This is a genomic window from Raineyella sp., from assembly GCF_034933565.1.
Lineage (GTDB): Bacteria > Actinomycetota > Actinomycetes > Propionibacteriales > Propionibacteriaceae > Raineyella.
Genome location: NZ_JAYFNG010000006.1, coordinates 57,672 through 115,342 on the forward strand (window position 1 = coordinate 57,672; position 57,671 = coordinate 115,342).

Genomic DNA, 57,671 nt, shown 5'->3' on the forward strand with positions numbered 1-57,671 from the left:
CCCGGCCCCGATCAGCAGGGCGGTGTCGGCGTGGGTGACGCCGGCTCGTGACAGTGCCGCGGTCATCCCGGTCACGTCGGTGTTCTCGACCCGGTGCGGGCCGCCGGTGTGGTCGAGGACCAGCGTGTTCCCGGCGCCGACGAGCCGGGCGAGGGCGCTGGGGGTGCCCAGGCCCAGGACGGCATGCTTGAGCGGCATCGTCAGGCTCAGGCCGACCCACTCCGGGCCGAGGCCGGCGACGAAACCGGCCAGGCCCGCCTCGTCCACCTCGTGCGCCTCGTAGGTCCAGTCGGTCAGGCCGAGCGCCGCGTACGCCGCCCGGTGGAGCTGCGGGGACAGCGAGTGCCCGATCGGGGAGCCCAGCACGGCGCAGCGGTGCGGCTCCATCAGCACAGGCCCTTCTCCTTGTTGGCCGAGCACCACGCCTGGAACTCGGCGACGTACCGGTTGTGCTCGGCCAGCGTGGCGGCGTACTTGGTCTCCCCCGTCTCCGGGTTGACCGTGACGAAGAAGAGCCACGGGCCACTGGCGGGATGGGCCGCCGCGTCCAGGGCGGCCTTGCCCGGCGCGTCGATCGGCGTCGGTGGCAGGCCGGTGTGCAGATAGGTGTTGTACGGGCTGTCCTGGGCCCGTTCCTTGTCGGTGGTGGTGATCTTGCCGTTCAGGCCGTTGACGTACTTGACGGTGGAGTCCAGCTGCAACGGCATGCCCTGGCGGAGCCGGTTGTAGATCACCTCGGCGACCTTCGGCCGGTTGTCCTCGGTCCGGGCCTCCATCTCGACGATGGAGGCCACCGTGACCAGGTCGGCGGGCGAGCGGTTCATCGCGGCGGCGGCCTGTTCCAGACCCACCTGGGCGGCGGCCTGCTTGTACTCGTCCACCATCGTCACGAGGATCTGCTTGGCGGTGGGGGTGTCGCCGAGGTGGTAGGTGTCGGGGAAGAGGTAGCCCTCCAGCGTTTTGGCGTACGCCGGGGCCCCCAGCGCGGCGGGATCGTTCGCCAGGTCGGCGAACTGCTGGCGCGGGATGCCGCTCTGCTCGGCGATCGTGTCCAGCTGCTGTGCGAGGGTGAGGCCCTCGCGCAGGCTGATCTGTTTGACGATCCGGTTCTTCGGGTCCAGCATGGCCGTGACGGCCCGGTCCGCGGGCAGGTGGGTGGCCAGCCGGTAGTCGCCGGGCTGGATCCCGCTCGCCTTGCTGTTGGCCTTCGCGGCCCGGACGAACGCCGCCTGCGACTTCACCACGCCCTTGTCGGCGAGGATCGCGCCGATGTCCTTGAGGCTGGCGCCGCTGGGGATCCGGACGCTGACGGCGGCACCCGGCGTGGTCGAGGCGGCGTAGTCAGGGGCCCGCAGGCCGAGCTTCCCGGCGGCGTACCATCCCCCGCCGGCGAACAGGGCGAGGACGAGGACCAGCACGACGGTGAGGATGATCCCGGCCCGTCGCGAGCCGCGTTTCCCGCGCGACGCCCGCTCGGCCCTGGCCCGCCGGCCGCGGCGGGGTGGGGGGGTGTCGTGCGCCCGGCGGGCGCGCCGGGGGGCCGGCTGCTCGGGCCGGTCGGGCCCATCGGCCCGGTCGGGCCCGTCCGGCTGGTCGAAGAAGTGGCTCATCGGGGGTCTCCCTGGTCGGGCGGCGGCACGGCCTCCCCGGCGGGTCCGCCAGTGGACCGCTCGACGGACAGTGCGTACTCGAGGATGGCCACCGCGGCGGCCTGGTCGATGACGGACCGCTGGGCGCGGGTGTTGCGGCCGGCGGCATGCAGGTCCCGGGTGGCCGCAGCAGTGGTCATCCGCTCGTCGACCAGCCGCAGCCCGGTGCCGGGGTCGAGCCGGCGCCGGAACACGGCGGCCCGTCGCCGCATCTTCTGCGCGGCGGGCCCCTCCTTGCCCTTGAGCGTACGCGGCAGCCCCATCACCACCTCGAGCAGCGGACCGTACTCCTCGACGAGCAGGAGGATCTCCCCGATCGCGGCGTCCTCGTTCCCCCTGACCTGGACGGTCCGCACCGGGTAGGCCAGCGTCGCAGCCGGGTCACAGGCCGCGACGCCGATCCGGGCATCGCCCCAGTCGAGGGCGAGTCGTACGCCGGGACGCAGCATCATCGAGCGGCGCCGACCTTCTCGACGGCCGCCCGGACCGCCGCCAGCGCCCTCGGGGCGCCGGCCGGGTCCGTGCCACCGCCCTGGGCGAGGTCGGGCCTGCCACCACCCTTGCCGCCGAGCTCGGTCACCGCGACCCGGATCAGGTCACCGGCCGACAGACCGAGGTCGCGCGCACCGGCCGTGGTGGCGACCACGGCGGCGGGCTTGTCGACGCCGCCCACCAGTGCCACGACGCCGGGGGTCTCCCCCAGCCGGCCGCGGATGTCGGTGGCCAGCGTGCGCAGATCACCGGCGGCGACCCCGTCGACGGACTCCGCCACCAGCATGGCGCCACCGATCCGGACGGCCCGGTCGACGAACGTGCCGGCGGCCGCCAGCAGCTCCTTCGCGCGGAACGCGGCGATCTCCTTCTCCGCCGCCTTGAGCTGCTCGGCCATCCGGGCGACCCGGTCGGCGAGCTGATCGGGCTGGGTCTTCAGCGCCTCCGCCAGGCCGAGCACCAACTGGCGCTCCGCGGCGAAGTGGCCGAAGGCCTGGGGCCCGACGAGGAACTCGACCCGACGGATGCCCGAGCCGATGGAGGACTCCCCGGTCATCGCCACCAGGCCGATCTGGGCGGTGTGGGAGACATGGGTGCCGCCGCACAGCTCGAGTGACCACGGGCTGCCCATCTCGACGACCCGCACCCGCTCGGGGTATTTCTCGCCGAACATGGCCATCGCCCCGGCGGCCTTGGCGTCGGAGAGGTTCATCATCTGGGTGGTCACCGCGAGGTCGTCGTTGATCGCCTCCATGGTGCGGCCCTCGATCGCCTGCTGCAGGTCCTTCGACAGCGCCTGGGTGGAGTTGAAGTCGAAGCGCAGGTAGCCGGGCTTGTTGTAGGAGCCCGCCTGGACCGCACTCGGCCCGACCAGCTCGCGCAGCGCGGCGTGCACCAGGTGGGTCGCCGAGTGCGCCTGGCGCGACCCGAGCCGGTGGGCGGGATCGACCCGCGCGTCGACCGACTGACCGACGTGCAGCTCCCCCTCGCCGACCCGGACGGTGTGCACGACCAGGCCCGGGACCGGACGCTGGACGTCGAGCACGTCGAGGTGCAGGCCGTCGCCGGTGATGATGCCGAGATCGGCGTCCTGGCCGCCGGACTCCGCGTAGAACGGCGTCTCGGCGAGGACGAGCTCGACGGTGTCACCGGCCTGCGCCTCCCCGATCGCCGTCCCGTCGCGCAGCAGGCCACGTACGGTGGAGGGGGTGACCAGCTCGGTGTAGCCGGTGAACGCGGTCTCCCCGCCGGCCCGCAGCTCGCGGTAGGTGTCGGTGCTGACCATCCCGCCCTTCTTGGCCCGGGCGTCGGCCTTGGCACGGTCGCGCTGCTCCTGCATCAGCCCCTGGAACGCCTTGCGGTCCACCGTGAGGCCCTGTTCCTCGGCCATTTCCAGGGTCAGGTCGATCGGGAAGCCGTACGTGTCGTGCAGCTGGAACGCCGCCGCGCCGGACAGCGTGTCCTGGCCGGCCTCCTTGGTCCGCTGCACCGCCATGTCGAAGATCTGCGTGCCGGAGGTGAGCGTGCGCCGGAAGGTCTCCTCCTCCGCGTACGCCACGTCGCTGATCCGCGCCCAGTTGGTGGCGACCTCGGGCCAGGAGACCTGCATCAGGTCACGGCTGATCGGCAGCAGCTCGGCCAGCACCGGGTCCTGCACGCCGAGCAGGCGCATCGCCCGGATCGCCCGGCGCAGCAGGCGACGCAACACGTAGCCACGCGCCTCGTTGCCCGGCGAGACCCCGTCGGCCATCAGCATCAGGCCGGAGCGGACGTGGTCCCCGACGACCCGCAGCCGGACATCGTCACCGTGGTCGGCGCCGTACGTCTTCCCGGCCAGCTCCGCGGCCCGGACGATCACCGGCCAGACCTCGTCGATCTCGTACATGTTCTGCTTGCCCTGCAGCAGGTACGCGATCCGCTCCAGCCCGGCGCCGGTGTCGATGTTCTTCCTGGGCAGGTCGCCAGTGACGTCGAAGTCGGTCTTCGAGCGCACCACGGACAGGTCCTGGGTCTGGAAGACCAGGTTCCAGATCTCCAGGAACCGGTCCTCGTCGGCCTCGGGGCCGCCGTCGGGCCCGTACTCGGGGCCGCGGTCGATGTAGATCTCCGAGCAGGGGCCGCCCGGGCCGGGGACACCCATGTGCCAGTAGTTGTCCTTGAGGCCACGACGCTGGATGTGCTCGGCCGGGATGCCGACGGCGCGCCACATCGCGAAGGCCTCGTCGTCGTCGGTGAGCACGGTGGTCCAGATCCGGTCGGCGTCGAAGCCGAAGCCGCCCTCGGACTGCGGGCCGGTGACCAGCTCCCAGGCGTACTCGATCGCACCCTGCTTGAAGTAGTCGCCGAACGAGAAGTTGCCGAGCATCTGGAAGAAGGTGCCGTGCCGGGTGGTCCTGCCGACCTCCTCGATGTCGAGGGTCCGGACGCACTTCTGGGAGCTGACGGCACGGTCGAAGGGGGCGACCTCGTCGCCGATGAAGTAGGGCTTGAACGGCACCATGCCGGCGTTGACGAACAGCAGCGTCGGGTCGTTGTACACCAGCGGGGCCGAGGGCACCACGGTGTGACCACGCTTCTCGAAGAAGTCGAGGTACGTCCGCCGGATGTCGGCTGTCTTCATTCGTCGCCCTCCTCAGGCAGGTTCAGCGCCTCGCGGATCTCCGCCTCGCGCTCGGCGGATGCCCGCCGTACGTCGTCGATGAATCCGTTCACCCGCTCCAGCGCCGGGGTCCCCTGGTTCGCCGCCACCACGCGGCGACCGACCAGCACGACCACCGTGGCGGCGGCCGCGCCGATGACGAACCACAGCGCGCCGCGTGCACCCGCGCGCATCAGCGCACCCCGCCCTTGCCGCGCCGGGACGCGGCGGAGCGCAGCCCGTAGCTGAACGCCGCGACCTTGACCAGCGGACCACCGACGGTGGCGCGGAACAGGGTGGTCAGTTCGGCGGCGTTGCGGGCGACCGTGGTGGCGTTGGCGGTGACCTGCGAGGCGTCCGAGGTGATCAGGCCGACCTTCTCGATCTCGGAGTTGGCCGCGGTCACCGTGCCGCGCAGCTCGGTCATGATCGGCACCAGCGAATGACCGAAGTCACGCACCACGAGCCGGACCTCCTCCAGCACCCGGGCGAGCTTGAACAGCGGGCGGGCGAGGAAGGCCACCAGGAGCAGGGCCGCCAGGGCGGCGAGCAGGCCGGCGATGCCACCGACGGTCATCAGGTACCTCCAGGTCGAGAGCGTGGGACGAGTCCACAACCGTACGAATTCAACAGGGTCGACCCTACAACCCGGCTCCCACCTTTCCCGCACGCAGCCACGGGGGCGAATGCCCCGGAAGCCGCCACCCCACGGGCGGATATGTCGAGCTGCTACCCCGACGCCGGCTGGCCCGACGCCGGCGGCGCGGTCCCGGTCAGCCCCGTGACCGACCAGGGCGGTGCTTGCCCAGCAGTTCCACCAGGACGTCGAGCCGATCGGCCATCGCCGCCTCGGCCCCGTTGCGGGTCGGCCGGTAGTACTCGGCATCGAGCAGGTCGTCGGGGAGGTACTGCTGGCGGGCCACGCTGTGCGGCGCGTCGTGGGCGTACCGGTAGCCCTTGCCGTGGCCCAGGGCCGCAGCCCCCTGGTAGTGGGCATCGCGCAGGTGCGCGGGCACCTCCCGTCCCCGCCCGGCCCGGACATCCTCCAGCGCCCTGGCGATCCCCAGGTAGGCCGCGTTCGACTTCGGGGCCATCGCGCAGGCCACGGTCGCGTGGGCCAGGGTGATCCGCGCCTCGGGCATCCCGATCAGTTGCACCGCCTGGGCGGCGGCGACGCAGGTCTGCAGCACCGACGACTGGGCCATCCCGATGTCCTCGCTGGCCGAGATGACCAGCCGGCGGGCGATGAACCGCGGGTCCTCCCCGGCCTCGAGCATCCGGGCGAGGTAGTGCAGTGCGGCCTGGACGTCGGAGCCGCGGATCGACTTGATGAACGCGCTGATCACGTCGTAGTGCTGGTCGCCACCCTTGTCGTACCGGACGGCGGCGCGGTCGACCGCCTGCTCGAGGGCCGCCAGGTCGATCGTGTCGTCACCGCGGGCGGTCGCTCCGGCGGCGGCCTCCTCCAGGTAGGTGAGTGCCCGCCGGGCGTCGCCCCCGGCCATCTGCAGCAGCGCGGCCCGTGCGTCGGCGGTCAGGGCGTACGTACCGCCGGCCGGGGTCGCCAGCCCGCGCTCGTCCACCAGGGCCCGGTCGAGCAACACCCCGATCCCCTCGTCGGTCAGGGGGCGCAGGGTGAGCAACAGGGAACGGGACAGCAGCGGCGAGATCACCGAGAAGCTCGGGTTCTCCGTGGTGGCGGCGATCAGGGTGACCAGCCGGTTCTCCACGGCGGGGAGCAGCACGTCCTGCTGTGCCTTGGAGAAGCGGTGCACCTCGTCGACGAAGAGCACCGTCGGATTGCCCCGGGCCAGCTCGCGCTTGGCGGTGTCCAGCTCGGCCCGGACGTCCTTCACCCCCGCGGTGACCGCGGAGATCTCCACGAAACGTCGGTGCGTGGAGTGCGAGACCACTGCGGCGATGGTGGTCTTGCCGACCCCCGGCGGCCCCCACAGGAAGACCGATCCCGGTTCCCCTGCCGCCAGCCGGCGCAGCGGGGAGCCCGGGGTGAGCAGGTGGTCCTGGCCGACGATCTCGTCGAGTGTCCGGGGCCGCAGCCGGACCGCCAGCGGCTGCTGGCCGTGCCCGGCCCAGCTCAGTGTCCCCCCGCGGTCGTCCGCGGAGGGACCGGAGGGTTCATCGGTGTCGGAGAACAGATCGGGTGCCATGGCACCTGCCAGCCTAGTCGCCCGGCATCGGAGGAGCCGGGGAGCAAGGCTCGGGCGCCCGGAACGTCCCGCGCCCCCGTACCGAACGCCCCTCGCCCCCGTACCAAGAGGTGTCGGGGGCGAGGGACGTCGCGGGTGTCACCATTGCGTCGCGGGTGTCACCGCGGCAGCGTGCCGGTGGGTCAGTGGGTCGCCTTCGTGGCAGGCGCCGCGTCGGCCGCCGCGCGGTCCTCGGGCCGGCCGTCGGCCTTCGCCGCGCCCTTCTCCTTCGGCTTGGCGTCGACGCCGGCCTCGCGGCGCTGCTTCACGGTGATCGGCGCCGGGGCCCCGGTGAGCGGGTCATAGCCGTTGCCGGACTTCGGGAAGGCGATCACGTCACGGATCGACTCGGCGCGCGACAGCAGCGCAACGATGCGGTCCCAGCCGAAGGCGATGCCGCCGTGCGGCGGCGCGCCGAACTTGAACGCGTCGAGCAGGAAGCCGAACTTCTCCTGGGCCTCCTCCTCGCCGATGCCCATCACGGCGAAGACGCGCTCCTGGATGTCGCGACGGTGGATACGGATCGAGCCACCGCCGATCTCGTTGCCGTTGCAGACGCAGTCGTACGCGTACGCCAGCGCCGATCCCGGATCGGTGTCGAAGGTGTCCATCGACTCGGGCCTGGGCGAGGTGAAGGCGTGGTGCACGGCGGTCCAGGCGCCCTCCCCGACAGCGACGTCACCGGCGGCGACGGCCTCGCTGGCCGGCTCGAACAGCGGGGCGTCGACGACCCACAGGAAGCTCCAGGCATCCTCGTCGATCATCCCGGTGCGGCGGCCGATCTCCAGCCGGGCCGCTCCCAGCAGCTCCTGGGAGGACTTGCGGCCACCGGCGGCGAAGAAGATCGCGTCGCCCGGCCGGGCGCCGGTCGCGGCGGCCAGCCCGTCGCGCTCGGCCTCGGTGATGTTCTTGGCCACCGGCCCGGCCAGTGTGCCGTCCGCGGCGACGGTGACGTACGCCAGGCCCTTGGCCCCACGCTGCTTGGCCCACTCCTGCCAGGCGTCGAACTGGCGGCGGGGCTGGGAGGCCCCGCCGGGCATCACGACGGCACCGACGTAGGCGGCCTGGAACACCCGGAACGTGGTGTCCTTGAAGTACTGGGTCATCTCGGTGATCTGCAGGTCGAAGCGCAGATCCGGCTTGTCCGAGCCGTACTTCTCCATCGCGTCCGCATACGTCATCCGCGGGAACGGCCGGGGCAGGTCGACGTCGATCAGCTTCCAGACCGCGGCCATCACCTCTTCGGCCAGGGCGATCACGTCGTCCTGGTCGACGAAGCTCATCTCGATGTCGAGCTGGGTGAACTCGGGCTGCCGGTCGGCGCGGAAGTCCTCGTCGCGGTAGCACCGGGCGATCTGGTAGTAGCGCTCCATCCCGGCGACCATCAGCAGCTGCTTGAACAGCTGCGGCGACTGCGGCAGGGCGTACCAGGACCCGGGCGCGAGACGGGCCGGGACGAGGAAGTCGCGGGCACCTTCCGGGGTGGAACGGGTCAGCGTCGGGGTCTCGATCTCGACGAAGTCGTGACTCCCGAGCACCCCACGGGCCGCCTGGGAGACCTTGGAACGCAGTCGCAGCGCCGCGGCCTGCTTCGGCCGGCGCAGATCGAGGTAGCGGTACCGGAGCCGGGCCTCCTCGCCGACGGTGACGTGCTCGTCGATCTGGAACGGCAGCGGGGCGGACGCGTTGAGCACCTCGAGCTCGCTGATCGCGACCTCGATCTCACCGGTCGGCAGGTCCGGGTTGGCGTTGCCCTCCGGCCGCTCCTCGACCACGCCGGTGACCTTGATGCAGTACTCATTGCGCAGGTCGTGGGCGCCCGACGACTGCAGGATCTCGTCCCGGACGACAACCTGGGCGACGCCCGAAGCGTCGCGGAGATCGATGAACGCCACCCCACCGTGGTCACGTCGACGAGCCACCCAACCCGCGAGGCTGACGGTCTGACCGGCGTGCGCGGCGCGCAGGGTACCGGCGTCATGGGTACGAATCACAGGTGGTCCTTCCAGGGGCGGTCGGGGCGTACGGCCCACCAGCCTACCGCCGATCTCCCCCGGGCCCGTTCCGGGCCGATCCGTCGGTCAGCGTACGGACCCGGCGCTCACCAGTCCGTGGCGGTAGGCCAGCACCAGGATCTGGGTCCGGGACCGGACGCCCAGCTTGTCGCCGAGGTGGCGCAGATGGGCCTTGACCGCGGCCTCCGAGATGCACATCATCGCGGCGATGTCCCTGTTCGAGAGGCCCTCGGCGAGGTGGTCGAGCACCTCCTGCTCGCGGGCGGTGGGGGAGGCGAACGGGGCCAGGGATGCCTTCGGCCGCGGGGGCTCGGGGGGCGCCTCGGCGATGCTGCGGGCGAGCGCCCGGGAGATCCGCGGCGACAGCGGCATCTCGTCGGCGAGCGCCTGACGGACGCCGTCGATCAGGTCCTCCGCCGCGGCGTCCTTGACCAGGTAGCCGGCCGCTCCGGCACGCAGGGCGGGGACGACGTAGTCGAGCGAGGCGAAGCTCGTCACCGCCACCATGCAGGCATCCGGGTGCTGCCGGCCGATCTCGGTCATCGCCTCGACCCCGGACATCCGGGGCATCTTCAGGTCCATCAGCACGACGTCCGGGCGGGCCTCCTCGTAGCGGGCGACCGCCTCGCGCCCGTCACTGGCCTCGGCGACCACCTCGTAGTCCTCGACGTCGCCGAAGAGGTGCCGGTAGGCGTCGCGCACCACCGCCTCGTCGTCCACCACGAGAATCCTGATCTTGCCCATGCTCCTAGAATCCGCCTTCCGGTCCCGGGGTGTCCAACTCACGGGGCGTCCGATTCACGACCGCTGCCGGATGACAGGAGAGCGCCCGACCACGTCCCGCCGGCGGGCCGAACGGACGGCGCCGCTGCCGAGTGGCCTTCCCGGGACCCTCCGTTCCCGGGACCCTAGACTGCGAGCAGGAAAACTAGCCGAAAGGCGATGGTGCATCGGCCATGGACTTGACCAAGATGGGTGGTGGCGCCGGGGGGTGCTGTCAGTTCAGGAAGGTGGGGTCCGATGAAGCCAATGTTCAAGCACATCCTGGTGATGGGTGTGGCACTCGTGGTGGTGTCGGCCCCCACCTCCCTGGCCGCCTCGTCCGGCCACGGCACTGTCCAGCCGGCCGGCTTCCGCGACGCGATCTGCTGGTGGCTGCCGATCGCCTGCGCCTGATCGTCCCGCTCCATCACTCCGGGCGCCTTCGGACGTCACGCCAGCACGTACGCCGACCCGGCTGGACCGATCGATGACCACCGGGCCGGACGCGCCCGGCAGACTGGCCCGATTGCTGTCAACACGCCCACTGCCGCCGTGGCTACGCTTGTCGCTCGCCGTCCTCGTCACCGTCAGTCTCGTCGATGATCTGGTCCGCGCGGCGGCGTCCGGCGCCGGGTACGTTCTCGGCCCCGGACGACTGCCGGTGGTGGCGGGCACTGTGCTGATGTACCTGGTGCTCTACCTGGCCCTGTGGCGCACCACCTGGGCGGTGCTCGCGAGCATCCCGCTGTTGATCAGCGTCCTGGCCTCCCGTGATGACGTGACCGGGATCCTTGCCGGCGCCCTGATGGTGCTGCTCGCTCCGATGACCACCCGCTGGCTGTTCACCGGCCTGACCTGGGCGCTCTATCTCGGCTGGCTGGTGGCTGCCAGCGCCGTGCACGGCGCTCGCTGGCCGGAGCTGTTCTGGCCGGTGCTGCTGATGTTCTTCGTCGCGGCCACCATCGGCACAGGCGTGCGCGGGTTCCAGATGGGCCGAGCGGCGGACCGCCGGCAGCTGATGGAACTGCGCGAGGAGAACCTCCGGATCCGTGAGGACGAGCGCGCCGCGCTGGCCCGCGAGCTGCACGACGTGGTGGCCCACGAGCTGTCGGTCATGTCACTGCAGATCACCAGCAGATCCCGGTCCGACGACCCGGACGAGCTCCATCGCGTGCTGGACAACGTCAAACGGTCGGCCCACTCGGCCCTCTACGAGTTGCGCCTGCTCGTCGGTCTGTTGCGCGAGGGCGGCGACGGAGGTGCCGACATCGGCCACCTCAACGAGGACACCTCGGTGGTCGGGGTGGTCGAGCAACTCCGCCGCCAGCTCGGCGAGCTCGGGTTCGTCGCGACCTGCCGGGTGCCCGGGGAGATCGACCGGCTGCCCGCCACCCTCACCCGGACGCTGATCCGGATCCTCCAGGAAGCCAGCACCAACATCGTCAAGTACGCCCCGCGGGCCAGCGCCTGGGAGGCCACCGTACGGCTCGGCCCCGATGAGGTGGTGCTCACCGTCATCAGCCAGCTCGGCCCCCGGACACCGTCGAGCGACCTGCGCCGCGGGCCGACCGGGTGGGGGTTGCGCGGCATCGCCGAGCGCGTCGACCTGCTCGGCGGTGACTTCTCCGCCGGTCCGTCGGGCGGCCAATGGGTGGTCCGGGCCACGATCCCACTGTCGGCCGACGAACTCACCTGACCCCGGACCGACCGCCGAGGCCGGCGGACGCAGGCGGGGCGGCTCGACCGCTCCGTCGAACGCCCCGGGCCCCCGTCGCTCAGCCGCTCAGCCGCTCAGCCGCTCAGCCGCTCAGCCGCGGACGGTACGCGGGAACAGGTCCTCGGCCAGGGGCAACCACGCCTCCGGGTCGGCGGCGATCTGCTCGCCGGAGCGGATGTCCTTCACCTCGTCGTGCTCGCCCGCGCCGAACCAGACGAAGGGGATGCCGCGCCGATCGGCGTAGCGGATCTGCTTGCCGAACTTGTCGGCCTTCGGCGCGACCTCGGTCGGGATCCCGCGCCGGCGCAGCCGGTCGGCGGTGCGCAGGGCCCGTTCCCGGGTCTCCTCGTTGTCCACCGCGACCAGCACGCAGGTCGGGACCGACCGGCTCGACGTCAGCTCGCCACGGCCCAGGATCGGGGCGAGCAAGCGGGTGACGCCGAAGGAGTAGCCGACGCCGGGGAAGGTGACCCGTCCGTCGGAGGCGAGCGCGTCGTAGCGGCCGCCCGAGGCGACCGACCCCATCCGCTCCGAGCCCTGCAGCAGGGTCTCGTAGACGGTGCCGGTGTAGTAGTCCAGGCCGCGGGCGATCTTCAGGTCGGCCAGCATCCGGCCGGGCACCTGGCGCTCGGCGACCCGGACCACAGCGGCCAGCGCCTCGAGGCCCTCGGTCAGCATCGGATGCTCGACGCCGAGGGCCCCGACCCGGTCGACGAACGACTCGTCGGTCGTGGCGATGCCCGCCAACGCGACACACTTCGCCGCCTGGTCGGCCGTCAGGCCGACCTCCTCCACCAGGGTCCCGGCGACGGCATCGGGGCCGATCTTGTCGTACTTGTCGACCCGCTGCAGCACCGCGGCGGTGTCCTCGATCCCGAGCCCGCGGTAGAAGCCCTCCGAGAGCTTGCGGTTGTTCACGTGCAGCACGACCGGCGGGATCCCCAGATCGACGTGCAGCTTCTCGAACGCATCGAGGGCGACCAGCGGGATCTCCACGTCGTGGTGGTCGGCCAGGGTGCCCTGCCCGACGATGTCGATGTCGGCCTGGAGGAACTCGCGGTACCGCCCCTCCTGGGGCCGCTCGCCGCGCCACACCTTCTGCACCTGGTAGCGGCGGAACGGGAAGATGAGGTGCCCGGCGTGCTCGAGCACGTACCGGGCGAAGGGCACGGTCAGATCGAAGTGCAGCCCGAGGTCGTCGCCGTCAGCGCCCTCGTCGAGGCCCTGGAGACGCCGGACGACGTAGATCTCCTTGTCGATCTCCCCCTTGCGGGCCAGCTGGTCCATCGGCTCGACGGCCCGGGTCTCGATCGGCGCGAACCCGTGCAGCTCGAAGGTCGAGGTGAGGATCTGCAGCGCATGGAGCTCGACCATCCGTTCGGCCGGGAGGAACTCGGGGAAACCGGACATCGGCTTGGGGCGGCTCATGCGGGCGGCGGCCTTTCTGGTCGGGGCGTACGCCATCGCGTGACGTACGGAGGGGCAACGTGGCGTACGACAGAGGCAGCGTGACGTGCGACGACGTACGACGGGTCAGAACGAGGTTAGTCCCTGCGGCGTGAGGTACGGATTGGTGGCCCGCTCCCGGGACATCGTGGTCTGGCCGCCGTGGCCGGGCAGCAGCACGGTCTCATCGGTCAGCCGGAGCACGACGTCGCGCAGCGTGCGACGCATCGCCTCCGGGTCGGGGCCGGGCCGGTCGACCCGGCCGACGCTGCCGGCGAACACCACGTCTCCGGTGAACACCAGCGGCCGGGCGTCCGCCTCCGTCTGCTGTACGTCCGCCCGGCGCGCCCCGGACTCTTCCGTCCCGGACTGTCGTGCCCCCGACTCCCCCGCCGCGGGAACGACCCGGCCCGGTCCGAGGGGCTCCAGCCGGTACAGCACCGATCCGGGGGTGTGGCCGGGGGCGTGCAGCGCCTCGAACACCAGGCCGGCCAGGGCGATCCGGTCGTGGTCGGCCACCTCGTGCACCACCGCCGGTTCCCGGCCGGTGAAGTCACGGGCCAGTCCGGTCGCCCGGGCGACGAGCTCGCGCGCCCCGGGGATCCGGTACGGGTCGGTGAGCCGCGCCCGGTCGGCCGGGTGGATCCAGCAGCCCACTCCGTACGTCTCGCAGACGTCGATCGCGGTGTAGAGGTGGTCGAGGTGACCGTGGGTCAGCAGCACCCCTTGCGGGACCAGGCCGGTCTGCGCGACCAGCTCGCCGACCACGTCGGACGCCCCGACACCGGGGTCGATGACCACGCAGGGCCCCGTCTCCGCCGGGGCCACGAGGTAGCAATTGGTCTGCCACGGGCCAGCAGGAAATGAGGCGATGAACACAACTGCCACCATATCCGGCAAGATGTACCCCATGAGCGAGATGACAGGGCCAGCTTCCTTTGGTCGCGTCGAGACCGACGGCACCGTATTCGTACGCACCCCTGAGGGAGAACGGGCCGTCGGCCAGGTCTCCGGTGCCGAACCGGCCGAGGCACTCGCGATCTACGTCCGTCGTTTCGAGAACCTCGCCGTCGAGGTCACCCTGCTCGAGGACCGCCTCAAGGGCGGCGCGCTGGCCCCCGACGACGCACGCAAGCGCATCGCCCAGGTGAAGGCCAGCGTGCACGATGCCTCGGCGGTCGGCGATCTCGCGGCGCTCGAGGCACGTCTCGACGCCCTGACCCCGCTGATCGAGGCCAAGAGCGAGGAGCGCAAGGCCGCCCGGGCGGCGCAGAACGAGGAGACCCGCCAGGCGAAGGAGGCGATGGTCGCCGAGGCCGAGAAGATCGCCGAGGGCAGCGACTGGCGCGGCGGGGTGAACCGGTTCCGGACCCTGCTGGACCAGTGGAAGGCCCTGCCGCGGATCGACAAGGCGACCGACGACGCGCTGTGGCACCGCTTCTCCACCGCCCGGACGACCTACACCCGCCGGCGCAAGCACCAGTTCGCCGAGCAGAGCGCCAAGCGCGACGGGGCGAGGGTCGCCAAGGAGGCGATCATCGCCGAGGCGACACCGCTGGCCGACTCGACCGACTGGGGACAGACCTCCCGCGACTTCCGGGACCTGATGCAGCGCTGGAAGGCCGTCGGCCCGGCGCCCCGTGAGATCGACGACAAGCTGTGGAAGCAGTTCCGCGCGCTGCAGGACCGGTTCTTCAACGCCCGCAACGAGGCGCAGAACGCCCAGGACGAGGAGTTCCGGGGCAATCAGGAGGCCAAGGAGGCGCTGCTCGACGAGTACGAGCCGCAGATCCACCCCGACCAGGACCTCGCCCGCGCCAAGCAGCTCTACCGCGAGATGCTCGACCGGTGGGCCGAGGTCGGCAAGGTGCCGCGGGACGCGATCCGCGGCCTGGACAACCGGCTGCACAAGCTCGACCAGGCGATCCGGGAGCGCGAGGACGCCGAGTGGAAGCGTACGGACCCGCAGGCCCGTGAGCTCGCCACCGACACCGCCCGCAAGATCCAGGCGCAGATCGACGACCTGACGGACAAGGCCACCAAGGCCGAAGCTCGCGGGGATGCGAAGAAGGCCAAGGAACTGCACGACTCGATCTCCACCTACCGCACCTGGCTGGAGCAGGCCGAGCGCGCCGCGCACGACTTCGGGGCCTGAGCCCCCGCGCCCTCCGGGACCCTCACCCCAGGACCCCTCGCACTCAGGGACCGTCGGCCGACCGGCCGGCGGTCCCGTGCTGTTGGTGGTGGACCGGGCCGGCGGTGCGGTGTCGTCGGCTTCCGTGGACCGGCAGGCGGTCCCGTACCGTCGACGGTCGCGTGCGTCCGTGGACGGTCGTCTGCGGGAGGGCCGCGATCCGCGGGGGTCGGCGGGTCAGGCGCGGACGCGGCCCACGTCGTAGACGCCGGGCACCCGGCGGATCGCGTTCAGCACGTGGTCCAGGTGGGTCGGGTCGGGCGTCTCGAAGGACATTGTGATCCGGGCCGTCCGGTCGCGGTGGGTGTTGACGCTGGCCGAGGTGATCGAGATGTGCTGCTCGGCGATCGACCGGGTGACGTCGGACAGCAGGCCGTTGCGGTCGAGGGCCATGATCTGGACGGTGACCAGGAAGGTGCTGGCGGCCGTCGGGGCCCAGGAGACCTCGACGATCCGTTCCGCCCCGTGCTCCAGCAGGTCCTGGGCGTTGCTGCAGTCGCGCCGGTGCACCGAGACGCCGGAGGCGCGGGTGATGAAGCCGATGATGTCGTCGCCCGGCACCGGGGTGCAGCAGCGGGCCAGCTTCACCCAGACGCCCTTGTCCCCGTGCACCATCACGCCGGTCTCGGTCGAGGACGGTGCGGTGCGGGGCCGGCGCAGGACGATGGAGTCCTCGCTGGTCTCCTCGGCGGCCTCCTCCGGCCCACCGGCGATCTCCACCAGCCGCTGGCAGACCGCCTGCGGGGACACCGAGCCCTCACCGACGGCCTTGTAGAGACCGTTCACATCGGCGACCCGGAAATAGGTCGCCACCTCGGTGAGGTGCTCGATGGTCAGCAGCCGCTGCATCGGCATGTCCATCCGGCGCATCTGCCGGGCCAGCGCTTCCTTGCCGCTCTCGATCGCCTCGTCGCGGCGCTCCCGGCTGAAGTACTGCCGGATCTTGGCCCGGGCCCGCGGACTGGCGACGAACTCCAGCCAGTCCCGCGACGGCCCCGCCCCCTCGGCCTTGGAGGTGAGGATCTCCACCCGATCGCCGGTCTGCAGCTTCGACTCCAGCGGCACCAGCCGCCCGTTGACCCGGGCCCCGATGCAGCGGTGGCCCACCTCGGTGTGCACCTGGTAGGCGAAGTCGACCGGCGTCGCGCCCTGCGGCAGGGTCAGCATGTCGCCCTTCGGGGTGTACACGATGACCTCGTCCACGCTGATCGAGAACAGCAGATCGTCGAGGAACTCCTCGGGGTCCTCGGTCTCGCGCTGCCACTGGTTCAGCGCCCGGACCCAGTTGAGCTCGTTCGGGTCGGAGCGGTCCCCCTTGCCCTCCTTGTACTTCCAGTGCGCCGCGACGCCGTAGTCGGCCCGCCGGTGCATGTCCCAGGTGCGGATCTGGAACTCCACCGGGGTGCCCTCGGGGCCACGTACGGTCGTGTGCAGCGACTGGTACATGTTGTACTTCGGCATCGCGATGTAGTCCTTGAACCGCCCCGGCAGGGGGTTCCACCGCGAGTGCAGGACGCCCAGCGCCCCGTAGCAGTCCTGGATGGAGTCGACGATGATCCGCAGCGCGACGAGGTCGTAGATGTCCTCGAACGAGCGGCCGCGGACGACCATCTTCTGGTAGATCGAGTAGTAGTGCTTCGGCCGGCCGGTGACCGTGGCGCGGATCCCCGCCCGGTGCAGGTCGCCGTTGATCAGCTCGGTGACCTGCTTGAGGAACCGCTCCCGCGACGGCGCCCGCTGGGCGACCAGGTGGACGATCTCGTCGTACAGCTTGGGCTGCATGGTGGAGAAGGCGAGGTCCTCCAGCTCCCACTTGATGGTGTTCATCCCGAGCCGGTGGGCCAGCGGCGCGTACACCTCGAGGGTCTCCGCCGCGATCCGGTTCTGCTTGTCGGGCCGCAGGAAGTGCAGCGTCCGCATGTTGTGCAGCCGGTCGGCGAGCTTGATCACCAGCACCCGGATGTCCTGGCTCATGTTGACGATCATCTTGCGCAGCGTCTCGGCCTTGGCCGAGGGGCCGTAGGTGACCTTGTCGAGCTTCGTCACCCCGTCGACGAGCAGCGCCACCGTCGGGCCGAAGTCGGCGGTGACCTGTTCCAGGGTGTAGTCGGTGTCCTCGACGGTGTCGTGCAGCAGCCCAGCGCAGATGGTCTCCTCCGCGGCGCCCAGTTCGGCGAGGATCGTCGCGACGGCCAGCGGATGGGTGATGTACGGGTCGCCGCTCTTGCGCTTCTGGCCGGCGTGGTGCTGGGCCGCGGTGAGGTAGGCGCGCTCGACCACAGCCAGGTTGGCCCGCGGGTGACAGGCACGGATCGCCTGGAACAGCGGATCCAGGACGTTCGGCTGCTGGGGCTTGGTGCCGAGGCGCGCCAAACGCTGCCGCATCGACAGACGCGGCGCGTCGTTCACGGCCACGGGCAACAGTTCGTCACTCACGGCGGCCTCCTCCCGGAGTCACCTTGTCGGAGCCTAGAGTCTAGCCCTGTCGGCAACCGCCACGCCCGTCGCGGACCAACTGCTCACGGACCGGGACACGGGCCCTGCCGACCGGGAGATCCCGCCCGGCCGCGGACCGGCTCACGCGTCGTCGATGGTGACCAGGGCGGTGATCTCGGTCTCCCCCAGCCCGGCCCCGGCGAGCATCGTACGCGGGTGCAGGAAGGCCAGCTCCATCAGCACCGCGACGTGCACCAGCTCGGCCCCGAGCCGGTGGATCAGGCCCGCGGTCGCGGCGAGGGTGCCGCCGGTGGCCAGCACGTCGTCGACCACCAGCACCCGGGAACCGGGCCGGATCGCGTCGGTGTGGATGGTCAGCGTCTCGGTGCCGTACTCCAGGTCGTAGCTGACCTCGTACGTCTCGGCGGGCAGCTTGCCGGGCTTGCGGACCGGCACGAAACCGGCCCCCAGGGCGATCGCCACCGGGGCGCCGACGATGAAGCCACGGGCCTCCATGCCGACCACCACGTCGATGTCGGCCGGGGCGGCCGCGACGAGCTCGTCGATGGTGGCCCGGAAGCCGGCCGCGTCGCCGAGCAGCGGGGTGATGTCCTTGAAGCCGACGCCCTGCTGCGGGAAGTCCGGGATGTCGCGGATCAGCGAGGCGATCAGTCGGCGCCGGTCCACGGAGGTGGTCGGCCCGGCCAGGGGGGTCGAGGTCATGTCCGTTCCCTTCAGTGCGTCCGGCGGCGCTGGTCGCGGGTCCGGTGCTGCGGCTGGTGGCGTTCGGTCGCCGTGAGGGGGGCCGACACCTCGGCGTCGGCCTCCTCGGGCCCCTCGGTGACGTCCACGGCGACGACCACCGGGATCTCCGGGGTGCCCGAGCCGGAGGTGTCCTCGCGGAGTCGCTCCCGCTCCTCGTGCCGGGCCAGCTTGCGGCGCCAGTCCTTCATCTCGGCGGTCCGCTCCTTCATGTCGACCAGCAGCGAGGCGGCGATGAAGATCGACGAGTAGGCGCCGGCGATCATCCCGACGAACATCGCCAGGGACAGGTCCTTGATCGGGCCGGTGCCGAGGACGAAGACCCCCGCGATCAGCAGGGCCAGTACCGGCAGGACGCCGATGATGGTGGTGTTGATCGACCGGAGCAGGACCTCGTTGAGGCTGCGGTTCGCCGCCGTCGTGTACGTCTCCCGGTGCGACGGCAGCTCGTGCACGTTCTCCCGCACCCGGTCGAAGACGACCATCGTGTCGTAGAGGGAGTAGCCGAGGATGGTCAGCAGCGCGGTGAGCGTCGCCGGGGTGACGGAGAAGCCGACCCAGGCGTACACCCCGATGGTGACCAGCAGGTCGTGCAGCACCGAGACGACCGCGGCCACCGCCATCCGCCAGTCGCGGAAGTAGATCGCGATGACCAGCCCCACCAGGACGAGGAACACCACCAGGGCGATGGTCGCCTTCTGGGTGATCTGTTTGCCCCAGGAGGCGCCGATCAGGCTGTAGGAGACCTGATCGGCGGGGACGCCGGCCCAGTGCGCCAGGGCGCCGCGGACCTCGGTCACCTCAGCGCTGGTGAGCGAGCGGGTCTGCACGTTGACCGTGTTGGTGCCGATCGTCGTCACGACGACGTCGGTCATCTCCGGCAGGCCGGTCCCGGTGACCACGCCCTGGGCGTCGGCGACGGTGGTGGCGGTCACCGCGTGCGGGACGCGGAAGTCGGACCCGCCGCGGAACTCGATGCTGAGGTTGAGCCCGCGCACCAGCAGGCCGGCGATGCAGATGGTCAGTACGACGGCGCTGATCACGTACCAGCGGCGCCGCCGGGACAGCAGGTCGAAGACGTTCTCGCCGTGGGAGAGCCGGACGAGGGCTCGGAACGGGGCAGCCATCAGGCCTCCTCAGGTGTGCCGTTGGCAGCGGAACGGTCGCGACGCCGTCGGATCGGCAACGAGTCCACGCCGATCAGGGCCGGCTCGACCCCTGATCCGCGACGGCCCTCGCCGTAGTAGCGGGTGCGCATCAGCATTGTCATGATCGGCTTGGTGAACAGGAAGGTGATGACGATGTCGATCACCGTGGTCAGCCCCAGGATGAAGGCGAAGCCGCGGACCGCCCCGATGGACAGGATGAAGAGCACCACGGCGCTCAGCAGTTGCACGCCGTCGGAGATCAGGATCGTGCCGCGGGCCTTCACCCAGCCGGACTCCACGGAGGACCGCAGCGTCCGTCCCGATCTCACCTCGTCCTTGATGCGTTCGAAGAAGATGATGAACGAGTCGGCGGTCACCCCGATGCCGACGATCGCCCCGGCTACGCCGGGCAGGTTCAGGGCGACGCCCAGCCCCTGGCCGAGCAGCACCATCAGGCCGTACGTCAGGGCGCTGGCCAGCACGATGGTGGCCAGCACCACCCACGACAGGTTGCGGTAGACGGCGACCGCGAAGGCGGCCACCAGCACCAGGCCGAGGGCGCCGGCGATCAGCGCGCCCTGCAGCTGTTCACCGCCGAGGACCGGGGAGACGGTGTCCACCGAGTCGATGCTCAGCGACAGCGGCAGCGCCCCGTACTTCAGCACCGAGGCGAGGTTCTGCGCCGCCTCCTGGGTGAAACCGGTCGAGCCGCCGTCGATCTGGGCCCGGCCGTTCGGGATCGCCTCGTTGACCTGGGGGGCGGAGACGACCTTGCCGTCCAGGACGATGGCGAACTGCTTCGACGGCACGCCCTGCGCCAGCTGGGCGGTGGCGTCGGCGAAGAGCCTGGCCCCGGCCTGGTCGAACTCGAGGGTGACGACCCACTGCAGCTGGTTCTGCGGGATGCCTGCGCTGGCGGTGGTCACCTGGTTGCCGCTGACCACGGTCGGCCCCAGCAGGTACTTGGTGGTGCCCTCGCGGTCACAGGTCATCAGCGGCTGGTCGGCCACGTCGTTGACCGGCTGCCCGCAGCTGTAGGCCTGGAAGTTCGCGAAGTCCTGCTCCGTCGGCTGCCAGGACAGGGCCTTGTCCTGCGCGGTCCCCTGGCCGGCGACGCTCGGGTACGCCGAGGGGCTCATCGTCGGCGTCGCCGCAGCGGTCGTCGCCGGTGCGGTCGGCAGGTTGTTGCCCCGCGGCTGGGTGCTGGGGCCGGACTCGGCCTGCGGGGTCGGCGAGGCGCTCGGGGCAGCGGACGGCACCGTCACCGTCTGGCCGTAGTAGACGACGCGGAAGTTCAGCAGTGCGGTCTGGCCGACCATGTCCCGCAGTCGGTCCTGGCTGACGTTGGGGACGCTGACGGTGATCTGGTCGTTGCCCGAGGTGGTGACCTGGGATTCACCGACACCGAGGCTGTCGACACGCTGCTGGATGATCGTCCGGGCCTGTTCCAGGCTGGACTTGTCGACCTGACCGGCGCCGGAGGTGTTGGCCGCGGTCAGGGTGATCGTCGTGCCACCGCGCAGATCGAGGCCCAGCTTGGGCAGCCAGGTGTTCATCCCGGCCATGGTGCCGAAGACGGCGACGATCACCAGGATGATGACCAGGAGCGGCCGCCAGGGGTGGACCGGTTGGGCGGAGCGTACGGACTTCGTCGCCATCGCGGAGCGGCTCAGGCGTTCCGGGTGTCGGGGCCGGGCCGGTCCTCGTCACCCTCGGCGCGGTGCTCCTCGGCGGTGCCGGTGCTGCCCTCGGTGCCCTCGGTGCCCTCGGTGTCGGTGGCGTCCTCGGCCTGCTCGGCAGCGGTCGGCGCCTCGGTCGGGGTGCCGGCCGACGCGTCCTCGGGGGTCCCCTCGGCGTCCTCGTCCTCGGGGTAGGTGTGGAACTCGTCGCGGCTGCGCGGGGTGATCCCGGAGATCAGTCGCTTGTCGACGGTGATGACGACGCCGGGGGCGATCTCGACGCGGGCCTGGACCTCGCCCATCTCGACCAGGGTGCCGTACACGCCGATCTGGGTCTGGACCCGGGCACCAGGGGCGAGCTCCTTCATCAGCTCGGCCTGCTTCTTCGCCTGCGTACGCCCGGGGCGCACCAGCATGAAGTAGCCGAGGGCGACGAAGAGCACGATCATCAGCAGGGTGCTCGTGGTAGAGCCGTTGAACATGTGTCTCAGTTCTCCTGGTCGGGGATCCGGGGTGGTCGGGGTCCGGGGTGGTCGGGGCGAGTCTAGTCCCAGAGCGCGGGCACACCGTTGTCCTCGCCCGGGCCCCCCAGACCCAGGTGGGCGAATGCGGCCGGCGTGGCGACCCGACCGCGCGGCGTACGCATCATGAAGCCGAGGCGGACGAGGAACGGCTCGGCCACCTCCTCGACGGTGTCGGGCTCCTCCCCCACCGCGATCGCCAGGGTGGACAGGCCCACCGGGCCACCCCCGAAACGCTCGCAGAGGGCCGACAGGACACCGCGGTCGAGGCGGTCGAGGCCCAGCTCGTCGACCTCGTAGAGGTCGAGCGCGGCCCGGGCGATCCGGCGGTCGACGATGCCGTCCCCGTGCACCTCGGCGTAGTCGCGCACCCGGCGCAGCAGCCGGTTGGCGATCCGGGGCGTGCCACGGGAGCGGCGGGCGATCTCGGTGCCGGCGTCGGCCTCCACCGGGACGTCGAGCACCCGGGCGGAGCGCTGGACGATGTGCTCCAGTGCTTCGGGGCCGTAGTACTCCAGCTGTGCGGTCATCCCGAACCGGTCGCGCAGCGGCCCGGGCAGCAGGCCCGCCCGGGTGGTGGCGCCGACCAGGGTGAAGTGCGGGATCTCGATCGGGATAGCGGTGGCCCCGGGCCCCTTGCCGACGACGACGTCGACCCGGTAGTCCTCCATCGCCAGGTAGAGCATCTCCTCGGCCGGCTTCGACATCCGGTGGATCTCGTCGAGGAAGAAGACCTCGCCCTCGACCAGTCCGGACAGGATCGCGGCCAGATCGCCGGCGTGCTGGATCGCCGGGCCGGAGGAGATCCGCAGCGGCACCCCCATCTCGGCGGCGATGATCAGGGCGAGGGTGGTCTTGCCCAGTCCGGGTGGCCCGGAGAGCAGGACGTGGTCGGGGGTGGTGCCGCGCTGGCGGGCGGCGGCCAGGACGAGGCCGAGCTGGGCACTCACCCGGGGCTGGCCCTCGAAGTCCTGCAGCCGGGCCGGGCGCAACGCCGCCTCGACGGCGCTCTCCTCGGGGGACGCGTACGGGTCGATCGGTCCGCGATCGGTCACGCCGTCACCATCTCCCCTTCGTCGCCCGCCCGCAGCGGGTGGGCCCTCACTTGGCCAGCGAGCGCAACGCGGCCCGCATCAACTGTGCCACGCCGACCGACGGGTCCTCGGCGACCAGGGGCTCGACCGTGTCGCAGGCCGCCTCGGCGTCCTTGGCGGGCCAGCCCAGCCCCTGCAGGCCACTGGAGACCTGTTCGCGCCACAACGGTCGCTCGGACCCGACCTCGACCGGGGCGCCGGGGGTCGCCTCCAGGCCGAGCCGGACGACCTTGTCCTTGAGCTCGACGAGGATCCGCTCGGCGGACTTCTTGCCCACCCCGGGGACCTTGGTCAGCATGTGCAGGTCCTCGGCCCGGATCGCCGCGACCAGTGCGGCCGGTTCGAGCAGCGACAGGATCGCCAGGGCGAGCTTCGGTCCGACGGAGTTGACCCCGAGCAGCATCTCGAAGGCCTCCCGCTCGACCGGGTCGACGAACCCGAACAGGGTGAACACCTCCTGGCGCACCTGGAGGGAGGTCTCGACGTGGCCGGACTCCCCCGGGCGCAGCCCGGCCAGGGCCCGCGCGGTGCACTGCACCTCGAGCCCCAGGCCGCCGATGTCGAGGACGGCCGACGTGGGCCGGACCGCGGTCACGGTCCCGGTCAGATGGGCGATCACCGCGGGGTTTCCTTCCAGGTCGAGGGGCGGCCGGACCGGTGGGCAGCGATGGCCTGCTGCCAGCGGTTGGCCGGCGCCGGCGCAGTGCCGACGGCCCCGAGGCGGTCCCCGGGAGCGTTCGCCTCAGGGTTGTTGGTGCCCAACCCGTTGGCCTCGACACCGTACGCCTCCAGACTGGTCCGCCAGACGTGGCAGACCGCCAGGGCGACGGCGTCGGCGGCATCGGCGGGACGCGGCATCTCGGCGAGACCGAGGATCCGGGTCACCATCGTGCCGACCTGCTTCTTGTCCGCCCGGCCCGACCCGGTGACGGCCGCCTTCACCTCCGAGGGGGTGTGCAGCCGCACCGGCAGCCCGTGCCGGGCGCCGACCAGCATGGCGATGCCGGCTGCCTGGGCGGTGCCGATCACCGTCGGGCTGTTGTGCTGGGCGAAGACCTGTTCGATCGCCACCACGTCGGGGCGGTGCTCCCGCAGCTTCGCTTCGAGGTCGGCCTCGAGCCGCACCAGCCGGCGCGCCGTGTCGAGGTCGGTGGGCGTACGGAAGACCCCGACGTCGACCAGGGTGCACCGGCGGGACCGGTCGCCGTCGACGACGCCGAAGCCGCACCGGGTCAGGCCCGGGTCGATGCCGAGGACTCGCACGCTGTGGCCGGGCCTCAGTCCTCGGAGAGGGAGGCGAGGGCCTCGGCGTCGGGCTCGTAGTTGCCGTAGACGTTCTGGACGTCGTCCAGGTCGTCGATGGCGTCGACGAGCTTCTCGACCTTCTCGAAGGTCTCCAGGTTGACCTGCTGGGTGAAGTCCGGCACGAACTCCACCTCGGCGGAGTCGTAGTCCAGCCCGGCGGCCTGGACGGCCTTGCGGACGTCGACCACGGCGTTCGGGTCGCTGATCACGCGGAACGCCTCACCGCCGTCCTGGACGTCCTCGGGATCGGCCTCGAGGGTGGCCTCGAGCAGGTCGTCCTCGGTGATCTCCTTGCCGTCCTGCTTCTTGGCGACCGAGACGACGCCCTTGCGCTGGAACATCCGCGAGGTCGAGCCGGGGTCGGCGACGGTGCCGCCGTTGCGGGTGATCGCCACCCGGACGTCGGAGGCGGCGCGGTTGCGGTTGTCGGTCAGGCACTCGATCAGCAGGGCGATGCCGGCCGGGCCGTACGCCTCGTACATGATCGTCTCGTAGTTGACCGCCTCGCTGCCCTCACCGGAGCCGCGCTTGACGGCGCGGTCGATGTTGTCGTTGGGCACCGACGACTTCTTCGCCTTCTGGATGGCGTCGTAGAGGGTCGGGTTGCCGGCCGGGTCACCGCCGCCGACGCGGGCTGCGACCTCGATGTTCTTGATCAGCTTGGCGAAGAGCTTGCCGCGCTTGGCATCGATGACGGCCTTCTTGTGCTTCGTGGTGGCCCACTTGGAATGCCCACTCATGGGTGACTCCTGTCGTTCGTACGTCCCGGGGCGTCAGCCCCAGATGCGGGGGTGTTCGGGGGTGGCGGACGCGGACTGCGCCCAGCGGCGGCGCCACGGTGCGGCGCCGCTCTCGACGGCCGGTGCCGTCCGGCCGGTGAACCTGTCGGTCCACCCGGCGGCGGCAGCGGGCTCCCCACCGGGGTCGGGCACCCGCCCTCCGGCGATGTCACGGACAGTTGCCTCGCTCACAGCTGTGTCACCCCCGTCCTTCCTCGACGCGTCCCTGCGGGACGCGGCCTTCCACGACATCCGTCACCATGGTCGCCCCGGCGTGCAGGTAGGCCACCTGCGGGTCCGGGCCGATCCGGTTCGCGACGATCTCCAGCGCGTCGGCGAGCGTCGTCGCCGCGCGCATCCCCATCCGGGCCGCGCTGTCCCGGTCCGCGCCGACCCAGACGATGTCGCCGCAGTGGGCCCGGGCACGGGAGATCGCGTACCACTGGTACACCGGCAGGATACCCGCGTACGCGTGCTGGTCGCGGTGGACGTGGCCGTACCACTCGTCCTCGGCGAACCTGCGCTCGTGTTCGGTGTTGATGACCGCCGGGTCGGTGGTCCGGGTGAGCACCTGGGCGAAGAAGTCGCCTGCGGCCTGCTGTTCGGTGCTGGAGAAGTCCTGGCGCAACGGGTGGCAGACGATCACCGCTCCGCCCTGGCGCACCGGAGCACCGGGCCGGTGCAGGCCACGCAGTGCTGACCACGCCGCGGTGATCGGGTCCACCGTCGTCCCGGCGTTGTACCGGGTGCGGCCGGCCACCCCGGTGATCAGCACGTCGACCGGCGCGGGCAGCTGGACGACCTGCTGGTCGGCCAGCACCCGCCGGGTCGCCCCGGCCACCCGGACCGGGTCACCGGCGGTGATCGCCGCGGTCCGACGGGCCTGGCCGGCCTCCCACATCGCCCGGTGCAGCCGTTCGTGGGCCACTCCCTGGGCCCGGCGGGCGAGACCGAGTGCCATCCGCTGGCGTACGCTCCACTCCCACTCCCGGCGGCCCAGGTAGTCGAAGGCAGGGGCGATGTCGGCCTGGTCGGTGACCACGTCGATGGCGAACAGCGGCAGCTTGTCCGCGAGCACGGCGGCGACCCGGTCCGAGGCGCCGTCGACGGCGCCGAAGCCGTGGCAGGCGTCCAGGGTGGCGAGGGCGACCACGCCGTCGGCGAGGAACCCGGCGCCAGCGTCGGCGGCCTCCCGGGCGACGTTCACCGTCACCACGACGTCGGACTCGGCGAGCCGCCGGTTGACCAGCACCGGCTCACCGGCGGTGGTCGGCCCGAGGTCGGCGGCGCCGGCCGGGTCCGCGAGGTCGTGCTGCAGCACCAGGCCGTCCGGTCCGAGGGCGTCGACGACGCGCTGGCCCAGCACGGCGACCAGTTCGGCGCCGGTCAGCCGGCGGCCGGCGCCGACGGCGACCAGGACCCGGACGTCGTTCACCTGCCGGGCGGCGGCCACCTCGAGCACCTGCTCGAGGAGCCGGCCACGGATGTCGTGCGCCATCGGGGCCACGGCCAGGCCGGTGACGACGACGGTCAGCCGGCGGTCGGGGCCGAGCAGGTCGGCCAGCGGGGCCGAGTCGCGCGGGCTGCGCAGCGCGTCGCCGATCGCCTGGTCGACGTCCAGGATGGCCGTGTCGTACTCGTTCGGGTACACCACCTGGGTGCCGAGCGGCAGCGGCGCCAGTCGGCCGGCGCCGCCGTCACCGATCAGCAGGGCGGGGGTCCGCTTCTCGACCTCGAGGATGAATCCCGGTCGTGACATGTTTGCGTTCTCCTCGTCTATCGGCCGCGCGGCCGGTTGCGGCTCCCGGCGCTGTGGGAGCTCCATTCCACGATGGACCAGTGGTCGGCCTGGGCGACCCGCATCAGCGGGACGTCCGGGTTGACCGCCACCGGGTTGCCGACCGCGCGCAGCATCGACTCGTCGGCGTGTGAGTCGGCGTACGCATAGCTGGCCGACAGGTCGATGTCGTGGGTCGCCGCGTAGTACCGCAGCCAGGCCGGGCGGGACTCCCCCACCAGCGGCGGGCCGGTCAGGTAGCCGGTGCAGCGGCCCTGTGCATCGGTGGCCAGGTCCGCCGCGACGATCTCGTCGAACAACGGCGTCAGCGGCCGGGTGAACGGCCGGATCGTGCCGGTGAGCAGGACCGTCACGTGCCCGGCCTCGCGGTGCTCGCGGACCCGGCGGATCGCCTCGGGGGCGAGCCGGTCCATGATCACCTCGGTGAGCTCGCGGTCGACGAAGTCCTCCAGCGCCGACAGGTCCGCACCGCGGTAGCGGCGGTAGAGCGCCCGCAGGAAGGCTCCCCGGTCGCGGTTCTCGGTCCACAGGTAGCCGGGCAGGTCGCGGATCAGCGCGGCGACCTCCCGGGCACGGCCCCACCGGTCCAGCTCGGGCAGCCGGGCCCACAGGTAGCTGCGGACGACATCGGAGTTGAGCACGGTGCCGTCCAGGTCGAAGGCAGCCAGGACGGTGCCGGGCTCCTTCGCCGGAGCGAGCTCGCGGTAGGTGGCCGGCCGAGCCTTGCGGCGCCGCTTGAGCTCCTCCATCCGACGCACCGGCTTGGTCACCGCCGGGCAGTGGATGCCCTCGATGTAGTCCTTCCAGTCGTACACCGAGGAATCGAAGGCGAACGCCTCGACGTCATCGGGGTCGAGCTGGTTGTGCAGGGCCAGGGTGTTGTCGTCGAGGTAGGTGACCTCGGAGCGCAGGTACTCCCCGTAGATGGTGAGGTAGCGGCGCAGGAAGGCGATCTGTTCGCCGCCCTTGTCGAGGTCGCGGGCCAGTCGGCGGAAGATCTCCACCCGCGGCGCGACCTTGAGGGCCATGTCGGCGAACTGGTAGGCCTTCGTCGAGGTGTTGAGCAGCTGGTCGACCCGCTGCGCGCCGGGGAAGCTCCAGGTCGGCAGGTGGGCTGCGCCGCGGCCGCCCGGGTTGAGCGGCTGCTCGAGGAAGTACGTACGGACGTGGTCGTACAGGTCGGCGAAGGTCAGCGGGTTCCGCGCGCCGGAGTTGACATGGTAGAAGACCGGCCGGCCGATCTGTGGCCGGGTGGCACACACCGCAAGGGTGGCGTTGACGACCATGTCGCACGGCACGATGTCGATCACCGAGTCCGGCGAGGCCGGCAGCTCGGGCATGTTGCCCTTGCCGTACGCCAGGATGATCGGGTCGGCCATCTTGAAGCCCTCGATCCACCCGGGGTACGGATACTTCAGCGAGGACTCCACGATCGCGGGCCGCACCACCGAGACCATGATCCGACCGCCCACGTCGGCGACGACGCGCTCCCCGAGGGCCTTGGTGAAGGTGTAGCAGTCCGTCCAGCCGAGCGAGCGGGCCCGTTCGGTGCCGGCCTCCACCAGCTTGTCGTGCACCCAGTCGCGGCGGCGCTGCTCGGTGTCGCGGGCGGTGGTGAGGTAACCGGCCTTGCGGTGCACCCGCTCGGCCTGGCGGCGCAGCCGGGTGAGCCGCTCGGGCGTACGCGACTCGAGCTCGATGGTCTCCTTGAGCTTGAGCCCCCACCGGGTCTCGGTGTCGTAGTCGATGTCGTGGACGTGCTGGGCCTCGGGGATCATCCCGCGGCGACGGCCCGCGGTGTACGCGGTGGACACGTGCACGTAGTGCGGCACCTTCGCCAGGGTGCCGTCCTCGGCGGTCACCGCGGCCAGCATCGCATCCATCAGCGCGCGGGTGCCGACGGTGTTGGTGGCGAACGCCTTGTCGATCGGCGGGTCGAAGGAGACGTCACCGGCGCAGTGCAGCACCACGTCCAGGTCGCGCGGCAGCGGGGGGACGTTCGGCAGGTCGCCCTCGATCACCTCGATCCGGGAGTCGACGAGCTCGGCCTTGCCGCCGGCCGCTGTGACCAGGGGCCGGAAGATCGGCTTGCCGACCAGGGTGATCACCCGGTCACGGGCCGAGGCGGAGCCCTTGCGGCGGACCAGGACGGCCGGGGTGGTGTCGGGCAGCTCGGTGAGGATCTTCCAGAGCAGCTGCTCCCCGATGAAGCCGGTCGCACCGGTCATCACGATCTTCTTGCCCGCCAGCAGGTCACGCAGGCGCCCGCCCAGCGGCGGCGGCCCGACGACCTCAGGGGTGTCGGTGGAAATCGTCAACGCGTCAGTCCTACTGCTCGAGGGCGGCCGAGATGCTGCGGGTGAGATCGAGGGCGTCCTCGACCGTGAAGTTGCCCAGGTAGAGCGCAGTGCCGACGATGACACCCTCGACGCCGATGGAGACCAGACCGGCCAGCTGGCGCAGGTCCTCCAGGCTCGAGACACCACCGGAGGCGACGACCGGGGACTCGGTGCGGGCGCAGATCGCCCCGAGCAGCTCCAGGTTCGGGCCGGACAGCATGCCGTCGGAGCGGACGTCGGTCACCACGTAGCGTCGGCAGCCCGCCTTGTCGAGCCGCTCCAGCACCTCGAAGACGTTGCCACCCTCACGGGTCCAGCCGCGCGCGGCGAGCCGATCACCCTTCACGTCCAGACCGATCGCCACCTTGTCGCCATAGGTGCGGATGACCTCGGCGCACCACTCCGGCTTCTCCAGGGCGGCGGTGCCGATGTTGACCCGGGTGCAGCCGGTGGACAGCGCCCGCTCCAACGAGGCGTCGTCGCGGATGCCGCCGGACATCTCCACCTTCATGTCGACCGAGCGGACGACCTCGGCCAGGACGTCGGCATTGTCCCCCTCGCCGAACGCGGCGTCGAGGTCCACCAGGTGCAGCCACTCCGACCCCGCGTCCTGCCACCGGGTGGCCGCGGCGACAGGATCGCCGAACCGCTTGTCGGTGCCGGCGATCCCCTGGACCAGCTGGACAGCCTGTCCGTGGCGGACGTCGACGGCGGGAAGAAGTTCCAAAGGCTTCACGGACCGTGAGCCTACCCGACCGCACAGCCAGTGACCGGCGGCAACCAGGCCCGGGCCCGAGGCCGGGATGCCCCGGTCAGAGGTGGATGAGGTGTTCGGCACGCCCGATGACCCGTGCATCGTGGGTGGCGATCACCGCGATGCCCCCACTGCGGCAGTGATCCGTCACGAAGTCGTTCAATCGCGTTGTGTTCTCGTCATCCAACGCGGACGTCGGCTCGTCCATGAGGAGTACGTGTGGCTGCCGCAGCGCCAGCCGGATGAGCGCGACCCGCTGTTGCTCGCCACCACTCAGGCGAGAGGCGGGTGTGGACAACAGTGCGATCGGCAGACCGAAACGATCGAAGACCTCCTCGAGATCGCTGTGGTCCCGCGAGAGTCGGACACCACCGACCTGGAGATTCTTGCGGACCGACCAGGACGCCACCAATCCGAAGTTCTGGAACAGAAACCCGACGGTCCTCCGAAGGAACCGCCGACGACTGCCGCCTCGCAATGTGGCCATGTCGGCACCGCAGACGACCAATTCGCCGCCGGTCATCTTCTCGAGGCTGCCGAGGCACTGCAGAAAGGTGGTCTTGCCTGCACCACTCTGGCCACACACGGCTGTCACCGTGCCCGGCTCGATCTCCACATCCAGGTCGCTCCACAGGACACGCCCCGGGTACGCGAACTCGAGATCGCGGCCCGTGATGCCCACGCCAGCCGTCCCGCTGTCGCCTTCTCGGCTACCCGATGCTCCACCCGGCGCGCGGGGAACCGTCGGCTGCGTCACATCCGCCTCGCGTTGCGTCATGAGATCACCAGGGCCTCTCGCCGCTCCTGCCTGCCGAGCAGCAGGAGAGCCGTCGTCACCGCCACCAGCGCGAGAGCGCCACCGACGCACACGATCCCTGCCGAGGTCGCCAACCCGAGGTCTGTCGTCAGGAGGTACGCCGCAGCCGGCACGACGACCAGACAGATTGTCAGGGTCAGATAGTGCCAGTGGATTCCCAGATAGCTGCGGCCTGTCGTCCACTGCAGGAAGATCGCCGTCCGATTCCGCAGCAGGTAGCTGGCGGACAGGATCAGCAGGGACATCGCGAGCACGACCACCACCACTACCACGCCGATGATGACGGCCCGATAATCGGCTTCCCTGTTGACCCGATAGAGCTCAGATGCGTCCGCAACACTCTCGATGTCGGCGGCTCCCGAGACCCCGTTCCGGTCCAGCAGGCTGACCAGGGAATCCCGATCGAAGAAGACGCCGCGACCCGCATAGAAATGATCCTCGAACAACCCGCCCCGAGCGTCGGTCACGACCATCACCGGATCGACCAGGTACATCGAAGACCCCGAAGCGGAGGTCTCCGAGGAGTTGTTGTAGTCGAGTCTGGGCACCACACCGAGATCGACGTCATCCAGCACCGTGAGCTGGGGAGTGACACGATCGGCGGGGTCTCGCAGCGATGCTTCGAATGACAGCCACTCGTGGGTGCGCGACATGATCTCCGCTCGCTCGCCGCTGCGATGGGATGGAATGAGGAGAGCGACGCCCCCCGCCGGTCGGGTGGCTTCCTCGACGCCGTGACGAAGACCCACGTCAGCAGCATCCAACGAGTCCAGAAAAGCGGTGTTGGCAACCATTGCGGTCGGTCGGTGCTTCTCTTCGAACCCACCCACCTCGGCTGCCCCGGTGACATCAGTGAAGAGTGCTCCGTCGGTCGACTCCGCCTGCCGGTAGGTGTCCGCCAGCCCCGCGTTCACCCGCTCAGCATCATCACTGACGACCGCGTATGTCGTGTAGGTGAACACCAGGTCGGGGTGTGCTGCACGGTAGGATTCCGCCTGCCGTTCCAGCTGGCGATCCTTCGAACGCTCGACCGCTTGCGTGGCTCCTGCCGACGCGATGATGGTCGTCCCCACAACGGCGATGACCGCAAGGCCCGCCAGCAGCGCTACCGGGCGCTTTCCGGTCACAATACGACCGATCGAGAGGCCTTGTACACCCAACCCGATGAGTGCCGATGCGGCTATCACGGCGCTGACCTGGATCAGGACGTGCACCGCCGAGATCGTGACGATCGACGCCCACCGATATCCCCCCGCCCAGACCAACGAATAGCCCAACAGCGCGACAGAGGGGACCAGCCCCGCCACCAGTGCGGGGCCGAGCACAGCGCCGACCTCCCTGCCCACGACCTTGGCCGCCGACATACCGGCCGACAATCGAACGCCGACGACCGCAAGACGTGTGCTGAGCAGATTCGCGGCGGCGAGGACCACCGTCGCCCACGCGATCATCACCGCACCGCCCAAGGGCTCCCGACCAGAGACACCGGCCACCTCACGACGGCCGGCGAGGAGGACACCGACCTGACATCGACCCCGAGAGCGGCAAGCGCGTCCATGACGATCCGCACCTGTTGCGCGGTGCCGTCAACGCCGAAGACCCCCAACAGCTGATCGCGCTCGATGGCATCTCCCGGATAGAGATGTCCGGTGTACCTGCCACCGAACGACGGGAAGGTGTGACTCCGGACGTCCCCGATGATCGATCCGGGATCCCCGGCGAACACAAAATGATCGGTGGTCCGAACGCCGTTCTCTGCCGAGGGCCAATCTTTGTAAATGTTGACTCGTTCCGCATGAGCCACCGTGTCCAGCGCCGTGGTGACCTCATGGAGCGAAACTTGACCCGGAAGTGAGTAAAGAGCCACCGCACGCGTTATTCCTTCGGAACCATAGCGATCTTCGTCGGTCAGGAACATCGCCGTCGACAGGAGAAGCGTCATTGAAAGCAGCCCTGTCGCCATCCAGAACAGCGCCGTCCCGAGTACAAGATTGTTGCGCACCCCGCACCCCCTCCGCCCACGCAGATCAGTGATCAGATCGACAGTGGATGCCGACTCCGTCTTGTGAATGCCGGCACCCGCTCCCAGAAATCAGGAGACTCGCGAAACGACATCTGCGTTGGCCGCGGCCGCACCTCCCACTGCGATGCCGACGGCTGCAACGGATGTAGCGATTGCCATTGCGATTCGATTAGTGGCTCACGCCGGCACCCCCGGAGGAGACAGCCCCAGTCAACACAAACAGAACGAAAAGTGCATTAACGATATCGCCTCCTGAATTTCTTTCGACGGCCGTTCAGCCATCCCTGATTGGATGCTATCTGCCGTCGCCTCCGCAGTGCGAGTCCTCACTAGTTGACATTGAGTCAACGATGGTGGACCCGTCCGTCCGCACCGGCACATCACGTGCGTTAAACTCCGCCCATGGGGGAGATGCCAACGAGGCTTTGGGCCCGGGCCGGATGGGGAGTCGCGGTTGCCACAATCCTCGGACTGAGTTCATTGCCCTTTCTGCCGCCGTTTGTCGATGACCCGGCCGCCACCGCGTTGGAGCTCGGCCTGAGCCTCGCGGGAGGGATGTCGATCGTCCATCCCAGGGTCGGCGCGGGCGCACTGGTTGCGTGCTGTGTCGCCGTGGCCGTCATCTTGCCCGGCGCTATTGGTCTGTCCGTCCTCGCTTTCGCGCTGGGAACCATGGCTCTCCTCGCCTTCGGCTCGATGGCGGTCGGAATGAGCTCCGGCCTGCTCTACTACGCGGTGCTGCTGGGCCTGAGCCTCAGCCAGGCGAGATCCACCGCCGAGGTGCTGCAAGCGATCGCGTTCTGGACAATCGTCTTCGGCGTTGCCATGGCGATCGGGATGGGGATCCGCCGTGCGCACGTGATTCGGCAGCGAGATGCACGAGCTCACGCGGCGGCCATGCGCGACGAACGTGCACAGATGGCGCGCCATCTCCATGACACGATTGTGCGGGCCACGGACCGAGCGGTGCGGCGGGCCGATGGCGCACGACGTCGTGGTGACGCCTCCGACCAGACTCTCGATGACCTGCAGTTCATCGCCGAGACCTGCCGTGCCGCGGTGGCCGACCAGCGGAGGCTGCTGGAGGTGCTCCATGCCGACGAGGGACTGGGGGCTCTGCGCGGACCCGCCCCGCGACCGGAGGTCGTTCTTGAGGCCGCGCTGGCTGCGCTGCGCGGCGACGGCTTCGACGCCCGTCTCCACTGTGCAGGCGAGCTCGTCGCCGTGGATGCGCTCCGTGCACAGGTCTTCGCCGATGCCGTGTCCGAGGCTGTCGCCAACGTCATGGCCCACGCAGACCACGACCAACCGGTGACGGTCGCTGCATTCAGCGATGGTGGAACCCTGCGGTGCGAGGTCCGTAACGGAGTTCTCGGACCCGCACCACCCGGAAATCGACACGGACACATCGGACTGGGAATCACCCGGGCCCGCCTTCGCCGAGCGGGCGGGGGGGCTGCGAAGCCACCCCGACGGTGGAGCCTGGGAGACTCGTGTGACCGTTCCCGCAGCACCCGCCGATTCGCCCGGAAAAGGCATGGGGTAGTGGGCACCATCAGAATCCTCATCGCCGACGATGATGCGCTGACCCGACGGTCACTCGTCGACATTCTCTCCGCAGAACCAGGCATGACCGTGGCGGGTGAGGCCTGCGACGGTGTCAACGCGGTGCGCTTTGTGGCCGAGCACGAACTGGATGTGATCCTGATGGACCTCCGGATGCCGGTGATGGACGGATTCGCCGCCACCCGGGCGATCCGTCAGGGGAACCCTCGCCTCCCCATCCTGGTCCTGACCTCGTACGACACCGACCGGGATGTCCTTGCGGCACTGGAGGCCGGTGCCTCGGGCCATCTGCTCAAGTCCGCCTCCCCAGCACAGCTCACCCGAGCGGTTCACCTCGCGGCCGCCGGACTGAGCGTGCTCTCCCCCGAAGCCGCCGAGGTGATAAGGAGCTTCCCGTCCCGCCGTCGCCCGCCGGCTCCGCGCGGTGCCCACGGGCTGAGTGAGCGTGATCGTGAGGTCGTCGCCGAGGTGGCGGCGGGAGCGTCGAATCGCGAAATTGCCAGGCATCTCGGTCTCACCGAGGCCACGGTCAAGACGTACGTGTCACGCATCCTCACGAAGATGGACTGCCGGTCGCGAACCCAGCTGGCCGTCCGCGCGCAGGAGCTACGGGTGGATCAACTACCTCAACGACAATAGGCATACCCTCAGTCGCGAGCGGTGAGCAGGTGCTGGCAATGGCGGATCCGGAAGGCAGACCAAGAAAGAGCGGCCGCAAGATCTCCCTGACCAAGCCGATGAGCGAGGCTGCTCCGCCGACCTCCCGTGGTGACGCGGGCCCTTGTCAGCCGACCGGCAGGCTCCCCAGCCAGTTGCGCAGCAGGTGCGCCCCCGCCTCTCCGGACTTCTCCGGGTGGAACTGCGTCGAGCAGATCGGCCCCGCCTCCACGGCGGCGACGAAGCGGTCGGACTCGTGGGTGGCGTACGTGACCCGGACCCCCGGCAGGCCCACCAGGGCCTCACCCGCGTGCACGCCGTACGAGTGCACGAAGTAGAACCAGGCGTCCTCGACCCCGGCGAACAGGACACTTCCCTCGGCCGGCTCCACGGTGTTCCAGCCCATGTGCGGCAGGCGCTTGGCGGCCAGCCGTTCCACGACGCCGGGCAGCACCCCGACCCCGGCACTGTCATGCCCGTGCTCGACGCCGGAGTCGAAGAGGATCTGGTGGCCGACACAGATGCCCAGCACCGGCCGGCCCGCGTCTGCCCGGGCCCGGATCACCTCATCGCCGCCGACGGCGCGCAGCCCGCCCATGCAGGCGGCGAAGGCGCCCACACCGGGCACCACCAGCCCGTCGGCCGCCAGGCAGGTGTCGCGGTCGGCGGTCAGCGTGACCTCGGCACCGTTCGCCGCCAGGGCCCGGAACGCCGAGCGGACGTTGCCCGAGCCGTAGTCCAGCAGTGCCACCGTCGGGCGTGTCCCGTTCACAGCGCCCCCTTGGTGGACGGCACGCCCTCCACCCGCGGATCGAGCGCCACCGCATCACGCAGGGCGCGGGCCAGCGCCTTGAACTGCGCCTCGACGATGTGGTGCGGGTCGCGGCCGGCGAGCAGCCGCAGGTGCAGGCAGATCTGCGCGTTCGCCGCGAACGTCTCCAGCACGTGGCGGGTCATCGACCCGGCGTACGGCACCGCGCCGTTCCCGCCGCCGATCAGCGCGTACGCCTGGCCGTCCGGCTCTCCGCTGACCACGGCGTAGGGCCGGCCGGACACGTCGACGACCGCGTGGGCCAGCGCCTCGTCCAGCGGGACGTACGCGTCGGCGAACCGCCGGATGCCCTTCTTGTCGCCCAGCGCGCGGAGGAACGCCTGCCCGAGCACGATCGCGGTGTCCTCGACGCTGTGGTGGGCGTCCACCTCCACGTCGCCCGTGGTGCGGACGGTCAGGTCGAACAGCCCGTGCTTGCCCAGCGCGGTGAGCATGTGGTCGTAGAACGGCACCCCGGTGCTGATCTGCGTGCGGCCCCGACCGTCGAGGTCGATCCGGACGAGGACGGCGGACTCGGCGGTCTCCCGGCTGATCTCGGCGATCCGACTGCTCATCGTCACTCCTCGCCGGCCGGAGCCGGTGTCTCGGCGGCGGCATCCGCCGGGTCCGGTGTGTCAGCGGGGACGTCCGTCGGCGCCTCGGTCATCCGCGGACAGTCCGGCAGGACCTCCAGCAGCGCGGTGCGGAAGGCGGCCATCTCCCCCGGCGTCCCCGCGCTCACCCGCAGCCAGCCCTCCGGGCCGACCTCGCGGATCAGCACCCCCCGGTCCAGCAGCCCGCGGAAGACGGCGTGCCGGTCGACGAACCGGCCGAACAGCACGAAATTCGCGTCGGTCGGCGCCGTCGCCAGCCCCTGCTCCCCCAGCCAGCTGACCAGATCGTCACGCTCGCGGCGCAGGTCGTCGACCCGCGACAGCATGTCGTCGGCGTGGTCGAGGGCGACCCTCGCCACCGCCTGGGTGATCGCCGACAGATGGTACGGCAGCCGGACGATCCGGCAGGCGTCGACGACGGCCGGGGCCGCGGCCAGGTAGCCGAGCCGGCCGCCGGCGAAGGCGAAGGCCTTGGACATGGTCCGGCTGACCACCAGGTTGGGGTGGTCGGGCAGCAGATCCAGCGCTGAGCGGGTGCCGGCCCGGGCGAACTCCTGGTAGGCCTCGTCGGCCACCACGATCCCGTCGGTGGCCTCGCACAACGTACGGATCACCGACAGGTCGGTGCTGGTGCCGGTCGGGTTGTTCGGCGAGCAGACGATGATCAGGTCGGGGCGCTCCAGCTTGATCCGGCGCAGCGTCTCGGCCAGGTCGAGGGTGAAGTCGGCACGGCGCGGCACCGTCACGTAGCGGCTGTGGGTGTCGCGGGCGTACTCCGGGTACATCGAGTACGTCGGCGGGAACGACATCACCACCCGGTCCGGGCCGGCGAAGGCCTGCATCAGCTGGACCATCACCTCGTTCGAGCCGTTGGCCGCCCAGATGTTGTCGACCGTCAGGGCGTAGCCGCCGCGGTTGAGGTAGGCGGCCAACCCGGTCCGCAGGCCGATCGCCTCCCGGTCCGGGTAGCGGTTCATCGACCCGGCGGCGGCGCTCACCGCGTCGGCGATCTCGGCCAGTACCTCGGCGCTCGGCGGGTAGGGGTTCTCGTTGACGTTGAGGCACACCGGCACATCGAGCTGGGGCGCGCCGTACGGCTCCTCCCCCACCAGCTCCGGGCGCAGCGGCAGGTCGGCGAGCCGGACGTCGGCCGCCGCCCGCCCGGCCGGCCGGGCCGTCGGGTCGGGGCTCACGCGCGACTCCCGTCGGGATCCTCGACCCGCACCCGCAGGGCGTTGCCGTGCGAGGGCAGATCCTCGGACTCGGCGAAGGCGATGACGTCCTTGGCCACCGCGTCGGTCGCACCCTGCTGGTAGCGGATCAGGTGCACCGCCCGCAGGAACGACTTCACGTTCAGCCCCGACGAGTGCTTGGCCCCGCCGCCGGTCGGCAGGACGTGGGTCGAGCCGGCCAGGTAGTCACCGAGCGACACCGGTGACCAGGTGCCGATGAAGATCGCCCCGGCATTGGTCACCCGCTGGGCCAGCGCGTCGGCGTCACGGGTATGGATCTCGAGGTGCTCGGCGGCGTACGCGTCGGCGACGGCCAGCGCCTGCTCCATGTCGCGGACCAGCACGATGCCGGACTGCTCCCCCTTGAGCGCCTCGTGGATCCGCGCGCTGTGCCGGGCCTGCGCGGCCTGCGCGGCGATGACGACATCGACCTTCCGGGCGAGCTCCTCGGAGTCGGTGATCAGCACCGAGCCGGCCATCGGGTCGTGCTCGGCCTGCGAGACCATGTCCGCGGCGACGTGGCTGGGGATCGCGCTGTCGTCGGCGACGATGGCGATCTCGGTCGGGCCGGCCTCGGAGTCGATGCCGACCCGGCCCTGGACGTAGCGCTTGGCCGCGGCGACGTAGATGTTGCCCGGGCCGCAGATCATGTCCACCGGGCGGCACAGGCCGTCGACGCCGTAGGCGAACATCGCCACCGCCTGGGAGCCGCCCACCGCGTAGACCTCCTCGACGCCGAGCAGGGCGCAGACGGCCAGGATGTTCGGGTGCGGCAGCCCGCCGAACTCGGCCTGCGGCGGGGACGTGACGGCGATCTGCGCCACCCCGGCGACCTGGGCCGGGACGACATTGTGGATCACCGAGGAGGCCAGCGGGGCCCGCCCGCCGGGGACGTAGAGGCCGACCCGGTTGACCGGGATCATCTTCTGGCTGATCACCGCGCCGGTGGCCACCTCGACGTCGACCTGCTGGGGGCCGAGTTCCTGGAAGGCGACGACCCGGCGCCGTTCGATGGCGATCTCGTACGCCTGGCGGACCAACGGATCGAGACCCTCGAGCGCCCGGTGGAGCGCCTCGGCCGGGACCCGGAAATGCTGCGGCACCACGTGGTCGAACTTCTCCGACAGCCGCTGCAGCGCCTCGACACCCTGGGTCGCGACGTCCTGGCAGACCGGCGCGACGATGTCGAGGGCTGCCGACACGTCGAAGGGGGCGCGGGGCACCATGGTGGTGTAGTCCACCTCGGCGTCCACCTGGTCACGAAGATCGACAATGTTCAGCACCCGGCTAGTCTACGGTCCGTGTTCATCGGTTTCGGCACCCTCGCGAATGTGGTCACCGTCCTGGTGGGCTCCTCCCTCGGCCTGTGGATCGGCACCCGGTTCCCGGAACGTACGCAACGTACGGTCACCGATGCGCTCGGACTGATCACGCTGCTGCTCGGTGCGCTCTCCGCCGCCGATGTGCTGTCCCCCGCCCTGCGCGAGGCCGTCGGACCCTCCGCCCCGGTGCTGATCGTGCTGGGCGGGCTGCTGATCGGCGGGGTGATCGGCTCGCTGCTCGACCTCGAGAACCGGCTCGACGCCTTCGGGCACTGGGTCCGGGCCCGCCTGGTCCCGGACCGGACCGATCCGGGAGCGGACAGCACGCCAGGGACCGGTACGCCAGGGCCGAGCGGGCCGGGATCGGTGGCACCGGGATCGAGCGCGCCGGGATCGGTGGCACCGGGATCGAGCGCGCCGGGGTCGGCGGCCGCCACCCGCTTCGTCAACGGTTTCGTCAGTGCCTCCCTGCTGTTCTGCGTCGGCCCGCTGACCGTGCTCGGGTCGTTGATGGAGGGCCTGGGCCACGGCCCGGACCAGCTCCTCGTGAAGGCCGTGCTCGACGGGTTCAGCTCCATCGCCTTCGCCGCGACCCTGGGGGTCGGTGTGATGGCCTCGGCCGGTGTGGTGCTGGTCGTGCAGGGGCTGCTGACCCTTGCCGGCTGGGCGATCGGCGACGTGCTGCCGCAGGCCCACCTGATGGCCCTGTCCGCCGTCGGCGGGCTGATCCTGGTCGGGCTGGGGCTGCGCATCCTGAACGCCCGGAAGGTGCCGGTGGCCAACCTGCTGCCGGCGTTGCTGATCGCCCCGCTGCTCGTGGAGATCGTCACCGTCCTGCGCTGAACCGCCCCGACGGCCGTACGCCCCGGACCGACGCGGGCCTCGAGGCGGGCCGCGACACCGGCCCAGATCCGGGCGCCGGATCCCACACCTTCACGGAACCTTCACGATCGGCCCACGACCTCCTCCACACGGGTGCGGTGCCATGGAATCAGGAACCCATACCAGGACCTGTATCAGGAGGACTCCGATGAGAACCACAGGCATCATCACCGGTCTCGCGATCGCCGCGCTCACCGTCGCGGGCGGAGGGCTCGCCCTCGCCGCCACCGGCTCCGCCGCGGCGGCACCGCCCACCGTTGTACCCCGGGCCACCACCGCACCCCGGGTCACCACCGCGCCCCGGGCCGGCACCACGGTCCTGCCGACCGCGCCGCTGTCCGACCAGGAGAAGGCCGACCTGCTGCGGATGGCGGACGAGGAACGGATGGCGAAGGATCTCTACACCGCCATCGCCGCGAAGTACCCCGACGCCACGACGTTCACCCGGATCGCGAGCAGCGAGCAACGTCACGAGCAGCGGGTGCTGGCACTGTTGGACCGCTACCAGCTCCCCCATCCCTCGGCGACCACCGGCACGTACGACAACAGGACCGTCCAGAAGCTCCACGACGACTGGCTCGCCCGGGCGCAGACCTCCGTGGGCGCTGCCTACCAGGTGGGCGTGGACCTGGAGCAGGCCGACATCGCCGACCTGCGGACCACGATCGACACGTCGGACAACGCCGATCTGGACCAGCTGTACGGCCATCTCCTGACGGCCTCGCAGCATCACGAGGCGGCCTTCACCGCCGGCCCGGACGGCACCCCCGCTCTCGGGCCCGACGGGCAGGGCGCCTGCAACGGTCAGGGCCCGATCGCCATCTCCGGTCGCCAGGCCCGGTCATCATCGCCGGGGCAGCATCAAGCGGAAGGTCGCGCCTCGGCCGGCACCGGGTGAGGTCGCCACGACATCCCCGCCGTGGGCGCGGGCGATGCTGCGTGAGATGGTCAGCCCGATCCCCGAGCCGGTCCCGGTCCGCGTGCCGGTCGCTGTGGCGGGCACCCGGTAGAACCGCTCGAAGACCCGGGACAGGTCCTGCGGCGCGATGCCACAGCCGGTGTCCTGCACCGTGACGACCGCCTGCCCGGCCTCGACGCCGACCCCGAGGGTCACCGTGTCGCCCGGCGAGCACGCGCGCAGGGCATTGCCGAGCAGGTTCGTCACGACCTGGCCGATCCGGTCGGGGTCGACCGTCACGGTGAGCGGTGGCACCGGTGCCAGGGCCAGGTGCACCCGGGCGTCGTCGAACTGGGGGCGCAACCGGTGCGCTGTCTCCGCGACGAGCGCCGCCAGGTCGACGGCCGTCGGAGCCAGGGACAGTCGTCCTTCCTCGGCCCGCGACAGCGCGGAGAGGTCCTCGGCCAGGCGGCGCAGCACCCGGGCCTCCTCCGCCACCGCCGTCAGCCGGGCCGGTGTCGGGGTGAAAACGCCGTCGATCATCCCCTCGACGTAGCCGTCGATCACCGTCAGGGGCGTGCGCATCTCGTGGGCAACCTCACCGATCAGCCGGACCCGGCGCGCCTCGGACTCCTGCAGCGCCCCGCCCAGGGCGTTGATGTCCTCGGCCAGTCGGGCCAGCTCGAGCTCCCGGGGGACCGACACCCGGGTCGCGTAGTCGCCACCGGCGAGCGCCCGGGTCGTCGTACGGACCCGGTCCAACGGCCGCAGCAGCCTGCGCACCATCAGCCAGGCCAGCAGTGCCGCGACGACCACCGCCGCCACCAGGCCGATGACAAGAGCCTGGTTGATCGCCGCGTCGAACGCCGCCAGCAACACCCGTCCCCGGCCGGCGTTGACCGAACCCGCCCCCGCCCCGGCGCCGACCCCGGCACGCCGGGCGAAGTCCGCCGGTGCCAGCAGCCGTACGACCAGGAACGCCGCCCCGGCCCCGACCACGGCCACCGCCAGATGGGACAGCAGCAGGCGGGTGCTCAACCGGTCGAAGAAGCGTCTCACCGCGGCCTCGCCACACACTTGTAGCCGACACCACGTACGGTCGCCACGAACCGTGGAGACGCCGGATCATCGCCCAGGGCAGCACGGATCGTCCGGACATGGACGTCGACGATCCGTTCGTCGCCGAAGAAGTCCCCACCCCAGACGCGCTCCAGCAGCTGGCGGCGGGAGAAGACCCGTCCCGGCGCGTCGCCCAGTGCGGCCAGCAGCTCGAAGTCGAGGGCGCTGAGCTCCACCACCCGGCCGTCCACCAGGACCTCATGGCGCCCTCGGTCGATCACCAGCCCCTCGAACTCGCGGCGCTCGTCCTCCAGGTGGTCCTCGTGGTGGGCGTTGTCGGGATGGGCATCGCCCGTCGGACGGCGGCGGCCGCGGCGCAGCACCGCCTCGACCCGGGCCACCACCTCGCGGGGGCTGAACGGTTTGGTGATGTAGTCGTCCGCGCCCAGGCGCAGTCCGACCAGCCGGTCCAGTTCCTCGGCGCGGGCGCTCACCACCAGGACGTACGCGTCGGTCGAGGCGGAGAGTTCCCGCATCACCTCGAGCCCGTCGCGGTCGGGCAGGCCGAGGTCCAGCAGCACCACGGCCGGCTCCTGACGGCGCGCCAGGTCGAGCGCCGTGGCGGCGTCGCCCGCCTCGATCACGTCATAGGCGGACGCCTCGAGATACCCGCGCAACACGTCACGGATCGCGGCTTCGTCGTCCACCACCAGGACACGCGGCGCCATCCGACTCCCCTTCCGGTCACCGCCAGTATCCCAGCCGGGCATGATGCCCGCCGGGGTGTCGACGGTGGGAGGATGGCGACCATGGCCAAGCACGCGAAGAAGGCCCACGAGGCGACCGGCACCCCCGCGCTGCAGGCGGTGGTCCGGGCCGGCATCCCGCACGTCCTGCACGAGCACGCGACCGACGTGCACGGCGCGGGCGAGATCGGCCCCGAGTCGGCCCGGCAGCTGGGGGTCAGCCCGGACCGGGTGTTCAAGACGCTGATCGCCGATTGTCCCGGCCGGCTCGTGGTGGGGGTGGTCCCGGTCAGCCATCACCTGGATCTGAAGGCGCTGGCGCGCAGCGTCGGGGCGAAGAAGGCCCAGATGGCCGATCCGGCCCTCGCCGAGCGCTCGAGCGGCTATGTCGTGGGTGGGATCTCACCGCTGGGGCAGCGTACGGCCCTGCTCACCGTCGTGGACGACTCGGCGATGGCGCAGGAGACGATCTTCGTGTCCGCCGGGAAGCGCTCACTCAAGCTCGAGATCGCCCCCGGCGACCTGGTCGGGCTGCTCGGCGCCCGGGTGGCCACCATCCGGACCCTCGACTGACCCGTCCCCGGCGACCGGCCCGTTGTCGCCGAGGGGCCCGTTGTCGGCGAGGGGCCCGTCTCCGGCGGCGTCCTGGCTGGCCGCGGGACCCGACCCGGCCGGTTCCGGGGCGAAGGCACTCCACAGCAGCACCACCAGGACCGCGGCGAACGGCCACGCCAGCACCGCCACCGGGGCGTTCAGCGCCAGGTCGACCGGCTCGGTGCGGCCGACCGTGGCCGCGGCCAGCCGTTCCTGCAACGGGACGGCGCCGACGATCCCGGCCCCCCAGGCCGCCAGGCCGGCGAGCACCGGGCCGATGACCGCCCAGACGACCACCCACCAGCCCCGGCGGTGCAGCAGCACGGCGGCCAACAGACCGAGCACCAACCCGCCGATCAGGGCGATCACGGTGTAGCGCGCGTCGGCGGTGAAGAGCCGGGTGAGGGCGAGCTCGCTGATCACCGCCTTGCCGTCGAGCCCGACCGTGTAGCCGGGCAGCGGGGTCGTCGTCCGCCAGACGACGCCCCCGACCACCCCGACCAGCAGCGCCGACAGCACGTACGCCACCACCGGCGCCGACCGCCGGGCCCGCGCCGGACGATCCGTCGTGGAGCGGTCCTGGGTGGAGCGATCCGGGCGATCCGGTACGGAGCGCGCCGGCCGCGCACCGGCCGTCATCCGGCGGCACTCACATTGGCCGGGCCCAGCAAGGCCTTCAGATCGGCCATCACCGACACCGACGCGTCGACCCGCAGCCCCGGCTGGACCCGCCAGACACTTGTTCCGCTGCTACCACGCAGCCGGACCCGCACCTCGGTGGCGCCCGGGTGGGCGGCCAGCACGTCGCGCAATTGCTCGATCCGCGGCGGGGTGCAGCTCACCGCCGGGATGGTGATGACGATCGGGCCGTGCGGATCGTCGCTGATGTTGGGCAGCACCACCTCACGGGCGAAGATCGACACCGCCTCCTCCTCGCGGCGGACGGTGCCCTTGACCTGGACGATGGTGTCCGGCGCCAGGATCGGCGCGACGAGCTGGTAGACCTTGTTGAAGCACTTCACCTCGATGGAGCCGCCGAGGTCCTCGACGTAGATCAGCGCCCACAGGTCGCCGCGCTTGTTCTGCTTGCGCACCACCTGGGTGATCATCCCGGCGATGGTGATCTGCTCGCCGTCCTTGGGGCCGTCCTCGTCGAGGACCTGCTCGACGCCACTGTCGGAGAGCCGGGCCAGCACCGGTTCCATGCCCTGCAACGGGTGGTCGGAGACGTAGAGGCCGAGCATCTCGCGCTCGAAGGCGAGCTTGGTCCGCTTGTCCCACTCCTCCACGTCGGGCACCACGACGGCGGTCGGGTCGTCCTCGACGGTCTGGTCCCCGAACATCGCGAACAGGTCGTCCTGGCCGTTCGCCTCGTTGCGCTTGCGACCGGTGATCTTGTCGATCGCCTCCTCGAAGCACTCCATCAGGGCGCGCCGGTGGTGGCCCATCGAGTCGAAGGCGCCGGCCTTGATCAGCGATTCGATCAGCCGCTTGTTGCAGACGGCCAGCGGCTGCTGGTCGAGGAACTCGTTGAACGACCGCGCCCGGCCGCACTCCTGGCGGGTGGTGATGATCTCCTCGACGACGTGCTCGCCGACGTTGCGGACGGCGGTCAGCCCGAAGCGGATGTCCTCCCCGACCGGGGTGAACTGGGCCGCGGACTCGTTGACGTCGGGGGGCAGCACCTCGATGCCCATCCGTCGGCACTCGCCGAGGTAGACCGCCATCTTGTCCTTGTCGTCCTTGACCGACTGCAGCAGCCCGGCCATGTACTCCACCGGGTAGTTGGCCTTGAGGTAGGCGGTCCAGTACGAGACCAGCCCGTACGCCGCGGAGTGGGCCTTGTTGAAGGCGTAGTTGGAGAACGGCAGCAGGATGTCCCACAGCGTCTGCATCGCCTCGGCGGAGTAGCCGCGCTCCAGCATGCCGTTCTTGAAGGTCTCGAACTGGGCGTCCAGTTCCTTCTTCTTCTTCTTGCCCATCGCCCGCCGGAGCATGTCGGCGCCACCCAGGGTGTAGCCGGCCAGCTTCTGGGCGATGGCCATCACCTGCTCCTGGTAGACGATCAGGCCGTACGTCTCGCCGAGGATGTCCGCCAGCGGCTCGGCCAGCTCGGGGTGGATCGGCTCCACCGGCTCCTTGCCGGTCTTGCGCCGGGCGTACTTGTTGTGCGAGTCGGCGCCCATCGGGCCGGGTCGGTAGAGCGCGCCGACGGCAGAGATGTCGTCGAAGCAGTCCGGCTGCATCGAGCGCAGCAGCGCCCGCATCGGCCCGCCGTCCAGCTGGAAGACGCCGAGGGTGTCACCGGCCTGCAGCAGCTCGAAGGTCTTCGGGTCGTCCAGGGTGAGCTGCTCCAGCACGATCTCCTCGTGCCGGTTGAGCCGGATGTTCTCCAGCGCGTCGGCGAGGATGGTGAGGTTGCGCAGGCCGAGGAAGTCCATCTTGATCAGGCCCAGCGACTCGCACGACGGGTAGTCGAACTGGGTGATGATCTGGCCGTCCTGCTCGCGCTTCATCAGCGGGACGACGTCCATGATCGGCTCGGACGACATGATCATCCCGCAGGCGTGCACGCCCCACTGCCGCTTCAGCCCCTCCAGGCCCATCGCGGTGTCGACGACCTCGCGCACCTCCGGCTCGGCGTCGTACAGCGCGCGGAACTCCTGGCCCTCCAGGTAGCGCTCGTGGCTGTCGTCGAACAGCTTCTGCAGCGGGACGTCCTTGCCCATCACCGGGTCGGGCATCGCCTTGGTGATCTGGTCGCCCAGCGAGTACGGCTTGCCCAGCACCCGGCCGGCGTCCTTGACCGCCTGCTTGGCCTTGATGGTGCCGTACGTGACGATCGCGCTGACCTTGTCGGCGCCGTACTTGTCGGTGACGTACTGGATCACGTCGCCGCGGCGCCGGTCGTCGAAGTCGATGTCGAAGTCGGGCATCGAGATGCGCTCGGGGTTGAGGAAGCGCTCGAAGATCAGGCCGTGCTGGATCGGGTCCAGCTCGGTGATGTGCAGGGCGTACGCGCACATCGAGCCGGCGCCGGAGCCACGGCCGGGGCCGACCTTGATGCCCTGGGCCTTGGCCCACTTGATGTAGTCGGACACCACCAGGAAGTACCCCGGGAAGCCCATCTGCTTGATGACGCCGATCTCGTAGTCGGCCCGGTCGCGGACCTCGGCGGTGATCCCGTCGGGGTAGCGGTCGTGCAGGCCCTGGTTGACCTGGGCGATGAACCAGGACTCCTCGGTCTCCCCCGCCGGCACCTCGAAGTGCGGCATGAACTTGCCGATCGCGTTCTCGAAGCCGATCTCGCAGCGCTCGGCGATCTCCAGGGTGTTGTCGCACGCCTCGGGGAGCTCGCGGAACAACTCGCGCATCTCCCGGGGTGACTTCAGGTAGTAACCGTCGCCGTTGAACCGGAACCGGTTGGTGTCGGCCAGATGCGCGCCGGCGGAGACGCACAGCAGCGCGTCGTGGGCGTGCGAGTCGTCCTGGGAGACGTAGTGCGAGTCGTTGGTGACGACCGGTGGCAGGCCCAGCTCCTTGCTGATCCGCATCAGGCCTTCGCGGACCCGGGTCTCGATGTCGAGCCCGTGGTCCATGATCTCGACGTAGAAGTTGTCCTTGCCGAAGATGTCGCGGAACTCCGCCGCGGAGGCCAGCGCGTTCTCGTACTGGCCGAGCCGCAGGTAGGTCTGCACCTCACCGGACGGACAGCCGGTGGTCGCGATCAGGCCCTTCGCGTAGCGGTGCAGCAGCTCCCGGTCGACGCGCGGCTTGTAGAAGAACCCCTCGATCGAGGCGTACGACTCCAATCGGAACAGGTTGTGCATGCCCTCGGTGGTCTCCGACCACAGGGTCATGTGCGTGTAGGCGCCCTTCGCCGAGACGTCGTCGCCGGTGCCGTCACCCCACTGCACCCGCTTGCGCTCCGAGCGGTGCGTCTTCGGGGTCATGTACGTCTCGCACCCGATGATCGGCTTGACGTCGTAGTTCTTCGAGGTCTTCCAGAACTCGTACGCGCCGAACATGTTGCCGTGGTCGGTCACCGCGATGGCGGGCATGCCCAGGTCCTCGGCCCGCTTGAACATGTCGGGCACCCGCGCGGCACCGTCCAGCATCGAGAACTCGGAATGGACGTGCAGATGGACGAACGAGTCGTCGAGGGAACCGGCCATAGGGCGGCTGCCACCTCCTGGGGTGATGTGCGGACGGGCAGCCACCAGCGTAGCCCGGTAGACTGGTGGTCCCCGTCCTTGAGGAGCACCGGTGTCCGAAGCCCCGATCGGCCCGTCGTCAGGGCCGCGTGTCCAGGCCGAGACGGAGCGCAAGTTCACGCTCCTGCCCGGCGCCCGCGTGCCCGGATTGGCGGGCTTCGCCACCCTGGGCGAGGCGACCGTGCACCACCTGGATGCGACCTACTTCGACTCCCCCGGCTACGAACTGAACCGCGCCCGGGTCACCCTGCGCCGCCGGACCGGGGGCAGCGATGCCGCCTGGCACATCAAGCTGCCGCCGGTGGACGGCACCCGCACCGAGTTGCACGTCCCGCTGGACGCCAGCCCCGACCCACTGCTGGTGCCGCGCTCGCTGCGGGCCGTGATCGGCGAGCGGGTCGGCCCCGTTGCGCTGGTGCCGGTCGCCCGGCTGCAGACGGTCCGCACCGTACGGATACTGGCCGATCCGCAGACCGGCACCCCGCTCGCCGAGCTGGCCGATGACACCGTGACCGCGACCCGGCTGGCGCTGCCGGGCACCCCCGGCCAGGAGGCCACCTGGCGGGAGATCGAGGTCGAGCTGCTCCAGGGCGACCGGGCCTTCCTCGACCGGGTCACCGAACGCTTCCAGTGGGCCGGGATCGTGCCGGCCACCTCGCCGGCCAAGATCAGCCAGGCGCTGGGCGACGCGCCGGCGCGGGCCGGCGCCCATGTGCCGTCCCCCACCGACCCGCTGTCGCTGACCGTGCTCGCGGCCCTGGCGACCCACGTCGGGGTGCTGCAGGGCAGGGAGGAGGCGGTGGCCGTCGACGCCGCGGACGCCGTTCACAAGGCCCGGGTCGCCTCCCGCCGGCTGCGCAGCATCCTGCGGGTCTTCGGCGAGCTGTTCGAGACCGACGCGGTGCGTACGATCCGCGAGGAGCTGCAGTGGTACGCCACCGAGCTCGGCCATGCCCGCGACGCCGAGGTGCAGAAGGCCAGGCTGCTGGAGCGACTGGACGCACTGCCGCCGGAAGCGGTGGTCGGGCCGGTCCGGGCCCGGATGGAGCGCGAGCTGGAGGCCACCCACCAGCAGGGCCTCGCCGGGGTGAAGGCCTGCCTGGCCGACGAGCGCTACACCGCCCTGATGGTCTCGCTGAGCCGCTGGCTGACCGACCCGCCGCTGGTCCGGGTGGCCGACGCGTCGGTCGCCGAACGTGCCGTCCCCCTCGTCGACCGGGCGATCCGGCGGGTCCGGCGGGCGTACGCGACGGCGAAGACCTCCGAGGGGGTCGAACGGCTCGCCGCCCTGCACGAGGTGCGCAAGAAGTCCAAGGTCGTCCGGTACGCCTGCGAGGCCCTCACGGACGTGTACGGCGAGCCCGCCGCCTCCTCGGCCCGGGACTGGGAGGCCGTCACCGAGGTGTTCGGCGAGATGAACGATGCCGTGGTGGCCCGGCAGCGGCTGCTGCAGCTGGCCGAGGCGGCCGCGGCCGCCGGCGAACCGACGTTCACCTACGGCGTGCTGTTCGGCACCCAGCTCGGCGACCTGGACCGCGAGCTGCCGGCCGCCCGTGCCGCTCTGCGCCGGGCCGTCCGCCGCGGCCCGGACAGCTGGAAGGGCTGACCAGGACACCTGGGTCCGCCGCCCCTGAGCCCCGAACAACCGGTGTCCCACAGGCACCCGGTCCCACAGACACCGAGGCCCCCGGAACCGTGTCGGTCCCGGGGGCCTCTGCTGCGTCCACGTCGGCGTAGCGCGGTCCGGCGCCGACGGGTCCGCGGGTCAGAGCGTCATCGGGCGCACCTGCGGCCCGATCGGGCGCGGCAGCTTGGTGGACCCGCTGAGGTACGCGTCCACGCCGGCGGCGCAGGAGCGTCCCTCGGCGATCGCCCAGACGATCAGCGACTGGCCCCGGCCGGCGTCACCGCAGGCGAAGACCCCCTCGACACCGGTCATGAAGTTCTCGTCGCGCGCCACGTTGCCGCGGCGGTCCAGGCCCACGCCGAGCTCGTCGACCAGGCCCTCGGCCTCGGGCCCGACGAAGCCCATCGCCAGCACCACCATGTCGGCCGGGATCACCCGCTCGGAGCCCTCCACCGGGCTGAACCCGCCCGTGCCGTTCGGCTTCACCTCGACCAGCCGCAGCTGGCGGACGTGGCCCTCCTCGTCGCCGATGAACTCGGTGGTCGACGCCTCGAAGATCCGCTGGCCACCCTCCTCCTGGGAGGTCGAGACCCGCCAGACCGCCGGGTAGGTCGGCCACGGCTGGTTGGCCGGACGGTCCTGCCCGGGGGCGGGGAAGATCTCCAGCTGGCTGACCGACGCCGCGCCCTGACGCAACGCCGTGCCGATGCAGTCCGACCCGGTGTCGCCGCCGCCGATGACCACCACGTGCTTGTCGGTCGCCACGATCTGGTTCTCGACCGTACGCCCGCGGGCGACCCGGTTGGCCTGCGGCAGGTAGTCCATCGCGAAGTGGACACCATCGAGCTCGCGCCCGGGGGCCGGCAGATCCCGCGGCCGGGTCGAGCCCATCGCCACCACGACGGCGTCGTAGCGCGACTTCAGCTGGGTCCAGGTGATGTCGGTGCCGATGGTGACACCGGTGCGGAACAGCGTGCCCTCGTCCTTCATCTGCCGGATCCGGCGGTCGAGGACCGACTTCTCCATCTTGAACTCCGGGATGCCGTACCGCAGCAGGCCACCGGGGACGTCGGCCCGCTCGAACACCGCCACGGTGTGACCGACCCGGGTCAGCTGCTGGGCGACCGCGAGGCCCGAGGGCCCCGAGCCGACCACCGCGACGGTGTAGCCGGTGTGCCAGTCGGGTGCCTGCGGCTGGATGTAGCGATCCTCCCAGGCGCGCTCGGCGATGGAGACCTCGACGCCCTTGATCGCGACCGGGTCGCCGTTGATGCCGACCACGCAGGCCGTCTCGCACGGTGCCGGGCACAGCCGCCCGGTGAACTCCGGGAAGTTGTTGGTCGCGTGCAGCCGGTCGGCCGCGGCCTGCCAGTCGTCGCGCCAGACCAGGTCGTTCCACTCCGGGATGATGTTGCCGAGCGGGCAGCCGTAGTGGCAGAACGGGATGCCGCAGTCCATGCAGCGGGCCGCCTGGGTCGTGATGATCGGCAGGAACGCGGCGGCGGGGCCGCCCGGGTAGACCTCGTTCCAGTCCTGCACCCGTTCCTCGACGTCCCGACGCGGCGGGTGTTCGCGGGGGAACTTCATGAAACCACGGGGATCAGCCACGGGTCGCCTCCATCATCTTGGCGGTGGTCGCTTCGTCGTCGAGGCCCTCGGCCTCGGCCTGGGCCCGGGCCGCCAGGACCCGGGCGTAGTCACGGGGCAGCACCTTGGTGAACCGCTGCCCGATCACGGTGTCGGGGGCCTGACCGGCGAGCAGCCGACCGGCGACCGCCGACCCGGTCTCCCGGCAGTGCCGCTCCAGCAGGGTGCGGACCAGCGCGACGTCGGTGGCGTCCAGCGCCATCGGGTCGGCCAGCTCGGTGTTGAGCCGGTGCCGGTCGAGGTCCAGGACGTACGCCACGCCGCCGGACATGCCGGCCGCGAAGTTGCGTCCGGTCGGGCCGATCACCACCACGGTGCCACCGGTCATGTACTCGCAGCCGTGGTCACCGACGCCCTCGACCACGGCGGTGGCCCCGGAGTTGCGGACGCAGAACCGCTCGCCGACCTGGCCGCGCAGGAACAGCTCACCGGAGGTGGCGCCGTAGCCGATCACGTTGCCGGCGATGATCTCGTCCTCGGCGACGAAGGTCGCGTCGGCCTGGGGCCGGATGATCACCCGGCCGCCGGACAGGCCCTTGGCGACGTAGTCGTTCGAGTCGCCGTGCAACCGCAGGGTGAGGCCCCGGGGGATGAAGGCGCCGAAGCTCTGACCGCCCGACCCGGTGAAGGTGATGTCGATCGTGTCGTCGGCCAGGCCCTTGCCCTCGGTGGCCATGGTGATCTCGTGACCGAGCAGGGTGCCGACCGTACGGTGCACGTTGCGCACCGGGATCGAGCCCCGCACCGGCGCCGGCGTACGACCCTCACGGGCCGCCGCGAGCACCGGTGCGACCAGGTCCATCAGCTCCATGTCGAGCTGCTTGTCCAGGTCGTGGTCCTGGTCCACCACATGGCGGCGCGCGGTCGCCTCCGGCACCGACGGCTGGTGGAGGATCGGGCTGAGGTCCAGCCCGGCCGCCTTCCAGTGGTCCTCCGCGGAGCGGGTGTCGAGCTGGTCGGAGCGGCCGATCGCCTCCTCCAGGGTGCGGAAGCCGAGCTCGGCGAGGATCTCGCGGACCTCCTCGGCGATGTACTCGAAGAAGGTGACGACGAACTCCGGCTTGCCGGTGAACTTCGCCCGCAGCTCCGGGTTCTGGGTGGCCACGCCCACCGGGCAGGTGTCCAGGTGGCAGACCCGCATCATCACGCAGCCCTCGACCACCAGCGGGGCGGTCGCGAATCCGAACTCCTCGGCGCCCAGCAGCGCCGCGATGACGACGTCGCGGCCGGTCTTCATCTGGCCGTCGGCCTGGACGACGATCCGGTCGCGCAGCCCGTTGGCGATCAGCGTCTGCTGGGTCTCGGCCAGGCCGAGCTCCCACGGGGTGCCGGCGTGCTTGAGCGAGGTCAGCGGCGCAGCGCCGGTGCCGCCGTCGTGGCCGGAGATCAGCACGACGTCGGACTTGGCCTTCGCCACGCCCGCCGCGACCGTGCCGACACCGGACTCGGAGACCAGCTTGACGTGGATCCGGGCCTGCGGGTTGGCGCACTTGAGGTCGTGGAGCAGCTGCTTGTGATCCTCGATCGAGTAGATGTCGTGGTGCGGCGGCGGTGAGATCAGGCCGACGCCCGGGGTCGAGTGCCGGGTCTTCGCGACCCACGGGTAGACCTTCTGGCCGGGCAGCTGGCCGCCCTCACCGGGCTTGGCGCCCTGGGCCATCTTGATCTGGATGTCCTCGGCGTACGACAGGTACTCCGAGGTCACGCCGAACCGGCCGGACGCGACCTGCTTGATCTTCGAGCGACGCGCCGGGTCGTGCAGCCGCTCCGGATCCTCGCCACCCTCACCGGTGTTCGACTTGCCGCCGATCCGGTTCATCGCGATCGCCAGGGTCTCGTGCGCCTCCATCGAGATGGAGCCGTACGACATGGCGCCGGTGGCGAAGCGCGGGATGATCGCCTCGATCGGCTCGACCTCGTCCAGGTCGATCGGCTGACGGTTGTGGCGGAACTTCAGCAGCCCGCGCAGCGTCATCAGCCGCTCGGAGGTGTCGTTCACCCGCTCGGTGTACTGCTTGAAGATGTCGTAGCGGCGGTTCCGGGTGGAGTGCTGGAGCCGGAAGACGGTCTCCGGGTCGAAGAGGTGCTCCTCCCCCTCGCGGCGCCACTGGTAGTCCCCGCCGATCTGCAGCCGACGGTGCGCCAGCGGGATGCCGTCGACCGGGTAGGCGACGTCGTGGCCGGCCCGGATCTGGAGGTGGACCTCCTCCAGGCCCAGACCGCCGATCTTCGAGGTGGTGCCGGTGAAGTACTTGTCGATCAGCTCCTGGGACAGCCCGACGGCCTCGAAGATCTGCGCGCCGGTGTAGGAGGCCACGGTGGAGACGCCCATCTTGGACATCACCTTCAGCACGCCCTTGCCCAGCGCCTTGGCGACGTTGGCCACGGCCCTGGCCGGCTCGACCGTCACGAAGGTGCCGGTGCGGGCCAGGTCCTCGGCGGTCTCGAAGACCAGGTACGGGTTGACCGCTGCGGCGCCGTAACCGATCAGGGTGCTGACGTGGTGCACCTCGCGGACGTCGCCGGCCTCGACGACGATCCCGACCTTGGTGCGGGTCTTCTCCCGGACCAGGTGGTGGTGGATCGCGGCGGTGAACAGCAGCGACGGGATCGGCGCCCACTCCTGCTTGGCGTGCCGGTCGGAGAGCACCAGGATGCGGGCCCCGTCGGCGATCGCCGCGGAGGCCTCCTCGCACAGCTCGTCGAGCCGGTGCTCCAGGGCCTCGGTGCCCGACTCGATCGGGTAGAGCCCGCGCAGGACGTGCGACTGGTAGCCGGGCAGGTTGCCGTCCTGGTTGATCCGGACGATCTGGGTCAGCTCGTCGTTGTTGAGGATCGGGAACGGCAGCACGATCTGGCGGCAGGACGCCGGGCTCGGCTCGAGCAGGTTCTGCTCCGGGCCGATGGTGTTGAACAGGCTGGTGACCAGTTCCTCACGGATGGCGTCCAGCGGCGGGTTCGTCACCTGGGCGAAGTGCTGGACGAAGTAGTCGAACATCAGCTTCGGGCGCTGCGACAGCACCGGGATGGGCGCGTCGGTGCCCATCGCGCCGATCGGCTCGGCACCGGTGTTGGCCATCGGCGCGATGATCTTGCGCAGCTCCTCCTCGGTGTAGCCGAAGACCTGCTGGCGGCGGGTGACCGACGCGTGGGTGTGCACGACGTGCTCGCGCACCGGCAGCTCGGACAGGTTGAGGCGGCCTTCGCCCAGCCAGTCTCCGTACGGTGCCTGGGCCGCCAGGCCCCGCTTGATCTCCTCGTCGGGGACGATGCGGTGCTCGGCGAGGTCGGCGAGGAACATCTGGCCGGGCTTCAGCCGGCCCTTGGCGCGCAGGTCGTGGTCGGCGATGTCGAGCACGCCGGACTCCGAGGCCAGCACCACCAGGCCGTCGTTGGTGATCCAGTAGCGACCGGGACGCAGGCCGTTGCGGTCGAGGACCGCGCCGATCTGGGTGCCGTCGGTGAACGTCATGCAGGCCGGGCCGTCCCACGGCTCCATCAGGCAGGCGTGGTAGGCGTAGAAGTCGCGCACCTCCTGGGGCATGTCGTGGTTGTTCTCCCAGGCCTCCGGGATCATCATCAGCACCGCGTGCGGCAGGCTGCGACCGCCGAGATTGAGCAGCTCGACCACGGAGTCGAAGGACGCCGAGTCGGACGCCGTCGGCTCGCAGATCGGGAAGAGCCGGTCGAGCGAGCCCGGGATCAGCGGGGTGTCGAGCAGCGCCTCCCGGGCGCGCATCCAGTTCTTGTTGCCGCGGACGGTGTTGATCTCGCCGTTGTGGGCGACCATCCGGAACGGGTGCGCGAGCTCCCAGGCCGGGAAAGTGTTGGTGGAGAACCGGGAGTGCACCACGGCCAGCGCGGAGGTCATCCGCTCGTCGTGCAGCTCGGGGAAGACCTCCTCCAGCTGCATCGTGGTCAGCATGCCCTTGTACACCAGGGTGCGGGCGGACAGCGACGGGAAGTAGACCTTGGCCTCGCGCTCGGCGCGCCGGCGCAGGCCGTACACCATCCGGTCGACCTCGAGGCCGCTGCGGACCCCGGTGGCCGGGGTGACGACCAGGTGCTCGAAGTGCGGCATGACGTGCAGCGAGACAGGGCTCAGCGTGTCGGTGACGACCGGCACCGGACGCCAGCCGACGATCCGCAGGCCCTCCTCGAGGGCGATCTGCTCGATCTCCTTGCGGGCGGGGCCGCGGCGGGACTCCTTGGCCGGCAGGAAGGCCATGCCGACCGCGTACGTGCCGGGCGCCGGGAGCTCGAACTCGCACACGTCACGCAGGAACGTGTCGGGCACCTGGAGCAGGATGCCCGCACCGTCGCCGGCGGCTTCGTCGGCGCCGGTGGCACCGCGGTGGTCGAGGTTGCGCAGGGCCTCGAGGCCCTGCTCGAGGATCCGGTGGGACGGTTCGCCGCTCAGCGTGGCGACGAAGGCCACACCACACGCATCGTGTTCGTACATCGGGTCGTAGAGACCCTCGCCGGCGATGCCCTCCCGCGCCTGGAGCGCACTGTCAGGAGCCATGTTCTTCCCCTCGGACAAGCCGCGTCGTCACCTCAGCGGTGAGAACGGGCGGTGGGACGGTGACCAGGTCGGCGGCGAAAGCAACCCCCGACCGGCGCGACCGTACGGATGTGGACCCACCGTCGGCTCCGTTGCGCGACGGCAGTGTTCCAAGGACACATAATCGACCAACGAAACGACCGTGTAAATACCGATCCCGCCCGTGTAACACGATTGACCGAGCCCGTAACACAGTTGTCATCTGGGCGACATCGGTGGCCTCGGGTCAGGCCCGGGTGAGCAGTTCCCGTCCGTACGGCGACATCCCGCGGGCGCGGCGGGACCGGACGTAGACCCAGCCGGTCGCCACCCCGCCGATCACCGCGGTGAGGGCGATCACCCAGGCGGCCTTCGTCACCCCGGTCTCCTCGGGCAGCAGGAGGTAGAGGGCGAGCAGCAGGCCCCACTGGAACAGGCTCGCGACGATGATCTGGCCCCGGCGCATCTCCTCGACCAGGGTGCCGACCATCATCGACCAGCCGATCGAGGCGATGACGACCAGCAGCCCGTACGTGACGCCGAAGCGCCAGGTCATGGCGGTCAGCAGGCCCCAGACCAGGCCGGTGGCCAGGGAGCCGACGAACCAGCCGTACGCGGCGGCCAGGGTGGGACGGACGACGCCGCGCCAGGCGAGCTCCTGGGCCACCGCGAGCGGGACGTACGCCGCCGCCCGGGCGATCAGCGGCAGCCCGGCGTCCACATCGATCCGCGGGACCGGCATCCAGCCGAACATCAGGCACAGCTGGTTCCAGACCACCATGCTCGCGACGACCATCATCAGCACCGCGACCCCACGGCGCACCACCCGGACGTCGAGGCGGGCGTCGAAGCGGGTCCGCAGCCCGGGCAGCCGCCGGCGGGTGAGCAGCACCAGGCCGACCCCCAGCAGCGGGGCGAGGGTGGGCGCATCGAGGCGCCCGGAGTCGCGCAGTGACCAGCCGACCAGCAGCCGGTCCGCCGCGACCACCAGGGCCACCGGGAGGGCGAGCACCGCGACGGCCAGCCAGGCCTCCGCCGGTGTCGGCGCGGAAACCGGCGGCACGGCCGGTTTCTGCGCCGCCGTCGGCACAGGCGGTTTCTGCGCCGCCGTCGGCACGGCCGGTGTCGACGCGACGGGGGTCAGCCGGGTCGGCTCGGCCGGTGTCCGCGGGGACCGGGCGGGCGGCGACGGGACGGGCGGGGGATCGCCGGCGGGCGCGGCGGCGGTCATGCTGCCGGTTCCTCTTCCTCGGCACGGGCGGCGCCGCGGGGATCGACGGTCTCGGGCGTCTCGCGGGTACGGTGCCGCCGCAGGCTGATCAGCAGGGCGACCAGCGAACCGACGAAGACGACCAATGAGACGTACTCGTTGATCCGCCAGGTGCCCAGATGGTTGGCGGTGTCGATCCGCAGTCCTTCCACCCAGAACCGGCCGAAGGTGTAGAGCGCCACGTACAGCCAGAAGACCTGGCCGTGTCCGAGCCGGAACCGCCGGTCGAGCAGGACCAGCACCAGCGCGACGAGCAGCACCCAGAGGAGCTCGTAGAGGAATGTGGGGTGGAAGGTCGGGTACTGCTCGTACCCCACCGGGCGGTGCGCCGGGTCGATCTCCAGCCCCCACGGCAGCGTCGTCGGGCGGCCGAAGAGCTCCTGGTTGAACCAGTTGCCCAGCCGGCCGATCCCCTGGGCCACCGCCACGCCGGGGGCCAGCGAGTCGGCCATCGCGGCGAACGAGGCACCGCGGCGCCGACAGACGATCCAGACGGCCAGGGCGCCGGCGGCGACGGCGCCCCAGATGCCGAGGCCGCCGTTCCAGATGTAGAGGGCCTCGATCGGGTGGCGACCGGGGCCGAAATAGAGCTGGTGGTCAGTGATCACGTGATAGAGCCGGGCCCCGATGATGCCCACCGGGACGGCCACCAGGATCGCGGTCTCCAACGTCTCCTGGCCGCCGCCGCGGGCCTGCCACCGCCGCGAGGCGATGATCCAGGCCACCACGATGCCGGTCAGGATGCACAACGCGTAGGCCCGGATCGGGATCACCAGACCGGTGCCGGGGATCGGCAGCTCCCACACCCCCTGGGGCGGACTCGGGATCGACAGCGGCACCAGCGCCGTCGGGAGCAGCGGGAGCAGGGTCATCGGACCGCCTTTCGGGTCAACACCGGGCTCGATCCGACACCGGGTCGGATCCAACACCGGACGCCCGGGTCACCGGGCCACCGACACTCTAGCCAGTCCGTCCCACAGTGCACCGTGAGTGGGCGGCCACGCCGTCTCAGTGAGCGGCCCGCACCCCCCGGGCGAGGTCACCGGTGAGCGCGCGCAGGGCGGTCAGGTCGTCCGGGCGGCCGGCGTCGTCCGCTTCGAGGAGCGTACGCACCAGCGCCGAGCCGACGATGACGGCATCGGCGTAGGCGCCGATCTCCGCGGCCTGGGCCCCGTTCGAGACGCCCAGCCCGATGCCGATCCGGGTGTCGGGGCTGAGCGAGCGGATCCGGCCGGCGAGGACGTGGCCCGCTTCCGAGGTGGTGTTCCGGGCGCCGGTGACGCCCATCACCGCGGTGGCGTAGAGCCAGCCGCGCGCCGCCTCGGCGGTCAGCCGGATCCGCTCGTCGGTCGAGGAGGGGGCGACCAGGTAGATCCGGTCCACCCCGTGCGCGTCGGTCGCCGGGATCCACTCG

Annotated in this window: 48 protein-coding genes (2 of these 48 cut by a window edge); 8 read left to right on the forward strand and 40 right to left on the reverse strand. The window is 70.8% G+C overall.

The features are described 5' to 3' along the window. From VB059_RS01950 to VB059_RS01990, 9 genes are all read right to left on the reverse strand, one after another. Nucleotides 1-387, reverse strand: the start of a protein-coding gene (locus tag VB059_RS01950; RefSeq protein ID WP_323420388.1) for a shikimate dehydrogenase. The gene continues 444 nt to the left of window position 1, outside the view; the window shows 387 of its 831 coding nt (coding positions 1-387); its start codon is at nucleotides 385-387; its stop codon lies off the left edge, out of view. Beyond that, the gene (gene mltG, locus VB059_RS01955; protein ID WP_323420335.1) at nucleotides 387-1,610 is read right to left on the reverse strand and encodes an endolytic transglycosylase MltG; all 1,224 of its coding nucleotides are present in this window, start codon (nucleotides 1,608-1,610) and stop codon (nucleotides 387-389) included. Before mltG ends, VB059_RS01950 begins: the two co-directional genes overlap by 1 nt. Further along, nucleotides 1,607-2,098: a Holliday junction resolvase RuvX gene (ruvX, locus tag VB059_RS01960; protein WP_323420389.1), complete on the reverse strand. Its 492-nt coding sequence runs from the start codon at nucleotides 2,096-2,098 to the stop codon at nucleotides 1,607-1,609. Before ruvX ends, mltG begins: the two co-directional genes overlap by 4 nt. Further along, on the reverse strand, nucleotides 2,098-4,761 hold the full coding sequence (alaS, locus tag VB059_RS01965) for an alanine--tRNA ligase (protein ID WP_323420336.1): 2,664 nt from the start codon (nucleotides 4,759-4,761) through the stop codon (nucleotides 2,098-2,100). The genes ruvX and alaS overlap by 1 nt, the downstream gene beginning before the upstream one ends. Next, on the reverse strand, nucleotides 4,758-4,973 hold the full coding sequence (locus VB059_RS01970) for a hypothetical protein (RefSeq protein WP_323420337.1): 216 nt from the start codon (nucleotides 4,971-4,973) through the stop codon (nucleotides 4,758-4,760). The genes alaS and VB059_RS01970 overlap by 4 nt, the downstream gene beginning before the upstream one ends. Continuing rightward, the gene (locus VB059_RS01975) at nucleotides 4,973-5,356 is read right to left on the reverse strand and encodes a DUF948 domain-containing protein (protein ID WP_323420338.1); all 384 of its coding nucleotides are present in this window, start codon (nucleotides 5,354-5,356) and stop codon (nucleotides 4,973-4,975) included. The genes VB059_RS01970 and VB059_RS01975 overlap by 1 nt, the downstream gene beginning before the upstream one ends. 196 nt (nucleotides 5,357-5,552) lie before the next feature. Continuing rightward, entirely contained in the window at nucleotides 5,553-6,947 is a 1,395-nt protein-coding gene (locus VB059_RS01980; protein ID WP_323420339.1) for a replication-associated recombination protein A, read from the reverse strand. Between the two features lie 182 nt (nucleotides 6,948-7,129). Next, nucleotides 7,130-8,980 carry an aspartate--tRNA ligase gene (aspS, locus tag VB059_RS01985; RefSeq protein ID WP_323420340.1) on the reverse strand — a complete coding sequence of 617 codons (1,851 nt, stop codon included), beginning with the start codon at nucleotides 8,978-8,980 and terminating at the stop codon, nucleotides 7,130-7,132. Nucleotides 8,981-9,067: 87 nt separating this feature from the next. Further along, nucleotides 9,068-9,745, reverse strand: coding sequence for a response regulator transcription factor (locus tag VB059_RS01990; RefSeq protein ID WP_323420341.1), 678 nt, complete (start codon nucleotides 9,743-9,745; stop codon nucleotides 9,068-9,070). 276 nt (nucleotides 9,746-10,021) lie between these two features. Here VB059_RS01990 and VB059_RS01995 point away from each other — a divergent pair, with 276 nt between their 5' ends. Together VB059_RS01995 and VB059_RS02000 are read left to right on the forward strand one after the other, a co-directional pair. After that, nucleotides 10,022-10,177, forward strand: coding sequence for a hypothetical protein (locus VB059_RS01995; protein WP_323420342.1), 156 nt, complete (start codon nucleotides 10,022-10,024; stop codon nucleotides 10,175-10,177). A gap of 148 nt (nucleotides 10,178-10,325) precedes the next feature. Beyond that, nucleotides 10,326-11,459 carry a sensor histidine kinase gene (locus tag VB059_RS02000; protein WP_323420343.1) on the forward strand — a complete coding sequence of 378 codons (1,134 nt, stop codon included), beginning with the start codon at nucleotides 10,326-10,328 and terminating at the stop codon, nucleotides 11,457-11,459. Nucleotides 11,460-11,570: 111 nt separating this feature from the next. On the opposite strand, the gene hisS is transcribed toward VB059_RS02000, so the two are convergent. Next, nucleotides 11,571-12,908, reverse strand: a complete 1,338-nt coding sequence (hisS, locus tag VB059_RS02005) for a histidine--tRNA ligase (RefSeq protein WP_323420344.1) — start codon at nucleotides 12,906-12,908, stop codon at nucleotides 11,571-11,573. Between the two features lie 105 nt (nucleotides 12,909-13,013). Continuing rightward, nucleotides 13,014-13,817 carry an MBL fold metallo-hydrolase gene (locus VB059_RS02010; protein WP_323420345.1) on the reverse strand — a complete coding sequence of 268 codons (804 nt, stop codon included), beginning with the start codon at nucleotides 13,815-13,817 and terminating at the stop codon, nucleotides 13,014-13,016. Nucleotides 13,818-13,836: 19 nt separating this feature from the next. Between VB059_RS02010 and VB059_RS02015 the strand changes: the two genes are divergently transcribed. Continuing rightward, on the forward strand, nucleotides 13,837-15,081 hold the full coding sequence (locus tag VB059_RS02015; RefSeq protein ID WP_323420346.1) for a DUF349 domain-containing protein: 1,245 nt from the start codon (nucleotides 13,837-13,839) through the stop codon (nucleotides 15,079-15,081). A gap of 216 nt (nucleotides 15,082-15,297) precedes the next feature. On the opposite strand, the gene VB059_RS02020 is transcribed toward VB059_RS02015, so the two are convergent. The 16 genes from VB059_RS02020 to VB059_RS02095 all read right to left on the reverse strand — a co-directional run bounded on the left by VB059_RS02020 (nucleotide 15,298) and on the right by VB059_RS02095 (nucleotide 32,554). After that, complete coding sequence (locus VB059_RS02020) at nucleotides 15,298-17,505, reverse strand: bifunctional (p)ppGpp synthetase/guanosine-3',5'-bis(diphosphate) 3'-pyrophosphohydrolase (RefSeq protein ID WP_323420390.1); 2,208 nt, start codon at nucleotides 17,503-17,505, stop codon at nucleotides 15,298-15,300. A gap of 192 nt (nucleotides 17,506-17,697) precedes the next feature. Then, complete coding sequence (locus VB059_RS02025) at nucleotides 17,698-18,279, reverse strand: adenine phosphoribosyltransferase (RefSeq protein WP_323420347.1); 582 nt, start codon at nucleotides 18,277-18,279, stop codon at nucleotides 17,698-17,700. A gap of 11 nt (nucleotides 18,280-18,290) precedes the next feature. Further along, the gene (gene secF / locus VB059_RS02030; protein ID WP_323420348.1) at nucleotides 18,291-19,445 is read right to left on the reverse strand and encodes a protein translocase subunit SecF; all 1,155 of its coding nucleotides are present in this window, start codon (nucleotides 19,443-19,445) and stop codon (nucleotides 18,291-18,293) included. Next, the gene (secD, locus tag VB059_RS02035; protein WP_416339475.1) at nucleotides 19,445-21,070 is read right to left on the reverse strand and encodes a protein translocase subunit SecD; all 1,626 of its coding nucleotides are present in this window, start codon (nucleotides 21,068-21,070) and stop codon (nucleotides 19,445-19,447) included. Before secD ends, secF begins: the two co-directional genes overlap by 1 nt. A gap of 65 nt (nucleotides 21,071-21,135) precedes the next feature. After that, the gene (gene yajC, locus VB059_RS02040; protein ID WP_323420350.1) at nucleotides 21,136-21,627 is read right to left on the reverse strand and encodes a preprotein translocase subunit YajC; all 492 of its coding nucleotides are present in this window, start codon (nucleotides 21,625-21,627) and stop codon (nucleotides 21,136-21,138) included. Between the two features lie 62 nt (nucleotides 21,628-21,689). Beyond that, nucleotides 21,690-22,721 (reverse strand): Holliday junction branch migration DNA helicase RuvB, encoded by a 1,032-nt coding sequence (gene ruvB / locus VB059_RS02045; protein ID WP_323420351.1) that lies wholly within the window; start codon nucleotides 22,719-22,721, stop codon nucleotides 21,690-21,692. A gap of 46 nt (nucleotides 22,722-22,767) precedes the next feature. After that, a complete protein-coding gene (ruvA, locus tag VB059_RS02050) occupies nucleotides 22,768-23,379 on the reverse strand; it encodes a Holliday junction branch migration protein RuvA (RefSeq protein ID WP_323420352.1) in 612 nt (203 codons plus the stop codon). Further along, complete coding sequence (gene ruvC, locus VB059_RS02055; protein WP_323420353.1) at nucleotides 23,376-24,023, reverse strand: crossover junction endodeoxyribonuclease RuvC; 648 nt, start codon at nucleotides 24,021-24,023, stop codon at nucleotides 23,376-23,378. Before ruvC ends, ruvA begins: the two co-directional genes overlap by 4 nt. Nucleotides 24,024-24,037: 14 nt before the next feature. Continuing rightward, nucleotides 24,038-24,805 carry a YebC/PmpR family DNA-binding transcriptional regulator gene (locus tag VB059_RS02060; RefSeq protein WP_323420354.1) on the reverse strand — a complete coding sequence of 256 codons (768 nt, stop codon included), beginning with the start codon at nucleotides 24,803-24,805 and terminating at the stop codon, nucleotides 24,038-24,040. Between the two features lie 33 nt (nucleotides 24,806-24,838). Continuing rightward, nucleotides 24,839-25,036, reverse strand: coding sequence for a hypothetical protein (locus VB059_RS02065; protein WP_323420355.1), 198 nt, complete (start codon nucleotides 25,034-25,036; stop codon nucleotides 24,839-24,841). Nucleotides 25,037-25,043: 7 nt separating this feature from the next. Next, nucleotides 25,044-26,603 (reverse strand): lactate racemase domain-containing protein, encoded by a 1,560-nt coding sequence (locus VB059_RS02070; protein ID WP_323420356.1) that lies wholly within the window; start codon nucleotides 26,601-26,603, stop codon nucleotides 25,044-25,046. Between the two features lie 17 nt (nucleotides 26,604-26,620). Continuing rightward, nucleotides 26,621-28,960 carry an SDR family oxidoreductase gene (locus tag VB059_RS02075; protein ID WP_323420357.1) on the reverse strand — a complete coding sequence of 780 codons (2,340 nt, stop codon included), beginning with the start codon at nucleotides 28,958-28,960 and terminating at the stop codon, nucleotides 26,621-26,623. A gap of 10 nt (nucleotides 28,961-28,970) precedes the next feature. Then, a complete protein-coding gene (priA, locus tag VB059_RS02080) occupies nucleotides 28,971-29,717 on the reverse strand; it encodes a bifunctional 1-(5-phosphoribosyl)-5-((5-phosphoribosylamino)methylideneamino)imidazole-4-carboxamide isomerase/phosphoribosylanthranilate isomerase PriA (protein WP_323420358.1) in 747 nt (248 codons plus the stop codon). Nucleotides 29,718-29,793: 76 nt separating this feature from the next. Further along, nucleotides 29,794-30,513, reverse strand: coding sequence for an ABC transporter ATP-binding protein (locus tag VB059_RS02085; RefSeq protein WP_323420359.1), 720 nt, complete (start codon nucleotides 30,511-30,513; stop codon nucleotides 29,794-29,796). Continuing rightward, nucleotides 30,510-32,006: a hypothetical protein gene (locus tag VB059_RS02090; RefSeq protein WP_323420360.1), complete on the reverse strand. Its 1,497-nt coding sequence runs from the start codon at nucleotides 32,004-32,006 to the stop codon at nucleotides 30,510-30,512. The genes VB059_RS02085 and VB059_RS02090 overlap by 4 nt, the downstream gene beginning before the upstream one ends. Then, the gene (locus tag VB059_RS02095) at nucleotides 32,003-32,554 is read right to left on the reverse strand and encodes a hypothetical protein (protein WP_323420361.1); all 552 of its coding nucleotides are present in this window, start codon (nucleotides 32,552-32,554) and stop codon (nucleotides 32,003-32,005) included. Before VB059_RS02095 ends, VB059_RS02090 begins: the two co-directional genes overlap by 4 nt. A gap of 423 nt (nucleotides 32,555-32,977) precedes the next feature. Here VB059_RS02095 and VB059_RS02100 point away from each other — a divergent pair, with 423 nt between their 5' ends. Further along, the gene (locus VB059_RS02100) at nucleotides 32,978-34,780 is read left to right on the forward strand and encodes a response regulator (RefSeq protein ID WP_323420362.1); all 1,803 of its coding nucleotides are present in this window, start codon (nucleotides 32,978-32,980) and stop codon (nucleotides 34,778-34,780) included. 145 nt (nucleotides 34,781-34,925) lie between these two features. On the opposite strand, the gene hisH is transcribed toward VB059_RS02100, so the two are convergent. From hisH to hisD, 4 genes are read right to left on the reverse strand one after another with little or no spacing between them, the layout of a single operon-like run. Further along, on the reverse strand, nucleotides 34,926-35,570 hold the full coding sequence (gene hisH / locus VB059_RS02105) for an imidazole glycerol phosphate synthase subunit HisH (RefSeq protein ID WP_323420363.1): 645 nt from the start codon (nucleotides 35,568-35,570) through the stop codon (nucleotides 34,926-34,928). Beyond that, nucleotides 35,567-36,184, reverse strand: coding sequence for an imidazoleglycerol-phosphate dehydratase HisB (gene hisB, locus VB059_RS02110; protein WP_323420364.1), 618 nt, complete (start codon nucleotides 36,182-36,184; stop codon nucleotides 35,567-35,569). Before hisB ends, hisH begins: the two co-directional genes overlap by 4 nt. Nucleotides 36,185-36,186: 2 nt before the next feature. Next, nucleotides 36,187-37,416, reverse strand: a complete 1,230-nt coding sequence (locus VB059_RS02115) for a histidinol-phosphate transaminase (RefSeq protein WP_323420365.1) — start codon at nucleotides 37,414-37,416, stop codon at nucleotides 36,187-36,189. Then, entirely contained in the window at nucleotides 37,413-38,738 is a 1,326-nt protein-coding gene (hisD, locus tag VB059_RS02120) for a histidinol dehydrogenase (RefSeq protein WP_416339474.1), read from the reverse strand. Before hisD ends, VB059_RS02115 begins: the two co-directional genes overlap by 4 nt. Before the next feature lie 18 nt (nucleotides 38,739-38,756). Between hisD and VB059_RS02125 the strand changes: the two genes are divergently transcribed. Further along, nucleotides 38,757-39,620 carry a DUF554 domain-containing protein gene (locus VB059_RS02125; RefSeq protein ID WP_323420366.1) on the forward strand — a complete coding sequence of 288 codons (864 nt, stop codon included), beginning with the start codon at nucleotides 38,757-38,759 and terminating at the stop codon, nucleotides 39,618-39,620. 187 nt (nucleotides 39,621-39,807) lie between these two features. Then, on the forward strand, nucleotides 39,808-40,557 hold the full coding sequence (locus tag VB059_RS02130) for a DUF2202 domain-containing protein (RefSeq protein WP_323420367.1): 750 nt from the start codon (nucleotides 39,808-39,810) through the stop codon (nucleotides 40,555-40,557). Here VB059_RS02130 and VB059_RS02135 read toward each other — a convergent pair. Next, nucleotides 40,504-41,616, reverse strand: coding sequence for a HAMP domain-containing sensor histidine kinase (locus VB059_RS02135; RefSeq protein ID WP_323420368.1), 1,113 nt, complete (start codon nucleotides 41,614-41,616; stop codon nucleotides 40,504-40,506). The genes VB059_RS02130 and VB059_RS02135 overlap by 54 nt on opposite strands. Continuing rightward, nucleotides 41,613-42,344 carry a response regulator transcription factor gene (locus VB059_RS02140; RefSeq protein ID WP_323420369.1) on the reverse strand — a complete coding sequence of 244 codons (732 nt, stop codon included), beginning with the start codon at nucleotides 42,342-42,344 and terminating at the stop codon, nucleotides 41,613-41,615. The genes VB059_RS02135 and VB059_RS02140 overlap by 4 nt, the downstream gene beginning before the upstream one ends. 81 nt (nucleotides 42,345-42,425) lie before the next feature. Here VB059_RS02140 and ybaK point away from each other — a divergent pair, with 81 nt between their 5' ends. Further along, the gene (ybaK, locus tag VB059_RS02145; protein ID WP_323420370.1) at nucleotides 42,426-42,935 is read left to right on the forward strand and encodes a Cys-tRNA(Pro) deacylase; all 510 of its coding nucleotides are present in this window, start codon (nucleotides 42,426-42,428) and stop codon (nucleotides 42,933-42,935) included. On the opposite strand, the gene VB059_RS02150 is transcribed toward ybaK, so the two are convergent. Then, on the reverse strand, nucleotides 42,855-43,595 hold the full coding sequence (locus VB059_RS02150; RefSeq protein WP_323420371.1) for a hypothetical protein: 741 nt from the start codon (nucleotides 43,593-43,595) through the stop codon (nucleotides 42,855-42,857). The genes ybaK and VB059_RS02150 overlap by 81 nt on opposite strands. After that, entirely contained in the window at nucleotides 43,592-47,131 is a 3,540-nt protein-coding gene (dnaE, locus tag VB059_RS02155) for a DNA polymerase III subunit alpha (RefSeq protein WP_323420372.1), read from the reverse strand. Before dnaE ends, VB059_RS02150 begins: the two co-directional genes overlap by 4 nt. 91 nt (nucleotides 47,132-47,222) lie before the next feature. On the opposite strand from dnaE, the gene VB059_RS02160 reads away from it, so the two are divergent. Further along, nucleotides 47,223-48,776 (forward strand): CYTH and CHAD domain-containing protein, encoded by a 1,554-nt coding sequence (locus VB059_RS02160; RefSeq protein ID WP_323420373.1) that lies wholly within the window; start codon nucleotides 47,223-47,225, stop codon nucleotides 48,774-48,776. A gap of 159 nt (nucleotides 48,777-48,935) precedes the next feature. Here the strand turns inward: VB059_RS02160 and VB059_RS02165 are convergent, their stop codons facing one another. The 5 genes from VB059_RS02165 to trpA all read right to left on the reverse strand — a co-directional run. Then, entirely contained in the window at nucleotides 48,936-50,405 is a 1,470-nt protein-coding gene (locus tag VB059_RS02165) for a glutamate synthase subunit beta (protein WP_323420374.1), read from the reverse strand. Next, nucleotides 50,398-54,969: a glutamate synthase large subunit gene (gene gltB / locus VB059_RS02170; RefSeq protein ID WP_323420375.1), complete on the reverse strand. Its 4,572-nt coding sequence runs from the start codon at nucleotides 54,967-54,969 to the stop codon at nucleotides 50,398-50,400. The genes VB059_RS02165 and gltB overlap by 8 nt, the downstream gene beginning before the upstream one ends. 265 nt (nucleotides 54,970-55,234) lie before the next feature. After that, nucleotides 55,235-56,050: a hypothetical protein gene (locus VB059_RS02175; protein ID WP_323420376.1), complete on the reverse strand. Its 816-nt coding sequence runs from the start codon at nucleotides 56,048-56,050 to the stop codon at nucleotides 55,235-55,237. 164 nt (nucleotides 56,051-56,214) lie between these two features. Beyond that, on the reverse strand, nucleotides 56,215-57,099 hold the full coding sequence (lgt, locus tag VB059_RS02180) for a prolipoprotein diacylglyceryl transferase (protein ID WP_416339476.1): 885 nt from the start codon (nucleotides 57,097-57,099) through the stop codon (nucleotides 56,215-56,217). Nucleotides 57,100-57,265: 166 nt separating this feature from the next. Next, on the reverse strand, nucleotides 57,266-57,671 hold the 3' end of the coding sequence (gene trpA, locus VB059_RS02185; RefSeq protein ID WP_323420378.1) for a tryptophan synthase subunit alpha. 425 nt of this gene lie beyond the right edge of the window; 406 of the gene's 831 nt are visible here — the last part of the coding sequence; its start codon lies beyond the right edge, outside the window; the stop codon is at nucleotides 57,266-57,268.

Excerpts from the sequence above, each read along its gene's own strand:
- VB059_RS01970 (WP_323420337.1), bottom strand. The coding sequence starts at position 4,973 with ATGCGCGCGGGTGCACGCGGCGCGCTGTGGTTCGTCATCGGCGCGGCC.
- yajC (WP_323420350.1), bottom strand. The coding sequence starts at position 21,627 with ATGTTCAACGGCTCTACCACGAGCACCCTGCTGATGATCGTGCTCTTC.
- alaS (WP_323420336.1), bottom strand. The coding sequence starts at position 4,761 with ATGAAGACAGCCGACATCCGGCGGACGTACCTCGACTTCTTCGAGAAG.
- VB059_RS02150 (WP_323420371.1), bottom strand. The coding sequence starts at position 43,595 with ATGACGGCCGGTGCGCGGCCGGCGCGCTCCGTACCGGATCGCCCGGAT.
- VB059_RS01990 (WP_323420341.1), bottom strand. The coding sequence starts at position 9,745 with ATGGGCAAGATCAGGATTCTCGTGGTGGACGACGAGGCGGTGGTGCGC.
- VB059_RS02015 (WP_323420346.1), top strand. The coding sequence starts at position 13,837 with ATGAGCGAGATGACAGGGCCAGCTTCCTTTGGTCGCGTCGAGACCGAC.
- VB059_RS01975 (WP_323420338.1), bottom strand. The coding sequence starts at position 5,356 with ATGACCGTCGGTGGCATCGCCGGCCTGCTCGCCGCCCTGGCGGCCCTG.
- hisB (WP_323420364.1), bottom strand. The coding sequence starts at position 36,184 with ATGAGCAGTCGGATCGCCGAGATCAGCCGGGAGACCGCCGAGTCCGCC.
- VB059_RS02070 (WP_323420356.1), bottom strand. The coding sequence starts at position 26,603 with ATGTCACGACCGGGATTCATCCTCGAGGTCGAGAAGCGGACCCCCGCC.
- gltB (WP_323420375.1), bottom strand. The coding sequence starts at position 54,969 with ATGGCTCCTGACAGTGCGCTCCAGGCGCGGGAGGGCATCGCCGGCGAG.
- VB059_RS02100 (WP_323420362.1), top strand. The coding sequence starts at position 32,978 with ATGGGGGAGATGCCAACGAGGCTTTGGGCCCGGGCCGGATGGGGAGTC.
- secF (WP_323420348.1), bottom strand. The coding sequence starts at position 19,445 with ATGGCTGCCCCGTTCCGAGCCCTCGTCCGGCTCTCCCACGGCGAGAAC.
- VB059_RS02025 (WP_323420347.1), bottom strand. The coding sequence starts at position 18,279 with ATGACCTCGACCCCCCTGGCCGGGCCGACCACCTCCGTGGACCGGCGC.
- VB059_RS02020 (WP_323420390.1), bottom strand. The coding sequence starts at position 17,505 with ATGCGGCAGCGTTTGGCGCGCCTCGGCACCAAGCCCCAGCAGCCGAAC.
- ruvX (WP_323420389.1), bottom strand. The coding sequence starts at position 2,098 with ATGCTGCGTCCCGGCGTACGACTCGCCCTCGACTGGGGCGATGCCCGG.
- VB059_RS02085 (WP_323420359.1), bottom strand. The coding sequence starts at position 30,513 with ATGACGCAACGCGAGGCGGATGTGACGCAGCCGACGGTTCCCCGCGCG.
- VB059_RS02130 (WP_323420367.1), top strand. The coding sequence starts at position 39,808 with ATGAGAACCACAGGCATCATCACCGGTCTCGCGATCGCCGCGCTCACC.
- mltG (WP_323420335.1), bottom strand. The coding sequence starts at position 1,610 with ATGAGCCACTTCTTCGACCAGCCGGACGGGCCCGACCGGGCCGATGGG.
- ybaK (WP_323420370.1), top strand. The coding sequence starts at position 42,426 with ATGGCCAAGCACGCGAAGAAGGCCCACGAGGCGACCGGCACCCCCGCG.
- VB059_RS02140 (WP_323420369.1), bottom strand. The coding sequence starts at position 42,344 with ATGGCGCCGCGTGTCCTGGTGGTGGACGACGAAGCCGCGATCCGTGAC.
- dnaE (WP_323420372.1), bottom strand. The coding sequence starts at position 47,131 with ATGGCCGGTTCCCTCGACGACTCGTTCGTCCATCTGCACGTCCATTCC.
- VB059_RS02010 (WP_323420345.1), bottom strand. The coding sequence starts at position 13,817 with ATGGTGGCAGTTGTGTTCATCGCCTCATTTCCTGCTGGCCCGTGGCAG.
- hisS (WP_323420344.1), bottom strand. The coding sequence starts at position 12,908 with ATGAGCCGCCCCAAGCCGATGTCCGGTTTCCCCGAGTTCCTCCCGGCC.
- VB059_RS01995 (WP_323420342.1), top strand. The coding sequence starts at position 10,022 with ATGAAGCCAATGTTCAAGCACATCCTGGTGATGGGTGTGGCACTCGTG.
- VB059_RS02060 (WP_323420354.1), bottom strand. The coding sequence starts at position 24,805 with ATGAGTGGGCATTCCAAGTGGGCCACCACGAAGCACAAGAAGGCCGTC.
- VB059_RS01980 (WP_323420339.1), bottom strand. The coding sequence starts at position 6,947 with ATGGCACCCGATCTGTTCTCCGACACCGATGAACCCTCCGGTCCCTCC.